The sequence below is a fragment of the Gemmata sp. genome (genome assembly GCF_051859125.1).
Taxonomy (GTDB): domain Bacteria; phylum Planctomycetota; class Planctomycetia; order Gemmatales; family Gemmataceae; genus Gemmata.
This window is the reverse complement of sequence record NZ_JBHYGG010000146.1, coordinates 31550-72337: the sequence shown is the minus strand read 5'-3', so window position 1 is coordinate 72337 and position 40788 is coordinate 31550. Positions and strand designations below refer to the sequence as shown.

At 71.8% G+C, this 40788-nt stretch carries 15 protein-coding genes and 1 tRNA gene; 10 read left to right on the top strand and 6 right to left on the bottom strand.

The genetic code is table 11. The annotated features are described in order from the left end of the window. Window positions 1–1037: 1037 nt before the first annotated feature. Window positions 1038–13226, top strand: coding sequence for an RHS repeat-associated core domain-containing protein (locus ACTIGN_RS14640; RefSeq protein ID WP_439625042.1), 12189 nt, complete (start codon window positions 1038–1040; stop codon window positions 13224–13226). A 53-nt stretch (window positions 13227–13279) separates the two neighbouring features. Continuing rightward, on the top strand, window positions 13280–13684 hold the full coding sequence (locus ACTIGN_RS14635; RefSeq protein ID WP_439625040.1) for a toxin-antitoxin system YwqK family antitoxin: 405 nt from the start codon (window positions 13280–13282) through the stop codon (window positions 13682–13684). Between the two features lie 510 nt (window positions 13685–14194). Here ACTIGN_RS14635 and ACTIGN_RS14630 read toward each other — a convergent pair. Next, entirely contained in the window at window positions 14195–16396 is a 2202-nt protein-coding gene (locus ACTIGN_RS14630; RefSeq protein ID WP_439625038.1) for a serine/threonine-protein kinase, read from the bottom strand. 137 nt (window positions 16397–16533) lie between these two features. Beyond that, window positions 16534–17184, bottom strand: coding sequence for a hypothetical protein (locus tag ACTIGN_RS14625; protein WP_439625036.1), 651 nt, complete (start codon window positions 17182–17184; stop codon window positions 16534–16536). Window positions 17185–17274: 90 nt separating this feature from the next. Between ACTIGN_RS14625 and ACTIGN_RS14620 the strand changes: the two genes are divergently transcribed. The 3 genes from ACTIGN_RS14620 (at window position 17275) to ACTIGN_RS14610 (ending at window position 22568) form a co-directional block, all read left to right on the top strand. Beyond that, entirely contained in the window at window positions 17275–17580 is a 306-nt protein-coding gene (locus ACTIGN_RS14620) for a helix-turn-helix domain-containing protein (RefSeq protein WP_439625035.1), read from the top strand. Between the two features lie 550 nt (window positions 17581–18130). Then, the gene (locus ACTIGN_RS14615) at window positions 18131–19498 is read left to right on the top strand and encodes a hypothetical protein (protein WP_439625033.1); all 1368 of its coding nucleotides are present in this window, start codon (window positions 18131–18133) and stop codon (window positions 19496–19498) included. Then, window positions 19485–22568: an FtsK/SpoIIIE domain-containing protein gene (locus ACTIGN_RS14610; RefSeq protein ID WP_439625031.1), complete on the top strand. Its 3084-nt coding sequence runs from the start codon at window positions 19485–19487 to the stop codon at window positions 22566–22568. Before ACTIGN_RS14615 ends, ACTIGN_RS14610 begins: the two co-directional genes overlap by 14 nt. A 3-nt stretch (window positions 22569–22571) precedes the next feature. Here the strand turns inward: ACTIGN_RS14610 and ACTIGN_RS14605 are convergent, their stop codons facing one another. Both ACTIGN_RS14605 and ACTIGN_RS14600 read right to left on the bottom strand, forming a co-directional pair. After that, the gene (locus ACTIGN_RS14605; protein ID WP_439625029.1) at window positions 22572–23825 is read right to left on the bottom strand and encodes a serine/threonine-protein kinase; all 1254 of its coding nucleotides are present in this window, start codon (window positions 23823–23825) and stop codon (window positions 22572–22574) included. 80 nt (window positions 23826–23905) lie between these two features. Continuing rightward, window positions 23906–25339 (bottom strand): hypothetical protein, encoded by a 1434-nt coding sequence (locus ACTIGN_RS14600; RefSeq protein WP_439625027.1) that lies wholly within the window; start codon window positions 25337–25339, stop codon window positions 23906–23908. A gap of 194 nt (window positions 25340–25533) precedes the next feature. Here ACTIGN_RS14600 and ACTIGN_RS14595 point away from each other — a divergent pair, with 194 nt between their 5' ends. Continuing rightward, window positions 25534–26325 (top strand): hypothetical protein, encoded by a 792-nt coding sequence (locus ACTIGN_RS14595; protein WP_439625025.1) that lies wholly within the window; start codon window positions 25534–25536, stop codon window positions 26323–26325. After that, the gene (locus tag ACTIGN_RS14590) at window positions 26214–28538 is read left to right on the top strand and encodes a hypothetical protein (RefSeq protein ID WP_439625023.1); all 2325 of its coding nucleotides are present in this window, start codon (window positions 26214–26216) and stop codon (window positions 28536–28538) included. Before ACTIGN_RS14595 ends, ACTIGN_RS14590 begins: the two co-directional genes overlap by 112 nt. A gap of 148 nt (window positions 28539–28686) precedes the next feature. On the opposite strand, the gene ACTIGN_RS14585 is transcribed toward ACTIGN_RS14590, so the two are convergent. After that, window positions 28687–31644, bottom strand: a complete 2958-nt coding sequence (locus ACTIGN_RS14585) for a trypsin-like peptidase domain-containing protein (protein ID WP_439625022.1) — start codon at window positions 31642–31644, stop codon at window positions 28687–28689. Between the two features lie 530 nt (window positions 31645–32174). Between ACTIGN_RS14585 and ACTIGN_RS14580 the strand changes: the two genes are divergently transcribed. The 3 genes from ACTIGN_RS14580 (at window position 32175) to ACTIGN_RS14570 (ending at window position 38950) form a co-directional block, all read left to right on the top strand. After that, window positions 32175–32247: transfer RNA gene (locus ACTIGN_RS14580), tRNA-Phe, on the top strand. A 117-nt stretch (window positions 32248–32364) separates the two neighbouring features. After that, window positions 32365–32562 (top strand): hypothetical protein, encoded by a 198-nt coding sequence (locus ACTIGN_RS14575; RefSeq protein WP_439625020.1) that lies wholly within the window; start codon window positions 32365–32367, stop codon window positions 32560–32562. A gap of 325 nt (window positions 32563–32887) precedes the next feature. After that, window positions 32888–38950, top strand: coding sequence for a hypothetical protein (locus ACTIGN_RS14570; protein ID WP_439625018.1), 6063 nt, complete (start codon window positions 32888–32890; stop codon window positions 38948–38950). Between the two features lie 938 nt (window positions 38951–39888). Here the strand turns inward: ACTIGN_RS14570 and ACTIGN_RS14565 are convergent. Further along, on the bottom strand, window positions 39889–40788 hold a 900-nt coding region (locus ACTIGN_RS14565; RefSeq protein WP_439625016.1), incomplete at its 5' end, for a DUF1559 family PulG-like putative transporter.

Sequence of the window (40788 nt, the reverse complement as noted above, 5' to 3'; positions counted from 1 at the left end):
CGCAACGGGCTCAGCGCCGCTCTGCTCGCGGCGCTGTCGTCGGGGTCGCCGGCCGGTCAGGATTTCAAACTCAAGGTGCTCGCCCACCAGGTCCGGAGCCTCGACTGCGCCCTCGGGCGATCGCGGCGCCAATAGCACTCCGCGTCAGGTGCCGCTCAGCGAACCGGAATAGAGGTACAGGCGGCCAACCGAATCGTGTATCGGACCAGTTTAAGGCCTTGGGCAGGCAGTTAGAGGTTCGGGCCCTGCCCGGGGAAGGGACAGGTGACTCTTGGGCGGATCCACGTCGGAGGTGTTAACCGGCGCTCGGACGATGCGTTGAACAAGATACAGCCCATCAAAGGGGCGGGCGGAGATCGGCAAGCTCGGTCGCCCGCGGTGCCGGTGATTGTGTCGAAGGGACACACAGGCCCGCGTGCGAGCCGCCGGACACGGAGACCGTTGGCGCGCCCGCAGCGCGCTTGCTCCCACCTCGGACGCTGCGGCAAGGGGCCGGCACGCTCGACTTCCGGTGCCGGTAGAGCGAACGTGTGCTGAAACGCCACGAGCTGTCGCCGGCGAGTGAAACCCGACGAGTTGATCGTGTCATGACTCTGCGGCGCTTTCAGTGACACGATTTCACGGCGGTTCGCGATGAACCATGCGTGCCACCACTGCGGCCGAGCGGGGGCGGATGCGTGACGCAACAGCGTCCAAGTGCGCTGCTGGAATTGATAGGTACCGGGCGGCAGTTCGCGAGAGCCCGCGTCGGTGAGCGGCGCGACCGACCCCCAAGGTTCGTATCGTTCACAACCGGAACCACCGCCCCGCACGGGCGTTCCGCCCGATCCGAAACGGTCGATTTGACGCGATAGTGTTAATGTGTATAGTTGTGCTGTTCCCGTGAACGCAACGCGACCCACCGGTGCGCGCGGCGTCACAACGGATCGCGCAACCCAGCGTGGGCCGCGGCGTGCGCCGAACCGTTTGAACTTTCGAGTTGACGCCCGGTGCGGCGTTCGTACTCCTGGATGCACCCGAGTCCCGAGGACCGCCCGATGCCCGCCCCCGCCCGCCGCTGGTCCGTCAAGTCCCTCGCGCGCGCGTTCCGCACCCGGGTGTGGGACTACCTCCTCGGGAACCTGCCGCTCGCCCCGCGGCGGGCCCGGCTCGCGGTCGAGGCGCTCGAGGGCCGGGACCTCCTCGCCGTCAGCCTGACCCTGTTCGACACCGGGGTCGACGCCGCCGGGGCCGCCCTCGCCGACGACCAGACCGACCCCCACTACCAGCTCGTGAGCCCCGGCGGCACCGGCCTGATGCCGGGCGCCGCCCGCACGATCACCAGCGACGGGTTCCCGATCGGCCCGTGGGCCGCCAACCTCGCCACGTCCCGGTGGGTCGTCCCGGCCGCCACCGACGGCGACGGCAACGCCCCGGCCGGCACGTTCCGGTACCGGACCACGGTCGACCTCACCGGGGTCGACCCGGCCACCGTCACGGTCTCCGGGACGTGGGCCGCCGACGACGCCGCGACCATCCTCCTCAACGGCGTCGGCACCGGCGTCGCCCTCGCCGCCCCGGGGTTCACCGCGCTGGCCCCGTTCGCCCTGACCGCCGGGTTCCGGCCCGGCGTCAACGTGATCGAGTTCGTCGTCACCAACGGCGGCGGCCCGACCGGGCTGCGGGTCGCCGGGCTCACCGGAACCGGCGAGCCGGCCCCGACCGCCACCGTCCCCGCGAACGGCACCGCGGCCGGCAACGGCGGCCTGTTCAACACCGGCGTCGGCCCCGACGGGAGCCCCCTGCCCGACGCGGCCGCGCCCGCGGCGTCCGGCCTGTACTCCACCGGTGCCGGGCTGGCGAACCTGGCCCCGGACCCGCACTTCTCGGTCACCGCGGCCCCGTCCGGGTACGCCGGCGGCACCAAGGTGCGGACCGCCGCCGGCGGGTACCCAATCGGCCCGTGGGCCGGGGACACCGCGGGCTCGGCGTGGGTGGTCCCCGCAGCCGCCGACGCCCAGGGGAACGCCCCGCCCGGAACGTACACCTACGCCACCACGGTCACCGTCACCGACCCGGCGAACCTCGTCCTCTCGGGCACGTGGGCGGCCGACGACCAGGCCCGCATCTTCGTCAACGGCACCGACACCGGGGCGGCCCTCACCGGGTTCGGGGGCCTCGCCCCCTTCGCCCTGTCCGGGTCGTACCTGGTGGCCGGGGCCAACACGGTCGAGTTCCGCGTCACCAACGCCGGGTCGGCACCGAACCCGACCGGGCTGCGGGTCGAGTGGGACCCGATCGGCCCGGCCGTCGACCCGCACTGGACCGTGGTGTCCGCCCCGACCAGCACGCTCGTCGGCCCGGCCAAGGTGGTCCCGGCCGGGGCGTACCCGTTCCCGCTGTGGGTCGCCAACGACGACAACTCGCGGTGGGTCGCCCCGCTGGCGACGTCCGCCGACGGGAGCGGGCCGGTCGGCACGTACGCGTTCCAGACCACGTTCAGCCTGGCCGGGTACGACCCGGCGACCGCGGCCCTCACCGGGCGGTGGTCGGCCGACAACCAGGGGGTCGAGGCGTACCTCAACGGCGTCCCGCTCGGGCTCACCGTCACCGGCCCGGACCCGGGCACCGGGGTCGAGGCGTACCGCGGGTACGCCGACTTCGCGGTCGCCGCGGGGACCGGCGGGGCCGTGTTCTTGCCCGGCACCAACACCCTCACGTTCGTCCTCCGCAACGACCCGGTGGCGTCCGGCAGCGCCGCGCACACCCCGGTCGGGCTGCGGGTCGACGACCTGCACCTGACCGCGGCACCCGCCGCCGTCGTGTTCAGCGACACCCAGGTGACCCCGGGCGCGGTCGTCACGGGCACCGCCGGCGAGGCGTTCGCCGAGGCCGTGGTGGCCACGTTCACCGACGCCGACGACACCCGGACCGCGGCCGACTACACCGCGACCATCGACTGGGGCGACGGGACCGTCACCGACGCCGAGGTCACCGGCGGGGCCGGGTCGTTCGTGGTCACGGGCACGCCCCCGTACGCGGACCCCGGCGCGTACGGGGTCACCGTCACCGTCACCGCCCGGTACGCGGGCGGGACCGTCACCCGCGAGGCGGCCACCCACCTGTCGGCTGCGATCGCGGCCCCGGCGGTCGAGGTGACCGGCGTCCCGGTGGCCGCCGTGAAGTGCGTGCCGACCGCGGCCGCGGGCACCCCGGTGGCGACGTTCGCGCTGCCCGACGGGGCCACGGCCGACCGGTACGCGGCCGCGGTCCGGATGGGCGACGGGTCCGGGGTGGTGCCGGGCACGTGGCTGGGGGACGACGGGGCCGGTACGGTGACCGTGTACGTGCCCGAGCAGACGTTCAACACCCCCGGCACCTACGCCGCCCGGGTGGTGATCCGCGACACGGCGTCGAACCGCGAGGCCGGGGGCGAGGTCGTCGGGACCGGCGAGGCCGAGGTCACGGTGACCGACCCGGGCGCGGCCAACGTTGCCGGCCTGGAGTCGTTCCCGGTCGCGGTCACCGAGGCCGCCGGGGCCGAGGAGCTGGTGGCGTCGTTCCCGCTCCCGACGGGGGCGGACGCGGGGGACTACTCGGCGGTGATCGAGTGGGGCGACGGGAGCCCGCCGGCGGTCGTCGCGGGCACGGACGCCGGGGGCGTGGTCGAGTTCCGGGCGGCGCCGGGGGCCGCGGAGCCGGGCGTGTTCGGGGTCCGCGTGGCGGTGCTCCACGACGCGAGCGGGGCCGGGACCCCCGGGACCGGGACGCTGGTCGGCGTGGTCGGGACCACACTGACCGTCGCCGACGCCGAGCTGGTGGCCGACACCGGGGTCGCCCCCGCGGACGTGGAGCGGAGCGCCGGGGACGGGGCCGACGAGTTCCTCGTGGCCGCGTTCACCTCGGGGGACGAGACGGACGCCGCGGACCGGTACCGGGCGTGGGTCACGTGGGGCGACGGGACCGAGTCGGCCGGGACCGTGTACGGGAGCGGGGGCCGGTTCTGGGTCGGCGGCGCGCACCAGTTCGCCGCCCCCGGCGCGTACCGGGTCACGGTCCGAGTCGCGGACGTGTCCGCCGCCGGTGAGGTGTGGGGCACCGACGCCGCGGTCCGGGTGGTCGAGGTGGCCCAGGGGGCGGCGTACGCCGCGTCGGTGGGGGTGGCCCGGGTCGACCCGGCGGCGGCCGCGGCGACGCTGGAGGGCGAGGTGGCGTGGAACGACCCGCTGAACCTGGTGGGCGCGGCCCGGCTCGCCGCGTTCGGGTCGTCGGGGTACGCCGAGGTGTTCGCCGAGGGGCCGGGCGGGACGGCCGGCGCGCCCGGGTACCTCGCGCCCGACGACTACGCGCCGGGGGTCGTGGTGACCGCGGGGGCCGTGTCCGACGGCGGGGCGTGGGGCGTGACCGCCGGGGACGCGGCCCTGGCGGTCGCCGCCGATTCGCCGTTCGGGGCGGTGGAGTTCGACGCCGGGGTCGAGCACGCCCCGGTCGAGGTGCTGCGGTTCGCGGACCCGTTCACGTCGGACGCCGGGTACGAGGCGGTGGTGGACTGGGGCGACGGGACGTGGGGCACCGCGACCGTGGACCCGCTCGGGGGCGGGGCGTTCGCGGTCACCGCGCCGGAGCACGCGTACGCGGCCGCCGGGGACTACCGGGTGGCGGTGCTGGTGCGGAGCCTGGAGGTCGGGCCGGACCGGGCCGCGACCCTGCTGGCGGCGCGGGCCGCGCGGGTGGCGGACCCGGGCGCGTTCACCGCGGGCCAGCGGCGGGACGAGCGGGACGACGCGACGTGGGTGCCCGCCGGGCCGGCGGGCGAGGTGTCGCCCAACACCGGGGCGGTGCGACTGTGGCACGCGCTGGACTTCGACCGGAGCCCCGGGACCGGGGTCGGACGGGACCCGCACCTGGTGTACAACTCGGCGACCGCCGACCCGCGGCCGGTGATCGAGGGCACGGTGCCCCTGCCCGCGGCCCCGGGGTGGACCGCGGTGGTCACCCTCACGTGGGACGGCGTCGCGCAGGAGCCCCGTACGGTGACGGTGCCCGAGGACTACTCAGGGGCGTGGGTGGTCGCGGCCCGGCCCGACGACGCGGCGACCGAGGGGGTCCACGACTGGACCATGTCCGTGGAGGCGTACGCGCCGGGCCAGGTGCCCGGGGTCGACCCTGCGGCCGGGGGGTGGGACGCGACCGGGTGGGCGCAGGTGGTGGACAACGCGGGGAGCCAGTACGGGGCCGGGTGGGCCCTGGACCTGGACTGGCGGGTGGTCCCGAACGCCGACGGGGCGGGCGGGGCGCTGCTCGTGTACGGGACCGGGGAGAGCCGGTACTTCGCGCGGGACGGGCTCGGGTTCGCGACCCCGCCCGAGGACTTCGGGGAGTTGAAAGGGACCTGCGCCGGGTTCGCGTACACGTCCGAGTTCGGCGAGTTGTGGGCGTTCGACCCCCTCGGCCGGCTCCAAACCATCACCGACCGCAACGGGCTGGTGACCGGGTTCGACCGGGACCCGGGGACCGGCGCCCTGACCGGGGTCACCACCGTCGACGGGAACGCGGTGGCGGTGGCCGCTGAGGGCGGCGACTTCGTCCGGCTCGCGGAGGCCGGCGGCCGGACGGTGGACCTGAGCCTGGCCGACGGGCACTTGGCGTCGATCGCCGACGCCGGGGGAACGCGGGCGTTCACCTCGGACGGCGGGTTGGTCACGAGCGAGACGTGGGGCACGCGGGCCACCGGGTACGCCTACGACGCGGAGGGGCTGGTCGAGTCGTTCACCCTCGGGGCCGACGCGTACGCCGTGGCCCCGGCCGCGGCGTGGGGCCTGGGCGGGATCGACCCGAACGCCTCGCCGGTCCGGCTCCCCGGCACCGGGGCGGTCACCGACCCGCGGGACCACGCGACGACGGTGACCCTGAGCCGGCTCGGCCGGTCCGGGACCACCACGTTCGCCGACGCCACGTCGACCACCGCCGAGCGCGACGCCGCCGGGCAGGTGACGGCCCGGACCGACGAGCGCGGGTACACGACCCGGTCGGCGTACGACGGGGACGGGCACCTGACCCGCGTCTCCCTCCCCGACGGCGGGAGCCAGTCGTTCGTCTACGACCCGGCGTTCGGGCAGGTGCTCGCCGCGGCCGACTCGTACGGCCGGACCACCCGGTACGCCTACGACGCCCGCGGCAACCTGCTGTCCGTCACCGACCCGCTGCATCACACGACCACGTACACGTACCTGGCCGGCGCGTTCGCGGGCCTGGTGGAGACGGTCACCGACGCCCGGCAGAACACGACGACGTACGAGTACGGCACCGCCCGGCGGCTGTGGCGGGTCACCGACGCGGCCCTCGGGTTCACCCGGTACGCCTACGATGCCGCGGGCAACGTCGCGACCGTCACCGACCCGCTCGACCGGGTCACCGAAACGACCTACGACGGGCTGAACCGGCTGACCGCGTCGGTCGACGTGTGGGGCGCCGAGAGCGCCTGGGAGTACAACGAGCAGGGCCAGGTCACCGAGACGGTCGACCCGCGGACCGGGACGACCGAGACCGAGTACGACGCCCGCGGGCTGGCGACCTCTGCGACCGAGGGGGCCGGCACCCCGCTGGCCCGGACCACGTGGTTCGACTACGACGCGGCCGGGAACCTGACCGACGTGTGGGACCCGCGGGACTACGACGCCCCCTCGGCCCTGGCCGCCACGGGCGAGTCGTACTGGACCCGGGTGCGGACCACCTACGACAGCCGGAACCGCCCGTCGGCCGTTACCGACGGGGCCGGGTACACCCTGGCCGACCTGGCCGGCAAGGCTGGCCCGGCCGACGCCGGGACCCTCGCCCGGACCACCGGGATGGCCTACGACGCGGCCGGGAACGTCGCGCGGGTCACCTCCCGCCAGGCGTACGACGCGGAACCCGCGGGGGAGGTGTTGGTCGACGCGTACCGGTACGACCCGGTCGGCCGGGTCACGGCCGCGACCGCCGCCGGGGCGCTGGCCGCGGGGCCGGGCTCCCCGCTCGCGCCCGGGTCCGGGCGGACCACCGGGACCGGGTACGACCTGAACGGGAACCCGACCCGGTCGGTCGCGTCCGACGGGACCGTGACCGTGGTCGCGTACGACGCCCTGGACCGCCCGACCCGCGTGACCGAGGCCGCCGGCACCGCGGTCCAGCGGTCCACCGGCACCGGGTACGACGCGGTCGGCAACGTTGCCTGGGTCACAGACGGCCTCGGGGTCCGCGCCGAGTTCGGGTACGACGCGCTCAACCGCCCCACCGCGGCCACTGAGGCGGCCGGTACCCCGCGCGAGCGGACCGCGCTGACCGCGTACGACGCCGTCGGGCGGGTCACGTGGGCGTACGAGCCCCTTGTGTACGGGGCCCGGGAGTACGCCGGCGAGGGGACCGCAGGCGTCACCCACGTGGGCACCCACTTCGCGTACAACGACGCCAAGTGGACCGTCACCGCGACCGCCGCGGCCAACCTGCCGTCGAACAAGGCCGTCGCGGACCGGTCGCCGGTCCCGTTCACGCGCCCGCAGACCGTGACCCAGTACGCGCCCAACGGGCAGGTCCAGAGCGTCACCGAGACGATCGACTCCAAGGCGCCCGAGACCCGCACGACGGCGTACGGGTACGACTACCTGGGGCGGACGACCGGGGTGTTCCTCGACGCCGGCTCGGCCCAGCCCCGGGCCACCGAGTGGACGTACGACGCCGCGGACAACGTGCGGACCGAGAAGCGGACCGGGGGCGCGAGCAACGCCGGAGACGCGGCCCCCAGCTACCAGTCGGTCACCGACACGTTCGGGTACGACGCCCACAACCGGCTCGCGTCGGCGGCCGCCGGGACGTCCCACTCTTGGTCCGGCGGCCCGGACGACGGCCTGTACGCCCCCGAGTCCGTGCCGACCGCCGCGTACCGGTACGACGCACGGGACAACCTCACCCTGGCCGTCGACCCGCGCGGGACCGTGGCCCGGACCACGTACACCCGGTTCGACGAGCCCGAGTACGTCTTCGGCGGCGGCACGACCGGTTCGGGCGGAGTGCCGGGTGACTTCCTGAGTCAAGCGAAGAACACCTACGACGCCCGGGGCCGGCTGGAGGCGGTGACCGAGAACCGGTTTGCCTCGGGGGCCGGCGACGACGGCGGGGCCGCGAGCGTCACCAGCGCGTACGGATACGACGCCCTCGGGCGGCAGACGGCCGCCACCGAGGGCGTGGGCAGCCGGGTGCAGCGGACCACGGGGTACGCCTACGACGCGAACGACCGGCTGGTCGCGGTGACCGACCCGGTCCCCGTGTCCGCCGGGGCGGCCGGGCTGCCGCTCGTGCCGCGGGTCACGGCGTACGCGTACGACGAGCTGAACCGGCCCACGACCACGACCGTCGCGGCCGGGGTGGCCGGGGCGTCGCGGACGACCGCCCGCGGGTATGACCCGGCCGGCAACGTCACCTGGGAGGCGGTCCCACGGGCGTACGGGTACGTACCGGCGGCCGCGGACGCGAAGGCCGCGGCCGCCCTGCCGTCGGCGGCGGTCACCGTGACCGTGAACGCGTACGACCCCCTGAACCGGCGGACCGCGAGCACCGCGGCGGCCAACGCGACCGCTGCCGACCTGGGCCACGCGCCGCCGCAGACCCGGTGGACCTACGACGGGGTCAACCGCGTCGTGCTCCAGGAATCGCCTGTCGCGCTGACGGGTGAGGGTAGCCCGCCCGGGCCGGCGTCCGAGACCCGCCGGGCCACGCGGTACGTGTACGACCGCCTGGACCAGCCGACCCGGATCACCGAGGGGACCACGCTCGTCCCCGACTTGGGCGGCGACCCGCTCGCCGGGTTCGCGCCGATCCGGTCGACCGACGTCGGGTACGACGGGGCCGGGCACGAGGTGTTCCGCGAGACCGGGCACGTCGCACCCGGGGGGGTCGCGGACCTGGCCGAGCGGCTCGGGCGGACCACGTCCCGGTACGACGCCCTGGGGCGGCTCCGGGCCACGACCGAGTGGATCGACGCCGACGCATCCAAGCAGAACGCTCGGGTCACCCTGTACCGGCACGACGCGGCCGGGAACGTCGAGTTTCGGACCGTCCGGCCGCTGGTGGTCAGCCCCGACCCGGGGGCGGCGTTCGACGAGACACGGGTCACGCGGACCGAGTACGATCGGCTCAACCGGCCCACCCGCGTCACCGCCGCGTGGACGGCGGACCCGGCCCTGGCGCTGGCCCGGCTGGGCCACGCGTCGCCGGTGACGCAGTACCGGTACGACGCGGCCGGGAACACGACCGCGGTGGTCGACCCGCTCGGGCGGACCACCCGCACCCTGTTCGACGACCTGAAGCGGCCGTACCTGTCGGTCGACGCGCTCGGGAACCAGACGCTGACCGCGTACGACGGCCTCAACCGGGTGGCCCGCACGGTCGACGCCCGCGGGAACGCGACCGCGTACGCGTACGACGCCCTGGGACGCCGGATGACCGTGACCGACGCCCTCGGCGGGGTCACCGCCACGGCGTACGACGCGGCCGGGAACGCGGTCGCGGTGACCGACCCGCGGGGGAACCGCACGGAGACGACGTTCGACCCGCTCGGCCGGGCGGTGGCCGTCGAGGACGCGCTGGGCAACGTGTCGCGGACCGCGTACGACGGGCGGTCGAACGTGGTCGCGGTCACCGACCCGCTCCTGAACCGGACGACGTACGAGTACAACGACCTGGACCAGCGGGTCGCGGCCGTCACCCCGCTGGGTAACCGCACGGGAACGGGGCACCGCACGGAGACCGCGTACGACTCGGCGAACAACGCGGTCGCGGTCACCAACGGCGAGGGCGAGACCACCCGCTTCGGCTACGACGCCCTGGGCCGCCGGACGACGGTCACCGACCCCCTGACCCACGCCACGACGACGAAGTACGACGTGTTCGGCGGGGTGGTGTCGGTGACCGACGGCCGCGGGAACACCACGGCGACCCGGTTCGACGCCCTCGGCCGGGCGGCGGTGACGACCGACGCGCTCACCCGGCAGTGGAAGACCGAGTACGACGCCGCCTCGAACAAGGTGGCGTCTGTCGACCCGCTGACCAACCGCACGAGGTACGAGTACGACGCGGTGAACCGGCCCGTGGCCACCGTGTCCCCGCTCGGGAGCCGCAGCAAGACGGAGTACGACGAGGTCGGGAACGTCAAGGCCGCGACCGACGGGATGGGCAACCGGACGGTGTACGCGTTCGACGCGCTCAACCGGCTGGCGTCGGTGACCGACCCGCGGGGCGGGGCGGCGAAGACCGTGTACGCGTACGACAAGGCGGGCAACCGGACGAAGCTGACCGACCCGAGCGGCAACGCCACCGCGTGGGAGTACGACGCGCTCAACCGCCCGTTCCTAGAGACCGACCCGTTGGGCGGGACGACGGTGACGACGTATGACGACGCCGGGCGGGTCGAGGAGGAGGTCGACCGGCTCGGGCGGGTGCGGAAGTTCGGGTACGACGACGACGGCCGCAAGACGTCGGAGGCGTGGCTCGCGACCGACGGGTCCACGGTCCAGGTGCAGACGTGGCAGTACGACGACGCGGACCGGGTGACGGCCGCCGTCGACCCGGACGGGGAGTACCACTACGCGTACGACGAGGCCGGGCAGGTGACCCAGGTGTACGCGCCGTTCGGCCAGTGGCTGGTGTTCGGGTACGACGAGGCCAACAACCGCAACAGTGTGATCGACTCGCAGGGCGGGGCCACCACGGTCGTGTTCGACGCCCTCAACCGCCAGGAGAGCGAGCGGGTCGGCGGGGTCGGCGTCACGCCGGTGCGGATCGACCACGCCTACGACAACCGCGGGCTGCGGGAGACGGTGACCCGGTTCGCCGACCTGGCGGGCACGGTCCCGGTGGCGACCACCACCTACGGGCACGACGCCGACGGGCGGCTGACCAAACTAACGACGGCGGCCGCGGGCGGTGCGGTGGTGCAGGCCGAGGGGTACGCGTACGACAAGGCGGACCGGGTGACGGTGCGGACCGACAACGGGGTGCCCACGGCGTACGCCTACGACAAGGCCAGCCAGCTCACCGGGGACGGGACCACCGCCCACGCCTACGACGGCTCCGGGAACCGGACCAGCCCGGGGTACGCGACGGCCGCGGGTAACCGGACCACCACCGACGGCACGTGGACGTACACCCACGACGCCGAGGGGAACGTGGTCGGGAAGGTGAACGGCTCCACGGGGGAGGCGTGGGCTTACGCCTACGACCACCGGAACCAGATGACCGGGGCCGAGCGGCGCGGCACCGCTGGCGGGCCGGTGGACCTGCGGGTCGAGTACGCGTACGACGCGTACGGGAACCGGATCGCGCGGACGATCGATCTGGGCGGGACAGTGACCGAGCGGCACTTCGCGGTGGACGGGTGGGACCCGGCCAAGCCGAAGCCCGTGGGGACCGAGAACTTCGACACGTGGGCCGACCTGGACGGGTCCGGCGCGCTGGTGGCGCGGCGGGTGTTCGGGCCGGCAGTGAACGAGATCGAGGCTCGCGAGGACGGGGCCGGCGCGGTATCGTGGTACGTGGGGGACCGGCAGGGATCGGTCCGGCACGTCCTTGACAATTCGGGTGGCCTGGTCGCGAGCAGCGCGTTCGACGCGTTCGGCAACCTGGCGAGCGGGAGCGTGACCGACCGGTACGCCTTCCAGGGGATGGAGTACGACGCGGCCCTGGACCTGTACCACGCGCGGGGCCGGGCGTACGACCCGGCCCTGGGGCGGTTCACCAGCGAGGACCCCAAGGGGTTCGCCGCCGGCGACGACAACCTATACCGGTTCGTCAAAAATTCACCGACCAACGCCACCGACCCGAGCGGGATGGAAATATGGATACCAAAAGCGGAATTGGAAAAGTGGAAAGAACTCGGGGGCGATAGCCTTATAATTGGACCAGAGATTAATGGAAAGCATAGCGTTAAGGTGCAGGATGCGGCACGCAAGACTGACGACGTCTATAATAAAATTGCAAAAGCGATGGAGGATGCTGGGGTCAAGGACTATATTCGCGGCATTACAATGTGGCATCTCTTTGAGGGAGGAATTCGGGAGCGTGACAATAACTACGAATACGAGCGAAACCCCGATGGGACATTCATGCGGGCACCTGACGGCTGGCCGCGAGTTCGTAGGACCGGTCAAGCGAATTTCAGCTTTGCTGTCTACGCAAATGGGGGTAGCCCTCTTCGGCCTTCCAGCAATCCTGGCCTTGGGACGACTGGAACCAATCTTGGCAATCCTGTTGCACAGATGGAGTCTGCCTATCACTCTGGTGGGCTGACTGCCCCCCCGCCTGGTTATCGTGAAGTGATCGGGTCAGCATCGACCTTTGGACCATTCCAAGCCGCGGCGCAGTTGGTTCAACAAAGTCCGCAGTTGAGTGCGGCGGCAGTGAAGACGGCAGGCAGGACATTAGTCGATGCAGGGGCAACTGCTGGAGGGGCGGTTGTTGATGCGGGATCTTGGTATTTGAGATTTTCCTCCGAGTTTCTTATTCGCATGTCGTATATCGAAGCTATGCCGGTTGATCGTGCCTGGTCTCCGATGCAAGTAGTTGGTCATCAAGCCTATCCTCATCCTGCCTGGGGCAATCCGTATATCGATACCCGAAATACTTTATATAATCTGACGCTGTCGGGGCTCGCAGCAATGTCCGGTGGTGCTGCGACTTACGAAAGTAGAAGTGCTGCAAGCCTTGCGGCGATGAGAGGCCGACCCGTAGTCGTCGGCTCTGGTATGAGCGGTGGATATTCATATGCGGCAATGCGTCGTGGCATAGATCCGTTTCCGCTCACTCAACGGGAAATCCAAAACCTTAAGCTCATTTCGACGGAGAACTATGCTTATCGCATTTTGCTAGGAGAGTCGAAGGCAGATCTCGGCCCCTGTAGTAGCATTGCCATTGATCGAGTGACTGGGCGAATCAGCGAGGTCTATTACAACGATGCGTTGGGGAGAGTTCCGAAAGATCTGACGGATCAAATCGCGAGGGGCATGGTAACTGTTCCTGTTTACGAGAAGACCGCCGGTGCTGGCTCTCATGCTGAGATCTATGCAGTTAACGAACTTCTGAAAGCCCGGCCAGGTGCCAAGCTCAGCGAGATCAGCGTGTGGACCATGGAGCTTCAAATGAAGAAATTTTTTGGTAACATTAAGCCTCCATGTCCCCAGTGTGACCATCTGCTTCCTGGAGTGGAATATATTCATTAAATGCATTATCATTTAATGCATTAAATGTTAATGACTTTATCGAGGTTTATATTATGGATTACATTGATGCGGCTGATCTTGATATGGATGACGATATTCGGCTTTACCAAGACAGGCCGGTATCTGGTCTTGTTCGTGCGTTTCACGAGAATCGTGCCCTGCGGGGGGAATATCATTATACGGACGGATTCTGCGAAGGTGTCTGCAGAGAATGGTTTGATAATGGCGTGTTGCGTCGAGAGTGGCTTGCCGTGCGGGGTCGCGTTCAAGGTGAAATGAAAGAGTGGTACAACGATGGTTCGCCCAGAATTTGCGCCATATATGTTGACGGTGTGGAAATTGAATACCGAGAGCTTGATTTATCCGGCAACATAGTTCTTCATCGGAGTATTGACCGGGGCTCTGAAATTTATAAGTTCATCGCCAGTCGGCATGCAAATTTGCCACGCCCGACATGAATGACGGCAATCGCGTTCGCCATGCGCAATTATTCTGCGCATCGCCGTCTTGTTCATAATAATGATAGCCCCAGGCAGCCGCTGGAATTTTCAGGGGCGGGTCGAGATCATCGTTCTGGCAGATGCTCGCGATTGAGACCGGTGATCAGTACTTTGGGAGACGGTGACCCGGTTCGCCGACCTGGCGGGCACGGTCCCGGTGGCGACCACCACCTACGGGCACGACGCCGACGGGCGGCTGACCAAACTAACGACGGCGGCCGCGGGCGGTGCGGTGGTGCAGGCCGAGGGGTACGCGTACGACAAGGCGGACCGGGTGACGGTGCGGACCGACAACGGGGTGCCCACGGCGTACGCCTACGACAAGGCCAGCCAGCTCACCGGGGACGGGACCACCGCCCACGCCTACGACGGGGCCGGGACCGCGGCCGGCTCGTCCTCGCCGGCCTTGCGTGGTCGCGATCCTGTGAGCAGTCGAGACCGCTCGTGTGAAGGGCATCGACCTGGAGGTCAACGCGGCTCCAGGCGGGCAACGGCCCGCTTCGCGTCGTCGTCCCCGCGGGCGGCCGCCTTGCGGTACCACGCCAGCGCCGTCGGTACGCTCCGGGTGACCCCGTGCCCGCTCTCGTACAGGCACCCCAGCCCGTACTCCCCCAGCGGCTCGCCACGAGCCGCGGCCAACTTGTACCAGTCCCGCGCCCCGTCGTGGTCCACCGGGCCGCCCTGACCGTTCGCGCACATGAGCCCCAGGTATGCCTGCGCCGGCGGGTGCAGCTGGGCCGCCGCCCGGGAGAACCACTCCTTGGCCCGCCCGAAGTCCTGATCGACCCCGAGCCCCTTGACGTACATGACCCCGAGGTTGCACTGCCCGTCCACGTGACCCTGGGCCGCGGACTTCTGGAACCACTGCGCCGCCCGGGCCTGGTCCGCACGCACCCCGAGCCCCTTGTGGTAGATCAGCCCGAGGTTCGCCTGGGCGGCCGCGTGGCCCCGCTCGGCCGCGTGCTCCAGCCACGCCCGGGCCTTGGTGTAGGCGTACGGCACCCCGGTCCCGGTCAGGTACGCCACGCCCCGCTCGTACGCGACGTCGGCGGGGGTCGCGGGGTCCGGGCCGTCGGCCGCGGCCGGTCCGGGCTCCCCCGGCGGGGGCGTCGCGGCCGCCCCGCCCGCCCGGCCCAACTTTTTGAGCACCCCGACGAACGGGACGAACAAGAACACGAACGCCCCGGCCCCGGCGACCCACCACACCCGGGTCCGGTCCCGCGCCGCCCGTCGCCGCGGCCGGAACAGCGGCTCGTCCGCCGGTTCGGGCTCGTCCCGGGCTGGCGCTCGGGGGTCGTCCGCGGGCTCCGGCTCGTCCCCGGGCCGGTAATCGATGACGCGGGCCGACTCGCTCTCCAGTACGGGCACCAGCGGGGCGCGGTTCTCGTCCTCGGCCACCGGGCCGCCGGCGAACCCCGGGAGCCGGTCCAGCATCGCGCCGGCGTCCGCGGGCCGCCGGGCCGGGTTGTTCGACACGCACGCCCCGATCAGCGCGATCAGGTCACGATCGACGCCGACCGCCCGCAGGTCGTGCGCGAAGTCGGTCCCGGGGCCGCTCGTCAGTTGGCCGGTCAGCAACTGGTACGCGATGACCCCGAGGGCGTGCACGTCGTCCCGCGGGTCCGGCGGGCTCCCGGCCCGCTGCTGGGCGCTTGAGTACAGGGGCGAGTGCGCGCCCCGGAGGAACGCGGTCCGCCGGCCCGTCGACGCCGCGTCCGCGAACGACCCGCCCGGGGCCGCGGCCCGGGCCGTGACCGCCCCGATCCCGAAGTCGGTGATCTTCAGCTTCCGGGTCCGTGCGTCCACGAGGATGTTGGCCGGCTTCAGGTCCCGGTGGACCACGGCCGGGGCCAGCGCGTGGAAGTGGGCCACCGCGGGGCACAACTGGCGGAGCGCGATCAGGGCCTGCCGCGCCCGCTCGGCCGGGGGGACGGTCTGGAGCGCGCGGACCCACCCGCCGAGGTCCGCCTGGTCAACCCCGCCGGCGACGTACTCGTACAGGAGCCACGGGGCGTCGCACCCGAGGTTCGAGTGGAGCAGTTGGACGATGTGCGGGTGCGGGCCGGCGTCCCGGACCCGGCGGATCACGTCCGCCTCGTGTCGCAGCTCGGCCGCCCGCTCGGGGTGGCAGAACTTGACCGCCCCCGGGGCGGCCCCGCCGGGACCCCCGCGGGCCAGCCACACCTCGCCGAACCCGCCCGACCCGAGGGGCCGGACCAGGGTCCACCCGTCGAGCCCGGGGACCCCGTCGCCGGGCCGGAACCGGGGCGGGTGCTCGGGGAGCAACCGGAGCACGTCGCCGGGGCCGCCGAGGGCGTAGTCCGCGGGGGCCGTGCGGCCGGTGGTGTCGTCGGGCCGGACCAGGGACCGGCGGACCGCGCCGGGCACCTGGGTCAGGTACAGCTCCAGTTCCAGGGCCGCGGCCGGCGGGGCGTCGGGAACGGCGGCCCGGGCGGCCGCCGCCGCGGCGGCCCGGACCTCGTCGAACGTGGCTTGGGCCAGGGCCTGGATCTCGGCCCGGTGCTGGGCGTCCCGGACCCGGGCGCGGTACTTCTGGAACGTGGCCTCGGCGACCCCGGCCAGGTACGGGCCGCCGGGGACCAACTCGGCCAGGCCCCGGAGCCCCTTCTCGGCGACCGCCTCGGCCAGACACGTCAGGAACGCACGCACGGGCGAATCTCGTGGGTTGGGGTCATCGCGGCTCGCGCCCGCCGCATCAGTGGCATGCCGGGCCACCCTCCCGGCGCGAGCGCCCGCCCCGAGAGGGTGGCCCGGCGGCCGCCCCGGGTTCGCGGCCCGAGCGCCGGCTACGGGAGCGCTCGGCGGATGCGGTCGAGGTCCCCCTCCCGGCCGCTGAAGCACCACCGCCCCCACGCGAAGGTCCCGCTCTCGCTCTGCCCGGCGGTCTCCCGGGCGGCTCGGGCCGACGGGCACTTCTGGAACTCGACCGTGTCCACGGGCAGGGCACCGAGGTCCAGGAGCTGTTGCGCGTTGACCACCGGGTACTCCGTGCCGTCCGTGGTGAACACCAGGAACGGGCCGCGCCGGGCGTTCCCGAGGCGCACCGCCAGGCCCCGCGAGCGGAGGTACTCGGCCAGCTCCCGGTACGTCCAGTCCGGCCCGTCCCCGGACACGTCCACCAGCGGCAGGGCCGGGGTCGGAGCGACGGGCACCGGCCCGGCCCCGGGTCCGGCCCCCGGGCCGACGTGAACCACCTGGGGCCGCGACCACCGGGCACCGACCACGACCGCGGCGGCGACCGCGGCGGCCAAGAGCACGCCGAGCACGACCCACCGCCCGCCGTTCCCGCCCCCGCGCGAGCGCCGGGACCGGCCCCGGGACCGGTCGCCCTCCACCTCGATGGGCTCGGCGCACTCGGGACAGTCCCACGTCAACCCGATCAGGTCCCGTGGCGCGTGGGACTCGTGGCCGCACTCCGGGCACGTCACGAACGGCATGGGGCACTCCGGGGACGCTGGGACGAAAGCCCCATTCTCGCCCTGACACTGAAACCGTGTCAAGGCCCGAGGTCGGTATGTTCGGCCCCGATGGCCACCAAGTCCCAACACGCCCCCGCTTACGCGCCGCTCCTGGCGGTGCTCCGGGCGCTCCGGGAGGGCGCGGGGCTCACCCAGCGGGACCTGGGCGCCCGGTTGGGCAAGCCGCAGAGTTGGGTCCACAACTGCGAGGTCGCCAACCGCCGCATGGACGTGGCCGAGTTCTGCGCGTGGGCGGCCGCATGCGGCGCCGACGCACGCGACGCCCTGTCCCGGTACCTCGCAGCCGCCTCCGCGGACCCATCGAACGCGGCGACCAAGAAGGCCGCACGCCGCTCGCGTGCGGGGCAGTCGTAGCTCCTGGGTGCGGTCCCACCGTTCCACAGTTGAGGTGGATAACCCACTTTTCCTTTCCATTCGCACTCTTGGCCGACGCTCCCCGGAACCCAGCTGCCGAGGCCGAGTCGATCCAGCACGCGTGGACGTCACTAGGGTATCGGGCCGACCTGTCGGTGCCGCAGGATCTTTTTCGAGGCGGGTGGGTTCCGGAGTAGCTGTCGGGCCAGAGTTAATCTTCGTTCCAACGGCACCCGGTATCGAAGGGAGCCTGGAACGCGGCCCGAAAGGGAACCTCGGATGTGAGGTAACCTGCTCCGGTGACGTTCGACACCGTGCCAACTGGCGGGGCTGCGGACCCGCTGGGAAGCGGGACGTACGGGATGCTGAGTCGACTGGGCTTTGCCAACAACCCCTTCCTTTGAGCGACAAATCGGTGTCACTTTCTCCGACGGTCACGTCTGTAAGGCATGCACGTGGGGGCGGTTTTCTGCTGCCCTTCTGACGCCTGCAGGATAGACTGCTTCTCCCAGGCAACTGCATCATGCATTCAGCCGACGAGGGAAGGTACGTGTCAGAGACTGCGCCCGACTCGGCCGACGCGCGACTCCCGCGGCGGCACGCGTTCCTGCTGAGCCAACTCGCGAACGCCCGGGAGGGGATCCTGTCGCAGCCGGACGCCAACAAGGCGATCCCAAAGCAGATCCGGGACGAACTTGGGTTGGGGCCGAAGCCGGCAAACGCCGTCCGCGATGAACTGACGAACTCCGGCTGGCTGGCCGCGGCGAAGATCGACAAGAAGGTGGTCTACGAGATCACCGATGCGGGCAAGCTGCACCTCCGCGACCTCGAACGCTACGTCCCACTTGCCCCGGCCAAGGGCAAACTCAACTTGCCTGCCGACGCTTGGACGGAACGGGCTCGGGAGGCGTACGTCCTGACCGCGCTGTCACAGGCGCCCGACCGAACGATCTCGAAGGCCGACCTGGAGGTGGGGTTCGGCGGGAAGGGGAGGCCGAAGGCCGCGGAGTTGTCCGCGAAGCAGCCGCACCTCGCACTGTTCCGCGACCAGCACTGCCTCGGGCTCAACCCGGCGACCACGCGGGCCGTACTGACCGACCTCGCCCTCCGCGGCGCCGTCCGGGTTCAACGCGCCGCCGACGCGGAGTCGTACTCACTGACCACGGACGGGGCCGATCTGCTCGGCCGGCTGCGGGCGGAGTGTCCGGTCCTGCCCCCGGCGGGCAAGCCGTCGCCGGCGCCGAAGGAGACGCTCAGGCACGCCCGCGAGGCGTACCTGCTGTTCAAACTGTTCCAGTCCGCGAAGCGTACCCTCTGGGGGTCCGACGCCCACGCCAGCAGCAAGAAGGAGCCGCTGAAGCTGAACCACGCGACGTGTTGGCAGGTCCGCGGCGAACTGGCCCAGGCCGGGTACATCGCGCTGAACTGGGACGGCAAGGAGGGCCGCTACACACTCACCCCGTCGGGGGTGCGGTACCTCACAACCCTGCCCTTCGACGAGTTGGGCGAGATGAAGATCAAGGGGTCGGTGCTCACGGAACTGCTGACCGCCGCGCGGGAGGGCGAGCGGTCGGCGACGCGCGGGGGTCCGCCCCCGCCGGCGGGCTCCGCGCTGACCGCCGAGCAACTCGAGGCGGCGGTGACGGACACGTTCCACGACCTGCTCCGGGGCGAGTTCGCGGGCCTTCAAATGGTGCCGATTCACGAACTCCGGCGCGTCGTCGCCGAGCGGTTCGGCGCCCACGCCGCGTCCCACTCCGTGTTCGACGAGCGATTGCTCGACATGCGGCGCACGGACAAGGTGCGCCTCATCTCGATCGACGACCGCAGCCGGGCGACGCCGGACCAACTCCGCGACTCGATCTCCGCCGTGGGCGAAACGTTCTTCTACGCGGAGAAGGCCCATGCCCGCGGCTAAGGTGGACGACCCGTTCTCCGAAGACCGGCTGAACGACGCGGACGACTTCCGCCCGGAGTGGGACGTGCCCACGCTCGGGAAGCGGTTCACCGACGACTTCTCCGCCGCCATCGACCAGGTCCGGGCGCACCCGAGGGCGGACCCGAAGCCGGACCCGAAGCTCAAGATCCACGCCTTCGTCGGCCCGGCCGGGTACGGCAAGACGCACCTGTTCGGGCGGTTGCGGCACCGGCACGGCGACCGGGTCTACCTCGCCTTCCTCGGCGCCCCGCCCGCCGTGGAGGGGGACGATAAGCAGCGGCTGCTGGAAACCGCCCTCCGGTGGCGGCTGGTCGAGGCGCTCCTCTACTCGTCGCGGTCGGTCGCCCCGTTCCGCCTCGCCCTAGCCCGGCTACTCGTCCCGTCGTTCGCGGCGTACTTCGACCAACTCGCCCCCGGGCTCCGGGCCAAGTGTGCGGCCGTTCGCCACGGGTTGAGTGAGGACCCGTTGACGGTCCTCGAGGTGTTCGGCCACGTGGACGCACTCGGCCCCTACCACGAACTGGCCGACGCCCTGCGGGCCGCGCTCCCGCACTGCTCGGGCCCGGTAGTCCGGGCGCTCGTGCTCAGCGCCTCGCCGGCCGGGGACGACGTGCGGTGGTGGCTCCGCGGCGAGGCCGACCAAATTCCCGACCACCAACTCGCGGCACTGCGGCTGACTGACCGGGACGCCCAACCGCTCGACTCTCCGCCGCTCGTTGAGGTGTTGAAGGCAACGGCCGAGCTGCTGCGGCTGAGCAACGTGCCGCTCGTCCTCTGCTTCGACCAGTTGGAAGAGCTGTTCAAGAGCGACCGGGCGGGGTTTGTCCTCCTCACCGGCCAGCTCATGGCCTGGCTTCAGACGGTCCCCAACCTGCTGATCGGGATCGGCTGTCTCGAAGCCACCTGGAAGGAAGTCAAGGCCGAGGCGGCGTTCGCCTCGTTCGTCGGCCGGGTCAGCGAGCACAACTTGCCCCCGCTGAGTGGTGCGGAAGCGGTCGAACTCGTCGAGCGGCGGTTGAAGTCCTGGGTCGATTTCGACCCCAGGCAGCCGGCGGGGGTGCCGTTCGACCTCGACTCCGTCCGCGCCTACGCGGAGAAGCACCGACCGTCGCCCCGGCACTTCATTCAGAAGGAGTGTGCGGCCGGGTTCATCAACTGGTTGAGCCGGAAGCGGCAGGGGTTGATCACGGTCGGCGGCGGGGGCGAAGTCGCTTCCACCGCCGACCTGTTCAAGCAGGAGTGGACGAGAACCCTCGAGGCCGTCCGGGCGGCGCAGAAGTCGGCGACGGACATGCCCGATACCGAGTTGTGGGCCGCCGTCCACGAGGCGCTCGTCCTCGCCGAGAAGGGCGGGTTCCGCGCCGCCGACTTCCGCATCGACAAGATCCACCCGCAGCCGCTCGCGCAGACGCCCAACGACCAGCGCCTGAGCGCGCGGATTGCAATGGTGGCGGGCGGGAAGTCCGGATCGGTCGTCGTCGCGGTGAGCAAGAAGGACAACGGGGTCGCATTCGGGAACTGGTATAGCGCTCTCGACGCCGCGATGACGGGGCCCGTCCTGGGCGCCGTCGTGGTCCGGCCGCGGGCGAAGCTCACCGTCGGCGCCCGCGCCGCGGCGTACCTGAAGTACGCCAAGCGACTTGAGAGCGGCACCGTCCGCCCGTTTCCGCTCGACGAGCAGGAAGGGACGCTGCACCAGTTGGAATGCCTGCGGCAGGTGACGAGCCGGGCGGGGGGCGACTTGATTCTCAACGGTGCGCCGGTCTCCAAAGAGGAGTGCCACAAGCTCATCCTCCAAACCGGTCTGCTGTCGAACCTCAAGCTGTACGAGTTTCTGTTCCTCAACTGGAAGGGGCTCGACGTCTCACCGTCGCCTCCGACGGCCGCGCCGCCGCCCGCCCCTCCCGCCGCACCGCCGGCCCCACCCGCACCCGCGCCGGCGCCCGTGCCCGAGCCGCTCTCGGTGGCAACGCCCGCACCCCCGTTGCCTCCCCCGCCGGCCGAGCCGTCCTGGGCCGACGTAATCTTGAAGAAAGCGGCCGACTACTTGAAGCGGAAGGGTGAGGCCGTTCACCCGCTCGGGACCGAGGTCGGGCCGACGTTCGTCCGGCTCAAGCTGGAGCTGCGCGGCGACGCCGACTTCAACCGGGTGCGGCGGCAGGCCGAGAACCTGAAGGTCCACCTGGCGCTCGCGCACGAGCCGCTCATCTCCAGCCAGGCCGGGTACGTCAGTGTCGACGTGCAGCGGCCGGACCGGCAGACGGTCTTCCTGCCGCCGCTGCTCGCGGCGTGCCCGCCGAGTTTCGCCGGCGAGCCGGTCGTGCCGGCCGGGGTGAGCGTGTCCGGCACCGTCGAGTGGCTCAACCTGAGCGAGCCGGAGAGCTGCCACCTGCTCGTGGCCGGCACCACCGGCAGCGGCAAGAGCGAGTTCCTCAAGGCCGTGCTCGCCTCGCTGGCCGCCCGGCTCGAGCCGGCGAAGCTCCGGTTCCGCCTCGTCGACCCGAAGCGGGTGACGTTCAACGTCGACGGCAGGTGCCCGTACCTGAGCGGGCCGGTGGTGTACGACGGCGAGGAGGCGATCCCGGTCCTCGAGGAGTGCGTCGAGGAGATGGAGCGGCGGTACAAGCTGCTCCAGAAGCGGGGGGCGGACCACGTCCGCCAGTTGACCGGCGCCGACGCCGTGCCGCGGTGGGTGGTCGTGTTCGACGAGTTTGCTGACCTGATGGTCGACCGGGCGACCAAGAACGTCCTGGAGCCGCTGCTGAAGCGGCTGGGGGCCAAGGCGCGGGCGGCGGGCATTCACCTCGTGCTCGGCACGCAGCGGCCCGAGGCGTCGGTGGTGACGCCGCTGCTCCGCAGCAACCTGCCGGGGCGGATCGGGTTGCAGGTGGCCAGCGAGAAGGAGTCGAAGCTGTTCCTCGACGAGCCCGACGCCGCGTACCTGTTCGGCAAGGGCGACCTGGTGTGGAAGCGGGGCGGCGGGCTCGTCCGGCTCCAGAGCCCGTTCGTCCCGAAGGCGGAGTTCGACGCGTACCTGCGGACCCGCTGACCCCTACCGCATCCGCTGCTCGAGGTACTCCCGGACGATCCCGGCCACGTCGAAGCACCCCGCCGGCACCGCCCACTCGCCCGGCCCAGGCGGCTTCTCGACGTCCAAGTCGTCGTACAGCTCGCACGCCGACAGGTACCGGCGGTCGGGGTGCGCCAGGCACCGGGACACCAGCTTGATGCTCCGCGAGTCCACGCCGGCGGCGGCCAGCCGGTCGACGAAGTCGTAGGGCGGGCGCACCAACTCGCTCGTGAGCACTTGGTACCAGATTACCCCGAGCGCGAACACGTCGTCCTGGGCCGGGAGCCGCTTGCGGAACGGGTCGGACGCCTCCGGCGGGTGGTACATCCGGGTGCCGACGAGCACCATCTCCGACCGCATCGAGGACGACGCTGATTCCGTCTGATTGTCCACCGTGCTCAGGCCGAAGTCGCAGACCTTCGGGACGGGCTCGGGGCCGTCGGTGAGCAGCACGTTGGCCGGCTTGAGGTCGCGGTGGTGGATGTCGTGCGTGTGGGCGGCTGACATCCCGCGGACGATGCCCCGCATCACCTCGTACGGGTTGAGGGCGGGGCGGTCGTCCGGGCGGCGAAGGATCCAGTCCTCGAGCGACCCACCGGCCGCGTACTCGAGGGCGAGGTACGGGAACGGCGCGGCGTTGATCTCGACGTCCAGGTAGTCGATGACGTTCGGGCAGTCGGCGAGGTGCCGCCGGACGGCCATGAGCGCGCCGGCCTCGCGCTCCAGCCAGTCTCGAGCGCCGGTCATCGTGAAGAACTTGAACACCCGCGGGTCCGGGTACAGCGGCTTGGTCGCCCGCCACACCTCGCCGAACGCCCCCATGCCGAGGAACGACTGGAGCTGCCACTCCTGCACCTTCTCGCCCGCCTTCCGCCGCGGCTGGGCGTTCTGCAGGAGCTGGTCGATGAGCTGTGCGGACCGCAGGACGCTGCTCACCGCGGTGCCGTTGGTCGAGTGGAAGCGGGCACTGCGGACGAGGTTGGTGAGTAGGCCAATCAACTCGCCCTTGTGCTGCTCGGTGAACCCCTTCGGGGGCGTCCAGTTCTCAACGGCCTGCCGGACGTCAACGTCGGTCTTGAGTCCGAGTTCCTTCAGGAACGCCAGCACCTCGGCGGCCTTCTTGTTCCGCCACCGCTTGCCGATCTGGTCGATCAGGATGGTGGCGACGGTGTACGTGCTGCCGATCGCGCCCGCGACCGTGCCGATCGGGGCAATCAGGCTCGTGATGACGTCCACGTCGCTCCTCCTTTGCTGATCGAGGTTCGGGCGCGCCGCAGCTCGCCCGGTTCGCGGACCTGACCCAAACGGGCGGCGCTTCAGTCGGGCCGGTACTGCGCCGCGGCGTCGGTCCACAGCGGCACGTCGCGCCGGGACTCCAACCTCCGGAACGCGTGGCCGTGGTCGGCGACCATCGCCTCCCGGAAGGTGGCGAAGGGGCCGTGGCGGGTCGCGTGGTCGAGGTACAGGGCGAGGCGCTTCTTCTCGTCCGGGTCGGTCGCCGCGGCCAACTTCGCGCCGATCCACTTGAGCCAGGCCGGCTTCACCTCGTCGGCCGGCAGGAGGTTGATCTCGGCGAACAGGGGCTTCTTGGCACCGATCTCCCGGAGTTCGTCGTACTCGGTGAGGAGGCCCTGGAAGAGCTGGCTGTCCCACGAGAACCGCATGCGGTCGTCCGCCCCCGGCTTGGGAGCGGGGCCGAACGCCAGGTCGCCCGCGGCCTGGTACAGCCGGCCGAGGTGTTCGGGCTTGCGGGCCACCACGACCCAGCTCGAGTACGTCTTGCCCTGCGCCGTGCCGCTGTTGTCGTCCCAGACCCGTGCGGTCAGCCCCAACTCGGCGGCCACCCGCGCCACCATCCATTCGAGCCGGAAGTGCTTGTTGGAGACGTGGAGCGCGAGGATCCCGTCGTCGGCCATCCGGTCGAAATAGAGCTTCACCGCCTCGACGGTGAGCAGGTCCTTCGGAAAGGGGAACTCTTCGCACTGGTCGACGAACAATAAGGAGAACTTCCGCCCCCGGTCGGCCTTCAGTGTGGCACGCCGGTCACCGACGCGAACCTCGAGCTCGGCCCCACGCTTCCGCGCGTCGGCGACGTGCGTGAAGAACCGGCCGGACTCGGCGGTGAGCACCGCGAGCCGCGGGTCGGCCTCGTAGAAGGTGATCTTCTGCCCCGGCAGCGCGTAGCAGGCTTGCGCGCCGATCTGGAGCCCGGACACGCCGACCGGTGCCTTCGCGTCGGCCCCCTTCTTGCGCCTCCGAAGTTCGGCGAACGCCGCCCCGACCGGACCGGTCTGGTGGTAGTACGTGAGCGCCTGTTGGCGGGGGTCAAAGGCGCACGTCACACCCGCGATAGCGATTGGGTCCCAGGGGCTCACCCCGACCGGCAGGAGCTGGAAGTCGTCGAGGACGTGCGGGTCGAACTCGATCAGTTGGTTCCCGTAGAGCACATCGTTCTGGTGGAACTGCCGGTACGTGCGCCGTGAGGCGACGAGCGGCTCACCGTCCGGGCCGGTGATCGGCTTCCGGTCCCAACCCACTAGATTCGTGCCGTACTTGTCGTCCCGCACGCGGTAGGTGGCGAACGCGGTCTTCTCGGTGTGAACGTGTCCGGGGTCTTTGGGCTCGATGGACCCACCTGCGCGAGCGCCCCCAGCGACGTGACTGATCCGGGCGCCCTCGACCTCGCGGTGGCGACCCGTCGCGACGCCCCAGGTCGCGACCGCGATGCAAACAGTGGTTATGCGGAGCACGGTGCGGCCCTCGGGAACCGGTGGACGACCCCAGCGTAGCAAGGCGCGCAGGGGTCCGCCAACAGGTCAGGTCCCAAAACAGAACGACTCGGTGTGCTACGGTACCCCGCCGGCATTTCTGGCTCACTGACGGGTCTGTTATATCTGCGATAGTTGGCGCAGGTCAAACAGCCGCCAGCTATTTGGACTTCGCTATGACACCCGAAGCGAAGGCCCGCCAGCTCATCGACCGGCGGCTCACCCAGGCCGGGTGGGCCGTGCAGGACTTCGCCGCCATGAGCATCGGCGCGGCCCGCGGCGTCGCGGTGCGCGAGTTCCCCCTCAAGACCGGGTTCGCGGACTACCTGCTCTTCGCCGACGCCAGGGCCATCGGCGTGGTCGAGGCCAAGCCCGAGGGGCACACCCTCACCGGCGTCGAGACGCAGTCCGAGAAGTACACGGTAGGCCTGCCGAACGGGCTGCCGAGCCACCGGCTGCCGCTCACGTTCAGCTACGAGTCGACCGGCCGCACCACCCGGTTCACCAGCCACGCCGACCCGCACCCGCGGAGCCGCGAGGTGTTCACGTTCCACCGCTCCGAGGAGCTCCTGCGGGTCGTCGGGCTGGACGAGCAACGACGCGCCCGGCTGTGCGCGATACCCGCGGTGAACACGCTCGGCATGTGGCCGCCGCAGGTCGAGACGGTGCGGAGCCTCGAGGCGTCGCTCGCCGCCAACCGCCCGCGGTCGCTCACCTTCGCGGTGCGATCCGACGAGGTTCTCCCGAGGTGCAACCGGACCGGGGAATCGGCACCCTACCCGAGTTGCACGTTTCCCCTACTCCTTGCACATCAGCCCTTCACCGAGCCGGTCTTCCGATGCCACAGGGGGGTCTTATGTCGCGGTCGTTGCTCGCCGGACTTATTTCGGCGCTCCTACTCAGTTCGTCAACGGCGTCGCGGGCTGACGAGGCCGAGGACCAGGCCCTCGGGTACGTCAAGGAGCTGAAAGGGTCATTCGCACGCGACGAGAAGGCGGCTGGGAGGCCCGTGACCAAGGTGAATCTTGCCGACACCCACGTCACAGACGGCGTCTTGAAGTACCTCGCCAAGCTCCCGCAACTCGCCGCACTCGACTTGCGCTCCACGCGAATCTCGGAAGAGGGGCTGAGGCACCTCGCCCCGTTGAAGACGCTAGCCACCCTGTCAATGAACAGTGACCAGCTCACCGACGAGATGATCGGGGTGCTGCTCGAGATCGACCTCCTCCGGTCCGTCGAACTGACGCGGGGCGTGGGCGTGAGCCCCAAGGTGGCGTCCAAGTTGCTCGATTCCAACTCGCTCAACCTCCGCGAGTCGAAAGTGACGGACGCCGCGCTGAAGCACGTCACCCGGCTGACGAAACTCACCTCGTTGGACCTGACCACAACGAAGGTCACCGCCGCCGGCCTCAAGGAACTCGCACCCCTTACGAAGTTGAACACCCTCTACCTCAGCGAGGTCGGGAATGAGACGCTCGCGTCGTTGAAGGAGGCCAGCCTCCTCCACGCCCTGCCACTCGCGAAGGGGGCGACCGCGACCCGACCGACCAACGCCGAGGAAGTGACTTCGCTCGATCTCACCCCGACCGGCGTAACGGGTGATGGGTTGAAGCACCTCGACGTGCTCACCAACCTTACGACACTCAACCTTCCCAAGACGATGCAACTGACGGACGCCGCGGCGAAGGGCTTCGCCTCGTTGAAGCACCTCACCACGCTCACCCTTGACGGTCCCCTGATCACGGACGGCGTGCTTGCGGCGTTGGGCGAGGCACACTTGCTCCACGCCCTCAGCCGGGCGAGGGGGACCGTTACGCAGCGGCCCTCAAAGGCCGAAGAGGTGACCTCCCTGGACCTCACGCACACGAAGGTGACGGACGCGGGGGTGAGCGCACTCGCGCCCCTGACGAACCTCACCTCGCTGAACCTGAGCTACACGAAGGTAAAGGACGCGGGGCTGAAAGACCTCGCGCCGCTGAAGAAGCTTACCACCCTCACCCTTGACGCCACGCAACTCACCGACCGGTCGCTTGACGCGCTGAGGGAGAACAACCTCCTGCACACCCTCGCGAGGGTCACACCGGCGTTTCCCAAGAATCCGACCAAGGTCGTCTCGCTCGACCTCAGGTTCGCGAAGTTGACGGAAGCGGGCGCGAGGGCCGTTGCGAGCCTCACGCAACTCACCGCTCTGGACATGCGGCACACCCCGGTGACGGGTGCCATGCTGGAAGAACTGGCCCCGCTGAAGCAGCTCACCGCACTCTCCCTCGACTCCGACCAGATCACGGACGAGGTCGTGGCCGTGCTCGTGAAGGTCAACCTTTTCCACACCCTCGACCAGTGCGTCGCCGCGGGCCTGGTAGCGAGGCGGCCGTCCAAACTCGAAGACGTCACTTCGCTGGTCCTCGGCAAAACGAAGGTGACCGAGGCGGCGCTAAAGCACGTCGCCAAGATGCCCCAGCTCGCCACGTTGAACCTGGGCGGTGCGAACGTCAAAGCGGCTGGTCTCAAGGAACTGGCCCCCCTCAAGAACCTCGTTACGCTGGACATCCGCAGCCCCCAGATCACCGGAGAAACGCTCACGGCACTGCGGGAGGTCAACCTCCTCCACACCCTCAGTGTGGCCACGACCGCCGACCGCAAGCGCCCGGCCAAGCCCGATGACGTCGCCTCGCTCGACTTGAGCGCCACCGGCGTGACGGACGAAGGGCTGAGGCAACTCGACGCGTTCCCGAACCTCACCTCGCTCAACCTCCTCCACGCGGCCAAGCTCACGGACGCGGGGCTCAAGGGGCTTGCGCCCTTGAAGAAGCTCGACACGCTCACGCTGGACAGCACGCGAATCACGGACGCCGCCCTCGCAGCGCTGCAGGAGGCGAACCTGCTCCACGCCCTTGCCTTTGCAAAGGGGCCGAATGCGAGACGCCCGGCCACGCCCGAGGAGGTCGCCTCACTCAACCTGCCGGGCACGGCGGTGACGGACGCCGGGTTGAAACAACTCGCGGCGTTCACGAACCTCACCTCGCTGACCGTCGCCAGCAACAAGGTGACAGACGAGGGGCTGAAGGAACTTGCGGCGTTCAAGAAACTCACCGCCCTCAGCCTGCGTGGCACCAAGGTGACGGCCGCGGGGGTTCAGGCGCTACAAAAAGAGTTGCCCCTGTGCCGCATCGTCAAGTGAAACCGGACCGGTCGTCGCTGAACGCGTCCGGCGGGCCGCGCCCCGGTGAACGCCGTGAAGCTACCCTGGGGCGCGGGAACCCGGGCGCGTGCCGGCGAGTAGGGGGGCGGTTCAGCAAGGCGAACCCGGTGACGGCGGCCTGTGCCGTTTACTTCGGTGCCGGGGCCTCGGGGAACAGTCCCCGCAGCGTCTCCACCGGCACGGCGAAACTCACGTTGTCCAGCTTCGCCTTCAGCGTCACGATCCCAACCACCCGACCGTACTCGTCCACGAGCGGCCCTCCCGAGTTGCCGGGGTTCACCGCGCTGGTGTGCTGGAGGTACGTCCGGCCGTCCAGCTTCCGGGCCGCCGCCGAGACGAGCCCGTCACTGATCGACTGCTCCAGCACGTCACTCCCCAAGCCCGGGCTGCCCAGCGCGTACACCCGCGCGCCCGCCTTCGGCGACGCGGTCGCCACCGGCAGTGGGGTTAACTTCGGGGCGGTTGCCGGGAGTTGAATGACAGCCAGGTCGACCCCCTCGGCCCGGTAGATGACCTTCCCCTTCGCCACGCCGGCCCGCACCAGCTTCTTGTCCCTCACGGCGAACACCTGGACCTCGACCTCGTCCGCCCGGTCCACGACGTGGGCGTTCGTCACGACCACGTCCGCGCGGCCGACGCACACCCCCGACCCGCTCCCGTCGCCCGACTTGACGACCACCACCGACGGGGCCGCCAGCGCGTACAGGTCTTCCCCTGCGAGCTTGGCCGGGTCGGCCGGCGGGGCCGGCAACGGCGGCAGGCCGCGGACCGCCGCCGGGGTCGCGGCGTCCGGCCCGCCCGCCGTCTCCAACTTCGACACCCGCTCGGCCTCGGCGTCCAACTTGGCCTTCTTCAGCGCCTCGAGCAACTTCCGCACGGTCTTGGGGTCCACGCGGTCCACCTCCAGCGCCGCCGCCCAGCAGTACGCCGCCTTCAGGTCGCTGCCGCCTGCCGCGTAGAACCGGGCCAGCCCCTCCAGCGCCAGAAGGGTGACGTCCGTCTGCCCGGCGTCGAGCCGTGCCGCCGACTGGAACCCCTGCTCCGCCTCCTCCTTGAGGTCCCGAAGCGACTGGACCTCGGCCTTGAAGAACAGCAGTGGCGGGAAGTTCGGCGTCGCCTTGTCCGCCTGCTTCAGCTTGTAAAGCGCGACCCCCAGCTTCTCGGCCGTGCCGGTCCGGAGGGCCTGAATCGCGCCCGCGGCCTCCCCGACCGCCGCCCTCTCCTTCGCGTAACTGGGGTGCGCCGCCCAGTGGGCCGGTCGCACGACCCGCCCGTGTTCGATCGACCGGTCCAGCCGCTTTCGGACGAGTTCCGGCGTGACCTCGGCGGGTACCGCGAACGCCTCGAGCGACGCGAGCGGCTCGGCGGCGGGCCGCGGCTTGTCGAGCCCGACCAGGGGCGCCGGCTCGAGCGCGTCCGGCCACTTCGCCGCGACCGCCTCCTCGTCCTTCGTCAGCGCGACGCGGAAGACGCTGACGCCCTCCGGCGACTTCGCCACCACGAGGGTCCGCCCGTCGCCGCTCCAGGTCGCCGCCCCGCCCCACTTGCCGGGGTACTCCTTGCCGGCGGCCGCGTTGCCAAGCGGGTAGGCCGTGAACGCACCCTCGCGGATCGCCACCACCGTTCCGGTCACCGGGTTCACCGCGCACCCGACCGGGTACGCCCCGGACGGGAACACACCTTGCAGTTTTTCCGTGTTCCGGGCGTCGAAGAGCGCGACGCCGTACCCGCCCCCGGCCGCCTTGTCCGAGGGTCGGAAGCCGCCCCCGCCGACGACCCCGACCCAGCGCCCGTCGGGCGAGAGGGTGAGCCGCGTCCCGTTCGACGCGGCGTTGTCCCGGGCCTCGGCCAGGAGCAGCCCGCCCGGGGTGACGACCGACTTGAACAGGGTGGTCTGGACCCAGTCGAGCCCGCGGTCGACCAGGAACACCCGCCCGTCGACGACCACGAACCCGCGGCCGCCCCCGCGTTCCGCCTTCGTGTAACTGAACACGAACTGCTGGCCGGGGTGCCCGCGCACCACCGTCCCGGGGGTGTTCGTCTCGCGCACCTCGCCGGTCCGGGTGTCGTACTGGTGTACGATGCCGCCGCTGGGGAAGAAGACCCGCCCGTGCGCAACGGCAAACGTCGCGGGGGCGGGCTTGCCCAACTCGAAGGACTTCAGCGTCTTGCCCGTCTCGACGTCCACCTGGTCGACCCGGTCCGGCCCCTGCCGGGACAGGTACAGGGAGCCGCCGACCAGGCAGGCCCCGAGGTACGGGTCGGTCTCCACCTGCCGGGCCGCAACCGCCTCGCCCGTCCCGATCAGGTGGAAGTGCTTGAGGCCGGGGGCGGTGCCGATCACGTACCGCCCGCGGGGGTCGGCGAGAAGATCCGCCGGCACCCCCGCGAGCTTTGCGTCGAGCTTCACGGCCTCCAGCTCGGGCCTGTCGGCCCGCGGCTTGCCGGGCGGGCTGTCGGCCTCGGTGTAGAGGACGCGGGCCGTCTCGACCCCGCCGATGCCCCGGAAGAACTCCCGGACCATCGCGATGTCGCAGTTCCGGGCCTTGTCCTCGTAGGCCATGGCCACGGCAACGGCGGACGCGAGCGGCCGCTTCTGGGTCCGCAGGTTGATCGCCAGGTTCCGGTACGCCTTGCCCCGCTCCCTGAGCTGGTTGTCGGAGTCCTCCATGATGGCCCGCGTGAACCAGAGGTTGGACTCGTCCAGCTTGCCGAGTTGGCCGTAGGTCAGGCCGAGGTTGGTGGCGGCCACGGCGCGGGTGAGCCGCGTGGCGTTCACGTCGGCGGCGAGCACCTTCTTGTACGTCGCGAGTGCCTCGTCGATGTCGCCCGCGTCGCCGAGCGCGAGGGCCATCCGGAAGAGTGCCGCCCCGCACAGGGGGTCGAGCCGGACCGCGTCCTTGAACGCCGCCGCGGCCTCCTTGTGCTTCCCGGCCGCCGTTGCCTGATCCCCCCGCTGAACCGCCCGGGCGGCTCCGAGGTGGTCCGTCCCGAACAGGACGCGGACGTCCTGCTGTGCGACCGCCGGGGACGGCATGAACACCCCGAGCAAGGCAAGCACGACAGCGGACGGGGACCGCATCATGGGCGACTCCTCGTGGGTGATGCCGGACGGGTGGATCGGTGTGCCGGGCGGCGGCGAGCTTCGGCGACGGCTACAACCTACCTGCTGGAGTGTTCGTCCGCAAGCCGCCGGAAGGCCCGTCGCCGCGCGTGCCCGCTGGGTTGTGGTTCGCACCCGGACGGGCCTGTCGCGCAGCAAGGTCGCGACCGTCTTTCGGATCGCCGTGTTCACCGAAGCGGTCAACTGGCGGAGTGCGACGTGCCGGGTGCGCCGGCCGAGAACCGACTCGACGGCTTCGTGTGTGGTTCGACGACCGCTGCTGGAGTCAGAGAGCCGATCGCGTGTGGTACCAGAATACGCGACCCTGGCGAGGCACACGCAGAACCACTCCGGGGAGTGGTTGGCAGATGCTGCGTGGAACGAAGTGAGCGAACGTTTGACGCGGATACGGAATGATACGGAAAGGGTGGAATCGGATACGGAATTCGGTAGACTGTGCGATGAGCGGACACCTTCCGGTACGCTCCGAATCACTCGAAAATCAAGCATTTGGGCAGATAGCTTAGCTGTTCGACCGAGCGACTGAAAATCGCTAGGTCCCCGGTTCAACCCCGGGACTGCCCACTCAAGCAACTCACATCGACTGAAGCGGTTACGCTTACCCTCCGGCGGTCGGAGGCGTGGTCGGAAGACCTCGGTTTCCGGGTAACTACCTGGAAACCCTTCCGGAGCGTTTCCGCCATGGCCCGTCCCAAAAATTCCGTCCCCACCTACTGGTTTCACAAGCCCTCGAACACCGCCCGCTGGTGGGTTGGCGGGAAGTGGGTCACCCTCGGCAAGTTCAACTCCCCGGAAAGCCGGGCCGAGTACGCCCGCGTTCTCGCCGAACACGCCGTCGCCCCGTGCCCGACCGGCCCGGTGAAGGGGCCCCGGACGTGACGGTGAACGAGGTGCTGCTCGGCTTCCTGCGCCACGCCGACGCCCACTACCGGCGGGCCGACGGCACCCCGACGAACATCTCCTCGTCCTGACCAAGCAGGGGTTCTGGCTCGTCGAGACGAAAGCGTGGTCGGGCCCCCGCACCCTTACGCGGTCGGCCGAGTGGCGCGACACGGGCCCTGCTGCCGCCGTGGACGCGCGGCGCCGCCCGGCGGGAATAAGCCGGTAGCCCCGCGTATCCTGTATGCAACTCCGCGCGTGCCGTTCTTCGCTACCGAGCCCCAGTGCGCGTCCATCGTTGCTCACATCCCGGGCGGGTGTTGCCGTGGCTTGGCTCTGCGCACTCGTCTTCGGCGTGCTCGCGTTCGCACTCGTCGGGCACGCGCTCTGGTGGGCAATCGCCGCCGTTTTCCGCGAGCTGGTCCCGGCCCGTGGCCGCCAGGAGCGCCGGCCGTTCCGGCCCGACCGCGACCCCGGCGACTGTCCCGCGTGCGGGGCCGCGTGCGACGCCGGGGCGGTCGAGTGCGACGCCTGCGGCCTCCGCCTCACCGGGCCGACCGCCCGGGCACTGGCCCGCGTGCGCGTGGCCCAGGCGGAAGTGGAGTCGCTGGCGGAAGCGGGCGACCTCGACCCCGACACGGCGATGTCGGTGCGGGCCCAGCTCCGGCGCCGGGCTCGGCGGATCCGCGGGCTGCCGCTCGACACGCCGGTGCCCGCCCCACGCGCCCCCGAACCGCCCGCCCGGAGTGAGCCCCCGCTCGCGTGGCCCGTCGCCGAAGCTGTCACCGTCCCGCCGCCCGTCTCGGTCCCCGACCCGCCCGCCCCCGTCCCGCCGCCGGCCGCGCCCGCCGGGCCGCCCCGCCGCGGGTCCGTCCTCGCGGCGTTCATGGAGGAGCGGAACATCCTGTGGGGCGAACTCGTCGGCGGGGTGCTCGTCGTCGGGTGCTCGATCGCGCTCGTGGTCACGCTCTGGCACCGCCTCGAAGCGTTCCCGTACTTCCCGTTCCTGCTGTCGGCGGCGGTCACGCTGGCGCTGTACGCCGCCGGGCAGTACACGCTGCACCGCTGGAAGTTGACCGCCACCAGCCTCGGCTTGCTGGTCATCACGCTCCTCCTCGCGCCGCTCGACCTGTTGCTGCTCGCCGACCCGGTCACGCGCGGCGAGCTGTCGTTGCCGGTCGACGTCGGGGTCAAGGTGCTGGCGGTCGCCCTGTCCGCGTGGGTGGTGCGGGGCGGCGGGCGGGACGTCCTCACCGCGCGCGCCGAGTGGCGGTGGTGGCTCGCCCTGGCGGTGGTCGGCCCGCCGGCGGCGCAGCTGCTGCCGGCCGGGTGGTTCGGCGGGCGGTCCGCACCCGGGGCCGCCTGGCTCGCGCTCGCGTGCTTCGCGGGTCCGTGCGTGGTGACCCTCCGGCAGCGGGGGCGTGCGGGCGCCCTCGACCGGGCGACCGGTGCGGCCGTGCTCCGGTTCCTGGGGCTGGCGGCGTTCGCACTGGCCGCGGCGTGGGGCCTGTACGTCGCGGGGTCGCCGGACGTCGCGGCCCGCGTGGTGGGGCTGGCGGTCCCACTGGTGCTGGCCGGGGCGGTGGCGGTCGAGGCCGGGTTGGCCGTGGCGACGCGGGTCACGGAGGGCGGGCCGCGGGCCGCCGGTACCGCGGCGGCGCTCGCCGGGGTGGCGGTGGTGACGGCCGGACTCGCGACCGGGTGGTCGGACCCGGGTTCGGTGCTGCTCGGGGCCGCGGCCGCCGGACTGTACTTCAACCGGGTCGCGTTCGCGGCCCGGCTGCCGGCGGCGATCGGGCTCGCCGTGCCGTCGTTCGCCCTCGCCGTTGCCGTGGGGTACTTCGGAACCACCGGCCGGTGGGGCGAGCCGCTCGCCCGCGTGCTGTGGTCGGCCGAGTGCGGGGCGGTGCTGGCCGCGCTCGCGCTCGCGCTCGCCGCGCTGTCCGAGGTCCTCGCCCGGTACCGCTCCCCCGTTGGGCCGGTGAGCTACGGCCTCGGCGCGGCCGGGGTCGGGTGCGTGGCGCTGTTCCTGGCCAGTGCGGACGGCCTGTGGAACCCGCTGACCGCGGCGGCGGTTCACGCCGCGTGTGCGACGGGGTTGCTCGCGGCGAACGCGCGGTGGCGGCTGCGGGTGCTGGCCCACGGCGGACTGTGGGCCGCCCTCGTCGGGTCGCTGTGGGCGCTGTTCGCGGCGCACCCGCACCGCCTCGAAGTGTGGGCCTTCGTGGTGTCGGTGGAGGCGCTCGGGTCCGCGGCCCTTTCGTGCGTTCTGAGGGGCCGCCGCACCGGGGCCGCCGCACCCCTGCGGCGGGCGGGTCTCGATGTGTCGATCGCCGCGGCGGTCCTGGCCCCGGTCCTGGCGCTGGCGTCGGGCCGGTTCCCCGACACCGCCTGGGACACGGCCGCGCTGTTCGTGCTGGCCGTAACGGGGCTCGCGGTTGCCCGCGCGACCGGCGCGGCGGCGGCCACCTACCTCGGGGCCGCGGCCGGGCTCCTCGGCTTCGCCCACCTGGCCGCGGTCACGGCCGGGTGGGAGCCGGTGTCGCGGGCGCTGCTGGTCGGCGCGCTCACGCACGCCACCCTCGCCGCGGTGGCCGCGGTCCTGCTCCGGCGGCGCGAACGGGTGTTCGCGCGCCCGCTGCGAACGTCCGCGATGCTGTCGTCCCTCGCGGGCGGTGTCCTGCTCTTCGCCCCACCCGTTGCTCACTCGCTCGAATGGGCGGGGTGCGCGGTGTGGCTGGCCACCGTGTGGCTCACGTTCGCGGTCGTGTGGCGTGATCGTACTTCCTTCTCGGTGTCGCAAGTCGCGCTGGCGCTGGCGGCGGTGCTGTGCGGCGTCGCCTGGGTCGACGCCCGGGGCGGGCGACCGACACGCGCCCTCGGCTACTTCGGGCCGGCGGCGTTGCAGGTGTACGCGGTCGCCCTCGGGGTGCTCGGCCTCGGGTGGGCGTGGGCCCGCCGGTTGCTGGGCGAGAACCCGCTCGCCCGCCACCTCTGGACGGGACGGCTGTGGTCGGCCGAGCGGGTCGTGCTCGCGGTCGTGGTCGTGGGGCAGCTCGTGCTCGCGGCCTTTGCGGTACTCCCCGAGGTGCGGGCGGAGTTGGCCCCGCTCGGGTGGGAGTCCCACAGGGCCCCGCCCCCGGAACTCGCACACGTGTTCGGCCCGGGCGCGTGGGCGGTGCTCGGCGTGCTGACGGCGGCGCTCCTCGCGTCGTGGCGACTCACGGGGGGCGAGCGCGACACCGACGCGCACGTCCTCGGGCTGGTGGCGCTGTCCCTGTCGGCGCCGGTGGTGTGGGCCGGCTCGCACGCCGGCGACACGGCTTCCGCCTCGGCACTCCGCTGGGGACTCGCGGCGGCGTTCGCCCTCGGCACGGCGGTCGTTTCGGTGCGCTCCCGGGTGCGCCGCGCCCTGGCGGCGCTCGGCCTTCCGTTCCACCCGACACCGGGCGCGCGCCCGGCGCTGCTGTTCGTGCTGGCGGCCGCCGCCGCCGCGGTCGTGTTCGTCTCGGCGCAGGTCGCGGAACTCGGACTCGCCGGAAGGAAGGCGTCGGGGCCGGACGCGGAATCGGTGTTTGCCGCGATGGGGCCCCTCGCCTCGAACCTCGTGCCGCTGGCGCTCGTGGTGCTCGGGGTCGGGTGCTCGGCCCTCCGGGAGCGGTCGCCCGGGTACGCCTTCGCGGGCGGCCTGGTCTTCGCCGCGACCGTCGCGGCCGGGTACGCGCTCGGCGTGGTCACGGCGGGCGGCCGCCTCGACGCCGCGCAGCAGCTCCGCGTCTCGGCGCTGGTCGCCGCCGGGGCGGCGGTCTGGGCACTGGCGTGGCTCGCGGCGCAGCGGCGCGTCACCGGCGGGCTGCTGCTCGCGGTGCAAGCACGGCTCGGGCTGGGCGTGCTGGCGGCGGCCAGCGCCCCCGCGGCGCTCGCCCTGCTGCTGTTCCCGGAAGCGCCGTTGCCCGCGGCGTGGGGCGAGTTCGGGCAGTACGGCTGGTTCGCGCTCGTGCTCGCGACCGGGGCCGCGGCGTGGCGGGCGGCGCGGACCGAGCCCGGGTTGACGTTCCACGCACGGGCGCTGTCGGCGCTCATCGCGGGCGTGCTGGCCGCCTGTGCCGCGCAGCCGTGGGACGCGCCCGGGACGGGGCTCTCGTTCCACGCCCTGGGCGGCGCGTGGGCGCTGGTCGGGGTGGGGCTGGCGGTCGCGGCGCGGCGGCGCGGCGCGTCGTCGTACTGGCTCGACGGCACGGCCGCGGTGCTCGCGGTGCTGGCCGTTCGCGGGGGCTGGCCCGGTCCGTGGCAGCCGTGGGCGTCGGCGACGCTCGCCGCGGTCGCGTCGTTCGTGGTCGGCACGTCGGCGGTCCTGAACCGCGATGGGGCTCGCGTGGTGGCGTCCGGGTTGCTCGTGAACCTCGCCGCGACCCTGCTCTGGCTGCCGACCGAGCCGCGCACCGACTCGGGCTTCCTGCTCGCCAACGCCGCCGGATTCGCGATCGCGGCGATGGCCTGGACGCGGCTGGCCCGCCGCGACGCGGATGGTAGTTGGCGGATAATCACAGAGATCGCTGGCGGCACCGCGGTCGCACTGCTGTGGTTCGGACTGCTGCCGACACTCGCGGGTGGCCGCACCGATTCGCCCTGGCTCACGTGGGGCGCGACCACCGTCGTCGCGGCGTCGATGCTCGTCGCCCGCGCCGACCCGTCGGCGAGGCTCGGTCGCATCGGCCTGTTCGCGGCGAGCGTCGCACTCGTACTCCTCGGAGTCAGCGAGGCGACTTCTCGATCCGTGTGGAACGTCTGGCAGACGCCCCTCGCCCTCGCCGCGTACGCGGTGCTTCACAGCCTTTCCTGGGCGACGACGAGGCACCTGACGCGGCTCGTCCCCCGACCAACTCGCCCCGGGGCGTGGGTGGAAGGACTCGTCGCGCACGGCGTTCTCGCGGCTGCCGTCTTGTTCCTCGCCGTGAGGAACGCACTGGTCGCGCCCGAGTTGACGCAGCGGCTCGCGAGTCCGTTCGCGGTGCTCCTGCTCCTTGGCGCCGCGACATTGTTGCTGCGGGCGGTGCCGACCCGGGCGGCCGCGATCCGCTCGGCCGCCGTCGCGCTCGGCGTGCTGGTGTGCGCCACCGCCGCGTGGGCGGTCCCGGACCCGGCCGGGTCCCACCCGTGGTTGCACCGCAACGCGTGGCTGTTCGTCGCGCTCGCCGCGGCCGGGGCGGCCGGGACCGAGCTCGCGGGGCGGCTCGGCGCGAACTGGCGCGGCGCCGCCCGGGGGGCCGGCGGCGCTTGCGCGGCGGGTGCCGTTCTCGTCCTGGGGGTGTGCCTCGCCCAGCAGGTTCCGGCGTACGACCCCGGCACGAAGCACACACCGCTCGAACCGGCGGCGGTGCTCGCGGTGCTGCTGGGCATCCTCGCGACCGCCGTGCTGGCGGTCCGGTTCGCCCTCCGCCGGGACCGCGACCCGCTCGGGCTGCCGGACCGCGGCCGCACCGCCTACGTCTACCTCGCCGAGGCGCTGGTCGCCCTGTCGTTCGCTCACGCCCGGCTCAACGTGCCCGAGCTGTTCCTCGCCGGGGCGGTGCGGTACTGGACGTTCGCGGTCATGGCGGTCGCGTTCGCCGGCGTCGGGCTGGCGGAACTGTTCGAGCGCCGCAAGCTCGGCGTGCTGGCCGCCCCGCTGCGGCGCACGGGCGTGCTCGTCCCCCTGGTCCCGCTGCTCGCGTTCTGGGCGAGGCCGCCCGCGTCCCTGGCGGAGTTCGCGGCCGCCCGGGCGCCGGGGCTCGGCCCCCTGCTCGGGTACCTGGAGCAGCTCCCGCGGCACTTCGACGCGTACGCCCGGCTGTGGATCCTCGCGGGCGGGCTGTACGGCCTCGTCGCGCTCGCCCGGAACTCGTTCGGGTGGGCGCTGCTCGCCGCCCTCGCCACGAACGCCGCCGTGTGGTCGCTGCTGGCGCACCACGGGGTGCCGTTCGCGGTGCACCCGCAGGCCTGGGTCGTGCCGCTCGCGCTGATCGTCCTGGTGTCGGAACACGTCAACCGCGCCCGGCTCCGCCCCGAGGTGTCGAGCGGGCTGCGCTACCTCGGCGTGGGGATGGTGTACGTCGCGTCGTCGGCGGACATGTTCCTGGCGGGCGTCGGGGAGTCGGTGTGGCTGCCGGTGGTCCTGGCGGTGTTCTGCGTGACCGGCGTGCTGGCGGGAATGGCGATGCGGGTGCGGGCGTTCGTGTTCCTGGGCGTCGGGTTCCTGCTGCTCGACGTGTTCGCCATGATCTGGCACGCGGCCGTGGACCTGCAGCACACGTGGGTGTGGTACGCGTCCGGGATCGTGCTCGGCGGCGCCATCCTGGCGCTGTTCGCCGTATTCGAGAAGCGGAAGCGCGGCGGGGACGCCGGGTGAGGCCCCGGGACCGCCACATGCCCACCCGGGGGCCGGAGCACCCGCCCGCCCCGCCTCCCACGGCGTCTGGTGGGTGAAGCCGCCCGCGTGGGCGGTGGTTCCGCTCCTCATTCGCGAAGGAGCCGGCCTCGCACGCCGGCCGCAACGATCCTCGACCGCTCAGGTCTGATGGGCAAACCCCCGGTCCCGGTGGAGCACCCCGAGGCGTGCCAGACGCGCGTCTCGGTGGGTCCGCTGCGGAGCAGTTGAGACCCGGATTCGTGCTCGACGCGAGCGGTTCGTGCGGAGTGTCGGGCGCGTTCGCGAGGCCTCCCCCTCGCTCGCGAGGAGTCGGGGGTCGTGTGCGGGGCTCTCCCCCTCGTTCGCGAAGAGTCGGGCACGTTCGCGAGGAGTCGGGCGCCTTCGCGAGGAGTCGGCGTCGGTTGCGGAGACCCCTCCCCCGACCCGCCGCACAGACGCTCGCGCCGCACCTCACCGGCCCGGCGGTCGAAACCGCCGGCTCGGGACCCGCGGACCGGAGTCTCCGGCACGCCCCCGGCCGTCGCGCAACCCCGGAACGGCCCACGCCGTGTGCCGAGTGCCTGAGGTCGCCGGGGTTCTGTCCGGTAGCCCTTACGCATTTCCACGGAGTGCAGCACCTGCTGGACCTCGTCGCGGACTGCCCGCCCAGCCCGCGGGACCGACCTCCGGTACTCGGAACCCACCCGAGGAGCAAGGAACGCCCCACTCGCAAACCGGACGCGTCCGAACCGGCGTGCGTGCTGCGGCCCTGGTGTCGGTCCCGCGGGCCGCGCTGGTCGGGAGGGGGCGTCGCCTTCGGCTGCCGGCGCCCCACCCCCGCCGAAAAGGGTGGAGAGGGCAAGGGCGCAACAAGCGAGCGGGGGGCGACGCGCAGACAGGTTCCTTCGGGTCGGACGGGCGGAAACGGGGTGCGCGCATCACCAGTTGCCGGCGGGCTCGCCGCCGTTGCGGGTGCAGGCGGCCCACCACGTCGGGGCGTCGATCCCCGAGCTGACGCTCCGCACGCTCCCGTCGCACAGCCCGACGACGATGAGGCCGGTGTGCGGGGACGACGCGAGCCCGCGGTCGCACGGGCCGGACGTGGTGTTCCCCTTGGGGATCCCGAACACGGTCGGCTTGGCGTTCGCCCCGGTGTACCACAGGGTCCCGTCGCCCCCCCGGCCGCCGCCGAACACGGGCGACACGCGGTCCCCGGGGTAGCTGTCGGTGGCCGACGGGGGCGACGTGCCGCTGACCGTGCCCGAGTTGTACACGCCCCGCAGCCACCACGACCCGCCGTGCTGGTGCGCCCCGTTCATCGGGGCGAACGTGGCCCCGCCGTTGCCCGCGGTCCCGGGGCAGTACGCGAGCTTCTCCGCGACCGCGATGGTGTTCGAGGTCCCGTCGGTGATCGCGGTCAGGGTCGTCATCCCGTCCCAGTCCGCGTGCACGGTGGTGCCCGCGTTGAAGTTCGGGTTCCCGAACACCTGGAAGTTCGGCGCGTAGCTCGCGTCGCCCGGGGTCCAGTCGCCCGCCGGGTTGGTCCCGATGGTCGCGTCCGACGGGCACTGGTACGTCTTGACCCGGGTCTGCCGCAGGTACCCGGCGCCCCCGGGCCCGGGCGTGTTCCACAGCGGGATCACCCCGCCGCCGGGCACGGCCGTGGCCGCGCCCCACACGTTCCGCTGCTCGACGAACGGGAGCACGTGGAAGAAGAACGGGGCGCAGTACGCGCCCCCGTAGCTGAACCCGGCCACCGGGGGGAGCCGGCCCAGCGTGTCGTGGGCGCTGTGGACACCCAGGGCGACCTGCTTCACGTTGTTGGTGCACTGCAGGCG

Bases quoted from the DNA above. Each gene is read 5' to 3' on its own strand.
- ACTIGN_RS14575 (WP_439625020.1), top strand. From the start codon at position 32,365: ATGGCCCGTCCCAAAAATTCCGTCCCCACCTACTGGTTTCACAAGCCC.
- ACTIGN_RS14635 (WP_439625040.1), top strand. From the start codon at position 13,280: ATGGATTACATTGATGCGGCTGATCTTGATATGGATGACGATATTCGG.
- ACTIGN_RS14585 (WP_439625022.1), bottom strand. From the start codon at position 31,644: ATGATGCGGTCCCCGTCCGCTGTCGTGCTTGCCTTGCTCGGGGTGTTC.
- ACTIGN_RS14610 (WP_439625031.1), top strand. From the start codon at position 19,485: ATGCCCGCGGCTAAGGTGGACGACCCGTTCTCCGAAGACCGGCTGAAC.
- ACTIGN_RS14625 (WP_439625036.1), bottom strand. From the start codon at position 17,184: ATGCCGTTCGTGACGTGCCCGGAGTGCGGCCACGAGTCCCACGCGCCA.
- ACTIGN_RS14620 (WP_439625035.1), top strand. From the start codon at position 17,275: ATGGCCACCAAGTCCCAACACGCCCCCGCTTACGCGCCGCTCCTGGCG.
- ACTIGN_RS14590 (WP_439625023.1), top strand. From the start codon at position 26,214: ATGTCGCGGTCGTTGCTCGCCGGACTTATTTCGGCGCTCCTACTCAGT.
- ACTIGN_RS14640 (WP_439625042.1), top strand. From the start codon at position 1,038: ATGCCCGCCCCCGCCCGCCGCTGGTCCGTCAAGTCCCTCGCGCGCGCG.
- ACTIGN_RS14595 (WP_439625025.1), top strand. From the start codon at position 25,534: ATGACACCCGAAGCGAAGGCCCGCCAGCTCATCGACCGGCGGCTCACC.